Annotated in this window: 54 protein-coding genes and 1 riboswitch (1 of these 55 only partly in view); of the genes, 27 read left to right on the top strand and 27 right to left on the bottom strand. The window is 33.9% G+C overall.

The features are described 5' to 3' along the window. Nucleotides 1–1038, top strand: partial view of a gliding motility lipoprotein GldJ gene (gene gldJ, locus GQ47_RS04300; protein ID WP_035645473.1) — the 3' portion only. The gene continues 648 nt to the left of window position 1, outside the view; 1038 of the gene's 1686 nt are visible here — the last part of the coding sequence; its start codon lies off the left edge, out of view; the stop codon is at nucleotides 1036–1038. Between the two features lie 118 nt (nucleotides 1039–1156). Further along, entirely contained in the window at nucleotides 1157–2443 is a 1287-nt protein-coding gene (murF, locus tag GQ47_RS04295; RefSeq protein ID WP_035645471.1) for a UDP-N-acetylmuramoyl-tripeptide--D-alanyl-D-alanine ligase, read from the top strand. Between the two features lie 38 nt (nucleotides 2444–2481). Here murF and GQ47_RS04290 read toward each other — a convergent pair whose 3' ends face one another. Next, nucleotides 2482–5352, bottom strand: coding sequence for a helix-turn-helix and ligand-binding sensor domain-containing protein (locus GQ47_RS04290; RefSeq protein WP_035645469.1), 2871 nt, complete (start codon nucleotides 5350–5352; stop codon nucleotides 2482–2484). Between the two features lie 345 nt (nucleotides 5353–5697). On the opposite strand from GQ47_RS04290, the gene GQ47_RS04285 reads away from it, so the two are divergent. The 11 genes from GQ47_RS04285 (at nucleotide 5698) to GQ47_RS04235 (ending at nucleotide 23350) form a co-directional block, all read left to right on the top strand. Then, nucleotides 5698–8811, top strand: a complete 3114-nt coding sequence (locus GQ47_RS04285; RefSeq protein WP_035645468.1) for a SusC/RagA family TonB-linked outer membrane protein — start codon at nucleotides 5698–5700, stop codon at nucleotides 8809–8811. A 14-nt stretch (nucleotides 8812–8825) separates the two neighbouring features. Next, nucleotides 8826–10334, top strand: a complete 1509-nt coding sequence (locus tag GQ47_RS04280) for a RagB/SusD family nutrient uptake outer membrane protein (RefSeq protein ID WP_035645466.1) — start codon at nucleotides 8826–8828, stop codon at nucleotides 10332–10334. A 24-nt stretch (nucleotides 10335–10358) separates the two neighbouring features. Further along, nucleotides 10359–11237, top strand: coding sequence for a hypothetical protein (locus GQ47_RS22790; protein ID WP_152560989.1), 879 nt, complete (start codon nucleotides 10359–10361; stop codon nucleotides 11235–11237). Nucleotides 11238–11378: 141 nt separating this feature from the next. Continuing rightward, the gene (locus GQ47_RS04270; protein WP_035645465.1) at nucleotides 11379–12830 is read left to right on the top strand and encodes a glycoside hydrolase family 30 protein; all 1452 of its coding nucleotides are present in this window, start codon (nucleotides 11379–11381) and stop codon (nucleotides 12828–12830) included. A 91-nt stretch (nucleotides 12831–12921) separates the two neighbouring features. Beyond that, nucleotides 12922–14391 carry a glycoside hydrolase family 30 protein gene (locus GQ47_RS04265; RefSeq protein ID WP_035645462.1) on the top strand — a complete coding sequence of 490 codons (1470 nt, stop codon included), beginning with the start codon at nucleotides 12922–12924 and terminating at the stop codon, nucleotides 14389–14391. 27 nt (nucleotides 14392–14418) lie between these two features. Beyond that, entirely contained in the window at nucleotides 14419–15894 is a 1476-nt protein-coding gene (locus GQ47_RS04260) for a glycoside hydrolase family 30 protein (RefSeq protein ID WP_035645459.1), read from the top strand. Nucleotides 15895–15921: 27 nt separating this feature from the next. Continuing rightward, nucleotides 15922–17664, top strand: a complete 1743-nt coding sequence (locus GQ47_RS04255; protein WP_035645457.1) for a cellulase family glycosylhydrolase — start codon at nucleotides 15922–15924, stop codon at nucleotides 17662–17664. Nucleotides 17665–17695: 31 nt separating this feature from the next. Beyond that, the gene (locus GQ47_RS04250; protein WP_035645455.1) at nucleotides 17696–18769 is read left to right on the top strand and encodes a glycoside hydrolase family 16 protein; all 1074 of its coding nucleotides are present in this window, start codon (nucleotides 17696–17698) and stop codon (nucleotides 18767–18769) included. A 72-nt stretch (nucleotides 18770–18841) separates the two neighbouring features. Further along, nucleotides 18842–19681: an endonuclease/exonuclease/phosphatase family protein gene (locus tag GQ47_RS04245; protein WP_035645453.1), complete on the top strand. Its 840-nt coding sequence runs from the start codon at nucleotides 18842–18844 to the stop codon at nucleotides 19679–19681. Nucleotide 19682: 1 nt separating this feature from the next. After that, nucleotides 19683–21107, top strand: a complete 1425-nt coding sequence (locus tag GQ47_RS04240; RefSeq protein WP_035645447.1) for a glycoside hydrolase family 30 protein — start codon at nucleotides 19683–19685, stop codon at nucleotides 21105–21107. Between the two features lie 14 nt (nucleotides 21108–21121). Beyond that, a complete protein-coding gene (locus GQ47_RS04235; RefSeq protein WP_035646784.1) occupies nucleotides 21122–23350 on the top strand; it encodes a glycoside hydrolase family 3 N-terminal domain-containing protein in 2229 nt (742 codons plus the stop codon). Nucleotides 23351–23399: 49 nt separating this feature from the next. Here the strand turns inward: GQ47_RS04235 and GQ47_RS04230 are convergent, their stop codons facing one another. Continuing rightward, nucleotides 23400–23657: a hypothetical protein gene (locus tag GQ47_RS04230; RefSeq protein WP_035645445.1), complete on the bottom strand. Its 258-nt coding sequence runs from the start codon at nucleotides 23655–23657 to the stop codon at nucleotides 23400–23402. A gap of 254 nt (nucleotides 23658–23911) precedes the next feature. On the opposite strand from GQ47_RS04230, the gene GQ47_RS04225 reads away from it, so the two are divergent. Both GQ47_RS04225 and GQ47_RS04220 read left to right on the top strand, forming a co-directional pair. After that, the gene (locus GQ47_RS04225; protein WP_035646782.1) at nucleotides 23912–24667 is read left to right on the top strand and encodes an NUDIX hydrolase; all 756 of its coding nucleotides are present in this window, start codon (nucleotides 23912–23914) and stop codon (nucleotides 24665–24667) included. A gap of 29 nt (nucleotides 24668–24696) precedes the next feature. Beyond that, a complete protein-coding gene (locus GQ47_RS04220; RefSeq protein ID WP_035645443.1) occupies nucleotides 24697–25020 on the top strand; it encodes an MmcQ/YjbR family DNA-binding protein in 324 nt (107 codons plus the stop codon). Between the two features lies 1 nt (nucleotide 25021). Here GQ47_RS04220 and GQ47_RS04215 read toward each other — a convergent pair whose 3' ends face one another. The 9 genes from GQ47_RS04215 to ahcY all read right to left on the bottom strand — a co-directional run bounded on the left by GQ47_RS04215 (nucleotide 25022) and on the right by ahcY (nucleotide 33206). Beyond that, complete coding sequence (locus GQ47_RS04215) at nucleotides 25022–25630, bottom strand: alpha-ketoglutarate-dependent dioxygenase AlkB family protein (protein ID WP_035645439.1); 609 nt, start codon at nucleotides 25628–25630, stop codon at nucleotides 25022–25024. Further along, a complete protein-coding gene (locus tag GQ47_RS04210) occupies nucleotides 25617–25862 on the bottom strand; it encodes an Ada metal-binding domain-containing protein (protein WP_035645433.1) in 246 nt (81 codons plus the stop codon). Before GQ47_RS04210 ends, GQ47_RS04215 begins: the two co-directional genes overlap by 14 nt. A gap of 129 nt (nucleotides 25863–25991) precedes the next feature. Next, nucleotides 25992–26705, bottom strand: a complete 714-nt coding sequence (locus tag GQ47_RS04205; protein ID WP_035646780.1) for a 2OG-Fe(II) oxygenase — start codon at nucleotides 26703–26705, stop codon at nucleotides 25992–25994. Nucleotides 26706–26850: 145 nt separating this feature from the next. Next, nucleotides 26851–27693, bottom strand: coding sequence for a bifunctional helix-turn-helix domain-containing protein/methylated-DNA--[protein]-cysteine S-methyltransferase (locus tag GQ47_RS04200; protein WP_035645430.1), 843 nt, complete (start codon nucleotides 27691–27693; stop codon nucleotides 26851–26853). A 155-nt stretch (nucleotides 27694–27848) separates the two neighbouring features. After that, nucleotides 27849–28181 (bottom strand): DMT family transporter, encoded by a 333-nt coding sequence (locus tag GQ47_RS04195; RefSeq protein ID WP_035645427.1) that lies wholly within the window; start codon nucleotides 28179–28181, stop codon nucleotides 27849–27851. A 52-nt stretch (nucleotides 28182–28233) separates the two neighbouring features. Beyond that, entirely contained in the window at nucleotides 28234–28518 is a 285-nt protein-coding gene (locus GQ47_RS04190; protein ID WP_035645424.1) for a hypothetical protein, read from the bottom strand. A gap of 249 nt (nucleotides 28519–28767) precedes the next feature. Next, entirely contained in the window at nucleotides 28768–31086 is a 2319-nt protein-coding gene (locus tag GQ47_RS04185; protein WP_035645421.1) for a patatin-like phospholipase family protein, read from the bottom strand. Between the two features lie 174 nt (nucleotides 31087–31260). Further along, on the bottom strand, nucleotides 31261–31734 hold the full coding sequence (locus tag GQ47_RS04180; protein ID WP_035645419.1) for a hypothetical protein: 474 nt from the start codon (nucleotides 31732–31734) through the stop codon (nucleotides 31261–31263). A gap of 155 nt (nucleotides 31735–31889) precedes the next feature. After that, nucleotides 31890–33206: an adenosylhomocysteinase gene (ahcY, locus tag GQ47_RS04175; protein ID WP_035645417.1), complete on the bottom strand. Its 1317-nt coding sequence runs from the start codon at nucleotides 33204–33206 to the stop codon at nucleotides 31890–31892. Between the two features lie 302 nt (nucleotides 33207–33508). On the opposite strand from ahcY, the gene GQ47_RS04170 reads away from it, so the two are divergent. Beyond that, nucleotides 33509–34159 (top strand): 4'-phosphopantetheinyl transferase family protein, encoded by a 651-nt coding sequence (locus GQ47_RS04170; RefSeq protein ID WP_035645413.1) that lies wholly within the window; start codon nucleotides 33509–33511, stop codon nucleotides 34157–34159. A 27-nt stretch (nucleotides 34160–34186) separates the two neighbouring features. On the opposite strand, the gene GQ47_RS04165 is transcribed toward GQ47_RS04170, so the two are convergent. From GQ47_RS04165 to GQ47_RS04155, 3 genes are all read right to left on the bottom strand, one after another. Then, entirely contained in the window at nucleotides 34187–34585 is a 399-nt protein-coding gene (locus GQ47_RS04165; RefSeq protein ID WP_035645410.1) for a group III truncated hemoglobin, read from the bottom strand. Further along, complete coding sequence (locus GQ47_RS04160; RefSeq protein ID WP_035645408.1) at nucleotides 34582–34869, bottom strand: hypothetical protein; 288 nt, start codon at nucleotides 34867–34869, stop codon at nucleotides 34582–34584. Before GQ47_RS04160 ends, GQ47_RS04165 begins: the two co-directional genes overlap by 4 nt. An 82-nt stretch (nucleotides 34870–34951) precedes the next feature. Next, nucleotides 34952–35548 carry a Crp/Fnr family transcriptional regulator gene (locus tag GQ47_RS04155; protein WP_035645406.1) on the bottom strand — a complete coding sequence of 199 codons (597 nt, stop codon included), beginning with the start codon at nucleotides 35546–35548 and terminating at the stop codon, nucleotides 34952–34954. Nucleotides 35549–35642: 94 nt separating this feature from the next. On the opposite strand from GQ47_RS04155, the gene GQ47_RS04150 reads away from it, so the two are divergent. From GQ47_RS04150 to GQ47_RS04130, 5 genes are all read left to right on the top strand, one after another. Continuing rightward, complete coding sequence (locus GQ47_RS04150; protein WP_035645403.1) at nucleotides 35643–36371, top strand: phosphoglycerol geranylgeranyltransferase; 729 nt, start codon at nucleotides 35643–35645, stop codon at nucleotides 36369–36371. A 23-nt stretch (nucleotides 36372–36394) separates the two neighbouring features. Next, on the top strand, nucleotides 36395–37018 hold the full coding sequence (gene pnuC, locus GQ47_RS04145; RefSeq protein ID WP_035645401.1) for a nicotinamide riboside transporter PnuC: 624 nt from the start codon (nucleotides 36395–36397) through the stop codon (nucleotides 37016–37018). Continuing rightward, on the top strand, nucleotides 36979–39093 hold the full coding sequence (locus tag GQ47_RS04140; protein WP_035645398.1) for a DUF4301 family protein: 2115 nt from the start codon (nucleotides 36979–36981) through the stop codon (nucleotides 39091–39093). Before pnuC ends, GQ47_RS04140 begins: the two co-directional genes overlap by 40 nt. Then, nucleotides 39093–39497 (top strand): alternative ribosome rescue aminoacyl-tRNA hydrolase ArfB, encoded by a 405-nt coding sequence (gene arfB, locus GQ47_RS04135; protein WP_035645395.1) that lies wholly within the window; start codon nucleotides 39093–39095, stop codon nucleotides 39495–39497. Before GQ47_RS04140 ends, arfB begins: the two co-directional genes overlap by 1 nt. Nucleotides 39498–39756: 259 nt before the next feature. Then, entirely contained in the window at nucleotides 39757–41907 is a 2151-nt protein-coding gene (locus tag GQ47_RS04130; protein ID WP_035645393.1) for a TonB-dependent receptor, read from the top strand. A 42-nt stretch (nucleotides 41908–41949) separates the two neighbouring features. Here the strand turns inward: GQ47_RS04130 and GQ47_RS04125 are convergent, their stop codons facing one another. Beyond that, entirely contained in the window at nucleotides 41950–42363 is a 414-nt protein-coding gene (locus GQ47_RS04125; RefSeq protein ID WP_035645391.1) for a Rieske (2Fe-2S) protein, read from the bottom strand. Nucleotides 42364–42518: 155 nt separating this feature from the next. Here GQ47_RS04125 and greA point away from each other — a divergent pair, with 155 nt between their 5' ends. Next, nucleotides 42519–42995, top strand: coding sequence for a transcription elongation factor GreA (gene greA / locus GQ47_RS04120; RefSeq protein ID WP_029271926.1), 477 nt, complete (start codon nucleotides 42519–42521; stop codon nucleotides 42993–42995). 71 nt (nucleotides 42996–43066) lie between these two features. Continuing rightward, nucleotides 43067–43456, top strand: a complete 390-nt coding sequence (locus GQ47_RS04115; RefSeq protein WP_035645390.1) for an HIT family protein — start codon at nucleotides 43067–43069, stop codon at nucleotides 43454–43456. 164 nt (nucleotides 43457–43620) lie between these two features. Here the strand turns inward: GQ47_RS04115 and GQ47_RS04110 are convergent, their stop codons facing one another. The 4 genes from GQ47_RS04110 to GQ47_RS04095 form a co-directional block, all read right to left on the bottom strand. Then, a complete protein-coding gene (locus GQ47_RS04110) occupies nucleotides 43621–44205 on the bottom strand; it encodes a hypothetical protein (protein WP_152560988.1) in 585 nt (194 codons plus the stop codon). An 82-nt stretch (nucleotides 44206–44287) separates the two neighbouring features. Continuing rightward, nucleotides 44288–44860: a DUF6705 family protein gene (locus tag GQ47_RS04105; RefSeq protein WP_152560987.1), complete on the bottom strand. Its 573-nt coding sequence runs from the start codon at nucleotides 44858–44860 to the stop codon at nucleotides 44288–44290. Between the two features lie 7 nt (nucleotides 44861–44867). After that, entirely contained in the window at nucleotides 44868–46271 is a 1404-nt protein-coding gene (locus GQ47_RS04100) for a hypothetical protein (RefSeq protein ID WP_035645385.1), read from the bottom strand. Between the two features lie 223 nt (nucleotides 46272–46494). Further along, nucleotides 46495–47640 carry a sensor histidine kinase gene (locus tag GQ47_RS04095; RefSeq protein WP_035645383.1) on the bottom strand — a complete coding sequence of 382 codons (1146 nt, stop codon included), beginning with the start codon at nucleotides 47638–47640 and terminating at the stop codon, nucleotides 46495–46497. 159 nt (nucleotides 47641–47799) lie between these two features. On the opposite strand from GQ47_RS04095, the gene GQ47_RS04090 reads away from it, so the two are divergent. The 4 genes from GQ47_RS04090 to GQ47_RS04075 all read left to right on the top strand — a co-directional run bounded on the left by GQ47_RS04090 (nucleotide 47800) and on the right by GQ47_RS04075 (nucleotide 50648). After that, a complete protein-coding gene (locus GQ47_RS04090) occupies nucleotides 47800–48675 on the top strand; it encodes a flavin reductase family protein (protein ID WP_035645381.1) in 876 nt (291 codons plus the stop codon). A gap of 31 nt (nucleotides 48676–48706) precedes the next feature. After that, nucleotides 48707–49078 carry a DUF3127 domain-containing protein gene (locus tag GQ47_RS04085; protein WP_035645378.1) on the top strand — a complete coding sequence of 124 codons (372 nt, stop codon included), beginning with the start codon at nucleotides 48707–48709 and terminating at the stop codon, nucleotides 49076–49078. A gap of 128 nt (nucleotides 49079–49206) precedes the next feature. After that, on the top strand, nucleotides 49207–49851 hold the full coding sequence (gene aat, locus GQ47_RS04080; RefSeq protein WP_035645376.1) for a leucyl/phenylalanyl-tRNA--protein transferase: 645 nt from the start codon (nucleotides 49207–49209) through the stop codon (nucleotides 49849–49851). 2 nt (nucleotides 49852–49853) lie between these two features. Continuing rightward, a complete protein-coding gene (locus GQ47_RS04075) occupies nucleotides 49854–50648 on the top strand; it encodes an MOSC domain-containing protein (RefSeq protein ID WP_035645373.1) in 795 nt (264 codons plus the stop codon). Here GQ47_RS04075 and GQ47_RS04070 read toward each other — a convergent pair. The 8 genes from GQ47_RS04070 to thiS form a co-directional block, all read right to left on the bottom strand. Beyond that, entirely contained in the window at nucleotides 50645–51355 is a 711-nt protein-coding gene (locus GQ47_RS04070; protein WP_035645370.1) for a HesA/MoeB/ThiF family protein, read from the bottom strand. The two genes, GQ47_RS04075 and GQ47_RS04070, sit on opposite strands and share 4 nt — an antisense overlap. A 70-nt stretch (nucleotides 51356–51425) precedes the next feature. Next, complete coding sequence (gene thiH / locus GQ47_RS04065; protein WP_035645367.1) at nucleotides 51426–52538, bottom strand: 2-iminoacetate synthase ThiH; 1113 nt, start codon at nucleotides 52536–52538, stop codon at nucleotides 51426–51428. 96 nt (nucleotides 52539–52634) lie between these two features. Further along, nucleotides 52635–53411: a thiazole synthase gene (locus GQ47_RS04060; RefSeq protein ID WP_035645363.1), complete on the bottom strand. Its 777-nt coding sequence runs from the start codon at nucleotides 53409–53411 to the stop codon at nucleotides 52635–52637. Beyond that, nucleotides 53392–54030, bottom strand: a complete 639-nt coding sequence (locus GQ47_RS04055) for a thiamine phosphate synthase (protein WP_035645362.1) — start codon at nucleotides 54028–54030, stop codon at nucleotides 53392–53394. Before GQ47_RS04055 ends, GQ47_RS04060 begins: the two co-directional genes overlap by 20 nt. Next, entirely contained in the window at nucleotides 54020–54775 is a 756-nt protein-coding gene (locus tag GQ47_RS04050; protein ID WP_035645361.1) for a hydroxymethylpyrimidine/phosphomethylpyrimidine kinase, read from the bottom strand. The genes GQ47_RS04055 and GQ47_RS04050 overlap by 11 nt, the downstream gene beginning before the upstream one ends. Beyond that, nucleotides 54742–55344, bottom strand: a complete 603-nt coding sequence (locus tag GQ47_RS04045) for a thiamine phosphate synthase (RefSeq protein WP_035645358.1) — start codon at nucleotides 55342–55344, stop codon at nucleotides 54742–54744. Before GQ47_RS04045 ends, GQ47_RS04050 begins: the two co-directional genes overlap by 34 nt. A gap of 33 nt (nucleotides 55345–55377) precedes the next feature. After that, a complete protein-coding gene (gene thiC / locus GQ47_RS04040) occupies nucleotides 55378–57201 on the bottom strand; it encodes a phosphomethylpyrimidine synthase ThiC (protein ID WP_035645356.1) in 1824 nt (607 codons plus the stop codon). 97 nt (nucleotides 57202–57298) lie between these two features. Further along, nucleotides 57299–57505: a sulfur carrier protein ThiS gene (gene thiS / locus GQ47_RS04035; RefSeq protein ID WP_035645352.1), complete on the bottom strand. Its 207-nt coding sequence runs from the start codon at nucleotides 57503–57505 to the stop codon at nucleotides 57299–57301. A gap of 64 nt (nucleotides 57506–57569) precedes the next feature. Next, nucleotides 57570–57666, bottom strand: a riboswitch (TPP riboswitch). Between the last annotated feature and the right edge of the window lie 5 nt (nucleotides 57667–57671).

The raw sequence follows: 57671 nt of genomic DNA, 5'->3' as shown, positions 1-57671 counted from the left end.
TCTCCTTCTACACAGTATGGAGGTAGCGAAGAAATTGTATTGAAGAAAAATCCTAACGGAAGAAGACCAAAAGCAGGTAAAGATGGTGTAGTTCCAGAAGCGAAAAACGTATATGCACAACGTTCTTCAGGAGTTATTTTACCTGAATACAGACTTCCTACTGAAGCTGAGTGGGAATATGCAGCAGCAGCTGATGTTGGACAAAGAGAATACAATATATATAAAGGACAAAAGAAATATCCTTGGTCTGGAGATTATACTCGTTCAGCTAAACGTAAAAACAGAGGTGATCAATTGGCTAACTTTAAGCAAGGAAACGGAGATTACGGTGGAATTGCTGGATGGTCTGATGACGGAGCTGATATTACTAATAAAGTAAAAAGTTATGCTGCAAATGATTTTGGATTGTATGACATGGCAGGTAACGTTGCAGAATGGGTAGCCGATGTTTACAGACCTATTATTGATAACGAAGCAAATGATTTCAACTACTACAGAGGAAATCAATATGCTAAAAATAAAATTGGTAAAGACGGTAAAATTGAAATCGTTTCTACAGCTAACATTAAATATGATACTTTAAGTAACGGTAAAGTTGTAGCAAGAAACCTTCCGGGAGAAATTGCTCAGGTTCCCGTTGATGAGCAAGAAACTTATTTGAGACAAAACTTTAGCACAAGCGACAATATCAATTATAGAGATGGTGATAAACAATCTTCTAGATATTTTGACTTCGGAGATTCAGAGTCTGGACCAAAAGCTGATCAAGCAATGTACAACTCTCCTAAACATAATGTTACAACTGATAGTTTAGGAAAAATGATTAGAAAATATGACAGCTCTAGTAAACGTACTACCTTAATCGATGATAAAGTAAGAGTTTACAAAGGAGGTTCTTGGAGAGATAGAGCTTATTGGTTAGATCCAGCTCAAAGAAGATATTTTCCTCAGGATATGGCAACTGATTACATTGGTTTCAGATGTGCAATGTCTAGAGTAGGATCAAAATCTGAAAGAAGAAAATCACCAAGGAATTAAGATTTAGAAATTCCAATATAAAAAAATTCCAAATTCCAAAAGCTGAATATTCAGTCTGGAATTTGGAATTTTTTTATTGTTTTTTTTCTACTTTTATCATCTATTAAAAATAATATAAATGAATATTCAAGACATTCATAATCTGTTTTTGCAATGTAAATCGCTTTCAATTGATACTAGAAAAATTGAAAAAGATTCTATGTTTTTTGCTATTAAAGGAGAAAATTTTGACGCAAATACTTTTGCTGAGGAAGCCTTAAAATTAGGTGCATTATTTGTTGTTATAGACAATGAATCGTACTTTATTGACGAGAGAACAATTTTGGTTAAAAACAGTCTGGAAGCGCTTCAGGAATTAGCTAAATTTCACCGTGCGTATTTGAAATTGCCTATTGTTGCTTTAACTGGAAGTAACGGAAAAACAACAACTAAAGAGCTTATTAATGCCGTTTTGTCTAAAAAATACAAAACAAAAGCTACAATTGGAAATTTAAACAATCATATTGGTGTTCCATTGACTTTGCTGTCTTTTACAAAAGAAACTGAAATTGGAATTGTAGAAATGGGAGCAAATCATCAAAAAGAAATTGAATTTTTATGTGAAATCGCACAACCGGATTATGGCTACATTACTAATTTCGGAAAAGCACACTTGGAAGGTTTTGGTGGAGTAGAAGGCGTGATAAAAGGAAAAAGCGAGATGTATCAATATCTTGCAAAGAATGATAAAGTTGCATTTGTAAATCTTGAAGATCCAATTCAAATTGAAAAATCGGCTGGAATTAATTCATTTACTTTTGGATTAAATAAGAATGAAGCAGATTTAAATATTAAAAAGATTGAAGCAAATCCTTTTGTGGTGATCAATTATGAAAGCTTTAGTGTAGAATCGCATTTAATTGGCTTGTATAATGCAAATAACATAAATGCAGCAGTTTCTATAGGTTATTACTTTAAAGTAACTGATGCGGCAATTAAAGAAGCAATTGAGAATTATATTCCGGAGAATAATAGATCGCAATTATTGAAAAAAGACTCAAACCAAATTATTCTAGATGCTTATAATGCAAATCCAAGTAGTATGGCTGTTGCAATAGCTAACTTTTTACAGTTAGATAGTCAGAATAAAATAATGATTCTAGGTGATATGTTTGAATTAGGAATTGAAAGTCCACAAGAGCATAAAGCGATTGTTGATTCTTTATCTAATCAGGATAAATCTGTTTGTTATTTAATTGGAAAGTCATTCTATGAAAATAAAATTTCAAGTGATAATCTTCATTTTTATGAGACATTTGATGATTTTTCTGCTTATTTAAAAACGCTTAAATTTAACGATAATACTATTTTAATAAAAGGCTCCAGAGGAATGGCTTTGGAACGAACATTAGAATATATTTCATAAAAAAAAGCCATCAGCCGCGACTGATGGCTTTTTTTTGTTTAGATACTCATTAAAAACCCGATAAGATTCTCTTTTTTATTCAGTCCGAGCTTTTTTCTCAGACGGTATCGTGCTAGTTCAACACCTCCTGTCGAAATATTCATAATTTCGGCAATTTCTTTAGTGGACATGTTCATCAATAAATAAGTTGAAAGATCCAGCTCACGAGGTGAAATAGTTGGGTATTTTTCTTTTAGTCGCTTTAAAAATTCAAAATGAACGTTTTTAATGTGTTTTTCTAAATCTTTCCAGCTTTTGTCTGTATTTACTTCTTTTACAATGCTTTTGTTAAGTTTGCTTACTTGGAATTTAGTTGAATCATCCAGAGCTTCAACATCAATTTCTTTCAATTTGTGAATAATTCCATTTAAGATTTTGTTTTTCTTTACAACCTGAAGTGAATTGTTTACAAGCTCTTTATCTTTTGCTAAAATTTTAATTTGAAGCTTGTCGTTTTTTAGTTTTTCAATTTCTTTTTCAAGATCGTATTGTTCCTGTCTAATTCTGGATTCTTTTTCTAAGTATAAACGACGTTGTTCGATAGTTTCGTAATACTTGTTTTTTCGGATTTTCATTTTAATTCTATCTGAAATCACATAGATGGCGATAATTATTAAAATAAAATAAATCATTAATGCTAAAAAATGTCGGTACCAAGGTGGAGAAACGATAAATGAAAGTGTTGATGGCTCAGATTGAATTCCATAACTGTTTCTGACCTTCACATTCATTTTATATTCGCCTTCCCGAAGGTTTGTGTACTCTTTTATAGAAATTGTAGACCAATTGCTCCATTTGTCATCAAAGGGTTCTAACTGATAAGAGAATTCAACATTTTCAAGATTTTCATAAGTAGGTGACGAAAACGTGAATCGTACATGATTGGAAGAATAAGGAACTCTGATATTCTCAATTTTGTTTTGATTATTTCCTAAAATAATAGTATCGCCGGGAAATGAAAAACTACGGATAAAGGCTTTTGGTTTCGTCACAGAATTATTCAGTAATTCAGAATCATAATGTGCTAGTCCATCGGTTAATCCTATAAAAATATTTTTTTTGTCGATTGTGTTGACAGATAAATAGTTGCTTACCAAGTTTCCTGTTAGGTTCGAAAAAGGCGCTACAATATTAGTATAGTAGTTGTTTTTTTTCATTAAAACCCCAATTGATTCGTCAAAAGCATACCATAAGTTCGATTGTGAATCTTCGCTTAAACTATTAATAACGGGAATGTTTCTAAATAACTTAGATAAGTTTTTATCTTCATAAAATAAATCCTGTTCTTTTGAATATTTATAAAAATGATTATTGGTCTGAAAGTACAGTTGGTTATCAATTTTTTGGATACTTCCGATGTTTTTATATTTTGATGTTAAGCGGTCGATTTTTTTAATAGATGAAAATCGTTTCAAATCATTGCTTAAAGCCATTCTGTAGATTGATTCGTCTTTTTTAAGCCATAAATACGAATCGTCAAGCTCGAAGTTGTTTGAAGATTTATCAAATCCTATTACTTGATTTTTATGCACTAATCCGGCTGGCGTTTTTTGAAAAACAGCAAATCCGTCATAATTAGAGCCAATATAAAATCCAGGATGATTTGGAATCTTCTTAAATCCAAAATAACCTTTTGAATCGATTACATTCGTAACAGCTCCTCCTTTAATCACGAGAGCACCTCGGTTATTGGAACAAATTAATTCGTTATCAATTATTTGAACGTTCCAGGATTGTGCTGTCGTTCCTTGAACAAGCTTAAAAGTGTCTTCTTTAAAACTGTTGTTCCACGCGTGATAAAATACTCCCTGGTTTGTTGCTACATATAGATTTCCCTGATGAATTACTGAAGCATAAACGGTACTGATGTCATAACTGAAGCCGAAATAAGTGAAAGGAGAACCTTCATTCACAAATGCGATACCATTATCAAGACCAAGCCAAAGATTGTTTTTGTTGTCTATAAAAGAAGTTAAAACAGTATTGTTTTGAAGACCTTTTTTGCGATTAAGATGCTGAATTATTTTGCCATTATAATCGCAGATTGCAATTCCGTCTAATACCGAATTTAAAACGATGAAGTTATTATTTATCGTTACCCCTCCAAGTGAGTTGTTTTTTTTGACAAAGTTGTTAGCTTCGGTATCCCATGGTTTTACAGTGTTGTTTTCGTAAACGAATAATCCTTTTTCTAAGGTTATGATTAGTGTTTTACCTTTTGCTAAATTATACATTCCCCAAATCTCTGTATTGTTTAAGCTTGTAGTATTTGGGAGTGAGTAAAGCTTTCCATTTCGGTATTCTAATATTCCCTTTTCAATATCTTGAAAATATAGTTTATTATTGACGACAAAAGAAAACTGAAATCGTTTAGGAGCTTCTAATATAGTAAGCTTGTTGTTTTTAAAGATATAAGCTCTCGCAAATGATTGAAAAATGGTTTGATTTTCAAATGAATGAATCTTCCAGATGAAATCTATTATTTTGATTTTGTTTTTGTCTACTTGCTGCGATAATGATGTGTATTTAAGTCTTCCTTTTTCGTTTGGTTTGAAATATCCAAACTCATTATAACCACCCACATAAATTTTTCCATCATTTGTAATTTTTAGACATCTCACAGAAGTTAAATTAGGAAGCGGATATTTTCTCCAAGAAGAACCATCGAACTGTAAAAGTCCGTTATTGTTTGCAAAATATAGATTTCCGTTCTTATCCTGTCCTATATTCCAGTTTTGTGTTCCTCCTTTATATTCATTTCGTTTGTAATTTCTTACGTCAGGAAGCCCGATATTCTTGACTTGGCCAAAAAAAGTTATTGTGAATAATGTAAAAAAAGTAATAATAAAATATGATTTTATCAATTTCATAAAATTTTTTAGATTTTTTAAATTTTGAATGGTAAATGCTTTGTTTGTAGTGTTTTACAATAGTTTTCCTTCTACTATTTCGTTGTAGAAAGCGATATTATTCATAAAAATAAGCAATCTTATACAACTGTAGTGTTTATTTTTATAATTAACATTTTGCTAACATCTTAAATTTAATTTTTAAATAATTAAAAATCAAATAATTAAAAAAAAAATGATGTGTTTTTGTAATGTATAAAAATTTGTTTTGATGTGTTTTTGTAGTGAAATTTACTTGTTGATAGTAAAAAAATAACATTATTATTGCATCAAATTACTAATTAATTAACCAAAATTTTTAGAAAAATGAAATTAACAAAATTACTTGTTTTTTGTGTTTCATCTTTGTTATTCTCGGTTATGGCTGTGGCTCAGGATGTCACAGTAAACGGGATGATTAATGATGAAAGTGGGATGCCAGTTCCAGGTGCAACTATTGCATTAAAAGGGTCTAATAAATCAACTGCATCAGATTTTGATGGGAAATTTCAAATTCAAGCCCCTTCAAATGGTGTTTTAACAGTTACTTTTATTGGATACACTACAGTTAGTGAAGCTGTAAATGGCAGATCAAAAATTACAATTCAATTAAAGCCAGAATCTCAATCATTAAATGAAGTTGTGGTGGTTGGATACGGTACTCAAAAGAAATCAGTAGTTACTGGAGCAATCTCTAGTGTAAAAGCTGCAGATCTTGAAAAAGTTCCAAATGGCCGTGTTGAGCAAGCTTTACAAGGTAGAGCAGCAGGTGTTTCTGTAGCTTCAACATCAGGTCAGCCTGGATCTACTGCAAAAGTACGTATTAGAGGTATAACTACATTTAGAGAAGGTGGTAACGATCCACTTTGGGTAGTTGATGGAATTGTAATTGATGCTGGAGCTACTGGTTTTATTAATCAGTCTGATATTGAGTCTATTGAGGTTCTTAAAGATGCTGCTTCTGCTGCAATTTACGGAACTCGTGCTGCAACAGGGGTTATCTTAGTAACAACTAAAAAAGGTAAATCAGGTAAAATTACTGTAAACTATAATGGTTTTGCTGGAGTTTCTGCACCTTCTAAAAAATTAGATTTATTAAATGCAGAGCAGTATGCAACAATAATGAATGAAAAATTAGCTGCTGATGGAAATCCTATCAGATATGCAAATCCTGCTGCCTTAGGAAAAGGTACTGATTGGCAAGATGCTATTTTTAACAATCAAGCATTCAGATACAATCACGAATTAAGTATTAGTGGTGGTGGCGAAAAATCTACTTTTTATGCTTCGTTTGGTATTCAAGACCAAGAAGGTATTGTTACAACAGACATTTCTGGTTATAACAAAAAGAATTTCCGTTTAAACTCGACTCACAAGATTTCTGATTATTTTACGTTTGGACAAACTTTTGGATTCACAAGACAAAAATCACAAAGTTTAGGAAATACTAACAGTGAGTTTGGAGGACCTTTAAGTTCTGCAATTAACTTAGATCCAACAACTCCATTAGTTGTAACAGATCCTGCACTTGCAGCAACAGCTCCATACAATAACCCATTGGCTATTCGTGATGCAAATGGTCATCCTTATGGTATTTCACCATGGGTAGGTCAGGAGATGACAAATCCAATCGCATATACTCAAACAAGATTAGGCGGTTATAACTGGTCTGATGATTTAGTTGGTAATGCTTATATGGAAGCTAATATAACAAGTCATTTGAAATTCAGAACGACTCTTGGAGGAAAAATTTCTTACTGGGGAAGCCAAGGTTTCACACCTTCATTTTTCTTAAGCAATAACGTTAATTCTGCGAGAAATAATTACACGCAAAACAATGAGAAAACATTTGCATGGACACTTCAAAACACACTTAATTATTCGAATAAATTCGGAGATCACAATGTAAGTGTTTTACTTGGTCAGGAAGCTTTATCTGAAAATATTGGTGGTACAATAGGTACTACGATGTATGGTTTGCCAATTACAAATTATCGTGATGCATCTTTTAGTTTTGATGTGCCTCAAACAGACAGAATAAGCTGGTCTAGTGATAAAGATGTTCATAAATTAGCTTCTTTGTTTGCACGTGCAAACTATGATTACAAAGAGAAATATCTTTTTACTGGTATTATTCGTCGTGATGGTTCTAACCGTTTTGGAGAAAATAAAAAGTGGGGGGTTTTCCCTTCATTCTCAGTAGGATGGGTAATTTCAAAAGAAGGATTCTGGAAAGAAAACGAATCAGTAAATAGTTTGAAATTACGCGGTGGTTACGGAGTTGTAGGAAATGATAATATTGATCCTTATAAATATCTTCCTGTTGTTGTTGGAGGATACAACTATACTATTGGAAATTCAGGTAACATTACAACAGGTTATGCTAACTCAACTTTACCAAATCCAGATTTAGGATGGGAAGAGACTTCTCAGGCAACTGTTGGTCTTGATGCAAGATTATTTAACGATTTCAATTTAACATTAGATTACTTTAAAAAGAAAACTAGCGGAATCTTAAGAGATGTTGTAATTCCTGGTTATGTTGGTGTAGCTGAATCGCCTTCTGCTAACATTGCTGATATGAACAATAGTGGTTTTGAAATTTCATTAAACTATAAAAAGAAACTTGGAGATTTTAATTTAGGTATTACTGGAAACTTCGCTACATTGAAAAATGAGGTGACTTATATTAACACAAATACTGATTTCATCAATGGAGATGCAAGTTTTCAATCAATGGGACCTGTTACAAGAATACAAGTTGGACACTCTTTCAATGAGTTCTATGGTATGAAAACTAATGGAATTTTCCAAAATGAAGCAGAAGTTGCAGCATACAAAAATTCAGCTGGTGCTTTACTTCAGCCAAATGCTAAACCAGGGGATTTCCGTTGGGTTGATGTTGATGGAGATGGTGTAATTGATCGTAACAAGGATAAAGAATTTTTAGGAACAAATATCCCTAAATCTACATTTGGACTTACTGTAAATCTTGATTACAAAAACTTCGATTTCATGGCTTTCGCTCAAGGTTCTGCAGGAAGCAAAATTTTCCAAGGATTAAGAAGGTTAGATATATTGAATGCTAACTATCAAACAACTGCTTTAGGCCGTTGGACAGGTGAAGGTACATCAAATGATTATCCAAGATTGACTAATAGTGACCCTAATGGAAACTTTAGCTCAATGTCAGACTTCTATCTTGAAAGCGGTAATTATGTGCGTTTGAAAATTGTTCAATTAGGATATACTTTACCATTAACAATATCATCTAATGTTGGAGCTGATAAAATTCGTTTTTACTTAAATGGTGAAAATCTTATCACATTTACTAAATACACAGGTTACGATCCAGAAATTGGAGGACAAGTATTTGGTGTAGATAAAGGAGTTTATCCACAAGCAAGAACGATAATGTTCGGAGTTAACGTTCAATTTTAATAAATATTAGCATTATGAAAACAATAAAATTTAAATATATATTCTGTGCGGTCGCTATGGCTGCAATAGGATCTTGTTCAGAAGATTTTGTAACAACTACTCCAAAGGGAAAATTAAATGCAGAAACGTATTACTCAAATGAGTCAGAAACTTATGCTGCATTAGTAGGAGTATATGATCCATTAAGAAAAAATACTGGTGGATTCGAAAACATTGTAGCAATGATGAATGCTGGTTCAGATGATTTCTGGGCAGGAGGTGGTAGTGCTACTGACGGTCAAGGTATTCAAAATTTCTCGAGCCATTCTCTTACGGCTCTTTTCATCCCAGCAAGTTTCTGGAATGATCACTATCAGGGTATTTACAGAGCAAATGTTTTATTGTCTAAGTTGCCAAGCGCTACAATGTCTGATGCTGCAAGAGCTAGATTTACAGCAGAAGCTAAATCGCTACGTGCACTGTATTATTTTAACTTGGTTAGAATGTTTAGAAATATTCCTCTAATCTTACAACCATTAACATCTTCAGATATTTACAGTCCAGAGCAGGCTAAACCAGAAGATGTATACGCTCAAATTGAAAAAGATTTAAGAGAAGCAATTCCGGTTTTACCTGGAACTGTTCCTGCTACTACAGAAGCTGGACGTATGACTAAAGGTGGTGCACAGGCTTTATTAGGAAAAGTATATCTATATGACGGTAAAAAGGCTGAAGCAGCTGCAGTTCTTGCAGAAGTAAATGGTACGCCAGGAGGTACTAATCAATATGGTAATAAGTTGTTAGCTAAATTCAGTGATTTATGGGTTGTTTCTAATAAATTCAATACAGAATCACTTATTGAGGTAAGCCACAGTAGTGCTGGTAACTCTGACTGGGGATTCTGGGGATCTGGAAGAGACGAAGGAAACTCATTGAACGTTATGGTTGGGCCAAGAAGTTATACAAGAGCAGCAAATTCTGATGCGCCAGACCTTCCTTCAGGATGGAGTTTTAGTGTTCCAACGCAAAAATTGTATGATGCAATGAAAGATGATCCAAGATTTGCTGCAACTATCTTAGATGTAAAAGCGTTAAAAGCTGCTGGAAAAGCTGATTATATTGCTGCTAACCAGGATACAGGATATTTCTTGAATAAATTCTTGCCTAGAATGTCTGACGTTCGTACTGGTGGTGGAGCTGCAGAATTAAACTACAAACAAGATTCATATATCATCAGACTTGCTGATACTTATTTATTGGAAGCTGAAGCGTTAGGATCTGGGCCAAGAGCTCAAGCCTTGTTAGATGCTGTTAGAGCAAGAGTTGGATTAGCACCAGTTCCTGTAACATTAGCTGCTATCAAACAGGAAAGAAGAATGGAGCTTGCAGGAGAAGGACACAGATTCTTTGACTTAGTAAGATGGGGTGATGCTGCTACAGCTTTAGCTGACAGAGGTTTCAATGCTGGTACAGATGAAATTTTCCCAATACCTTTTGTGGAATTGACAGGTACTAAATTGAAACAAAATCCTAACTATCAATAAACGATTAACCAAAAACCAAAAAAGATGAACCTAAATATAAATTTAAAGAAAAATGTATTCCTAATGCTAGCAGTAGCATTAGGAACATTATCAAGCTGTGATGATGACGCTGGAAGCGGAAATGGTTTAACAGCATCTAACGTTGATGCTTCATTTACTATTACTCCAGTTGCTGGTGCAGTAAATACTTATCTGATGACTGCACAGACTAAAGGTGTTATTGGTTCGAAATGGGACACAGGAGACGGAGCTTTGATTGGAAAAAATACTCAAGTTATTTCATTACCAGATGCAGGAGCTTATACGATAACACATACAGCAATTGGTGCTGGAGGAGCAACAGGAAAAGCATCTTTACCACTTGTAGTAGCTACTTCTGATCCTGTGAAAGGTAACCTTGTAAAAGGAGGTAAATTTGAAACTGCAGCCGATCAGGCACAATGGACAGTATGTAATCTTAGTGCAAATGGAGCAGCTTTTTGGTCTTTCGCTAACAAAAGCGCTACAATTCATTCTCCTGGAGGATGGGCTCAAGAAGGAATTTATCAGGCAATTGATGTTGTTAAGGATAAAGAATACACAATTGATATGTTAGTTTCTTGCCCTAGCGGTTCTGATGAAACTTGGTTTGAAGTTTATGCAGGTAAATCAGTTCCTAAGTCTGGCGTAGAGTATAAAGACAATAAAGTTATGGGATTAAGCACGTGGGATGGCTGTGCAAAAGCAGCATTTTCAGGTTGGCTATCATCTGTAGGTTGTGTTAAAAATGATGCTACAGCGACGGTTAAAAACGTTGTTAAATTTGATACAACAGGAAAAATTTATCTTCTTATCAGATGTGGAGGTAATACGTTTACTAAAGACGGAATTACTGTAAGCAAAATAGAAATGAGAGGAAAATAATAAAGTTTAAGTTAAGTTTAAGTTTGGTTGTAAATAGCCCATAATCGTTATGAGTATGGGCTATTTTTTAAATCCTTCCTTAAGCTGTCAGAAAATGAGTTTCTGAGAACTTGTATTTAGAATTAATATAACAAGGAAAGAATGAAAAATAATAGTTTTAAGATTCTATGTTTTTTGTTTTCAGTGGCAGCTTTTGCCCAGCCTAAAGCAAAAAATGAATTTACAACCAACGGAAAAAAAGTAACCGTATATACTACAGCTGAGAATTCTAATTTAAGATTAACCTCTACTGATAATTTGACTTTTTCAGCATCAAAACAGCCTCTTGAAATAGAATCTTCGGTTTTTGTTGAGCCATCAAAAAAGTTCCAGACTTTTATGGGAATTGGTGGAGCTATCACAGATGCAAGTGCAGAAATTTTCGCGAAACTTTCAAAAGAGAAACAAGCTGAATTTTTAGATGCTTACTACGATAAACAAAAAGGAATTGGCTATTCTTTGCTAAGAACAACGATACAAAGTTCTGATTTTAGCAGTGGAAGCTATTCTTATATCGAAGAAGGCGATAAGGATTTAAAAACATTCTCTATTGATCATGACAGACAATTTCGTATTCCGTTAATCAAACAAGCAATTGCAAAAGCAGGTGGAAAACTAACAACTTACGTTGCTCCATGGTCGCCAAATGCTTTCATGAAAGATAACAAAAATGTTCTTAAAGGCGGAAAATTATTGCCTGAATATTATCAGACGTGGGCTAATTTTTATGCAAAATTTATAAAAGCTTACGAGAAAGAAGGAATCCCAATTTGGGGAACTTCAACTCAAAATGAGCCAATGGCGGTTCAAACTTGGGGGTCATGTATTTATACTGCTGAGGCGGAAAGAGATTTTATCAAAAATTTCCTTGGCCCAACTTTGAAAAAAGAAAAGCTAGGCAATGTAAAAATTATTGCATGGGATCACAATCGTGATTTAATGAATTACAGAGCTAATGTTATCTACTCTGATCCAGAAGCTTCAAAATATGTTTGGGGAATGGGTTTTCACTGGTACGAAAACTGGTCTGGAGGAGCATCAATGTTTGATAATGTTGGGAAAGTAAATGAAGCTTATCCAAACAAAGGTCTTTTGTTTACAGAAGGCTGTGTTGAAAAATTTGATGCCAAAAAATATCAGTTCTGGGGTAACGGCGAAAGATACGGTATTTCTATGATTAATGATTTCAATAACGGAACAGCCGGATGGACTGATTGGAATATCCTTTTGGATCAAAATGGAGGTCCTAATCATGTTGGTAATTTTTGTTTCGCTCCAATCCATGCTGATACAACGACTGGTGAATTAATTTATACACCGTCTTATTATTACATCGGACATTTCTCAAAATTTATTCGCCTAAATGCGGTACGAGTTAGTACTGCAGTAAGCAGAAGTGCATTATTAAGCACATCATTTTTAAATACTGATGGCACAATGGCAACAATTGTCATGAATCAATCAGATAAAGAGATTACTTACAACTTAATTATTGCTGCTGAAAAGACTGTAGTTAAGATTCCTGCACATGCAATACAAACGCTTGTATATTAATATTTTATTTGTAAATGATGAGGGTTGATTTGAATCATCCGTATCGACCCTCAATTTACTTTTTAATTAAATCATTTTTTTTGAAAGTACAATGAAAGCCATAAGCAGCATTTTAATCGCCCCAATACTATTACTGCAATTTAGTTGTAATTCATCAAAAATTGCAGATGCTTCTGCGGTTTCTGGTTCCAAATCAAATAAAAAAATTCAGGTTTACACTACAGCCGAAAATACCGATTTGAAATTATCACTATCAAATAATTTCATTTCAAACAACACATCACAACAAACAACATCATCGGTATCTATTAATGTAGATGCTGAACAAACAGATCAGACTTTCCTCGGAATTGGTGGCGCAATTACAGACGCAAGTGCCGAAGTTTTTGCTAAGTTATCTCCAAAAAAACAACAGGAATTTCTAAACGCTTATTACGATAAAAATAAAGGAATTGGCTACTCATTAGCCAGAACAAACATACACAGCTGTGATTTCAGCAGTGACAGCTACACTTATATTGCAGAAGGTGACAAGGAATTGAAAACCTTCAACATTGACCACGATCGAAAATACAGAATTCCACTTCTTAAAAAAGCAATCGAAACTGCCGGCGGGAAATTAACTTTATTTGTCAGTCCGTGGAGTCCCCCAGCTTTCATGAAAGACAATAACGATATTTTGCACGGCGGCGTTTTGTTGCCAGAATTTGCACAATCATGGGCAAATTACTATGTGAAATTTATTAGAGAATATGAAAAAGAAGGTATTCCGGTTTGGGGATTAACCATTCAAAATGAACCAGCGGCAAAACAAAGATGGGAATCTTGTATTTATACACCTGAAGCCGAAAGAGATTTTCTGAAAAATTTCCTTGGACCAACTTTACAAAAAGAAGGACTTGCTTCTAAAAATGTAATTATTTGGGATCACAACCGTGGAGAAATGCTCGAAAAAAGAGCTAATCTGGTTTTCTCCGATCCTGAAGTTTCAAAATTTGCCTGGGGAATTGGATTCCACTGGTATGAAACATGGAGCGGCGGCCCACCAAGATTTGAATCAGTTGGTGAAGTTCATAAAGCTTTTCCAAATAAAGGACTTTTGTTTACTGAAGGCTGCGTCGAAAAATTTGATGCTTCAAGATTTCAGTTTTGGGGAAATGCAGAACGTTACGGACTTAATATGATTAATGATTTTAATAACGGAACTGTAGGCTGGACAGATTGGAATATTCTTCTAGATCAAAACGGAGGACCAAATCATGTAGGTAATTTCTGTTTTGCACCAATTCACGCTGATGTTACAAAAGATGAATTAATCTATACACCAATGTATTATTATATTGGACATTTCTCAAAATTCATTCAGGCAAATGCCAAACGCATAACTCAGACCATTAGTGATAAAACCCTTTTGAGTATGTCATTTAAAAATACTGACGGAAAAATTGCCACTATTGTTATGAATCAATCCGATAAAGATGTTGTTTATAATTTAACTAACGGCACTTTAAAAACTACTATTACTATCCCGGCACACGCTATACAAACGATTGTTTACTAGCCGTCTATTAACTAAAAAACTATAAAAATGAATCTTAATTTTAAAACCACTATAAAAGCATTATTTTTTGCTTTAGCAGTATTTGCTCAGGTAAAATGTTCATCTTCAAACGATGCAACTGATCCACCACCTGTAACTCCTCCAGTTGTAACTCCTCCTGTGACAGTTACAAACGACGTTGATTTCTGGCTGACAAAAGGAGATCAAAGTGTTCTTTTAGCCAAACAAGCAACAACGTTAGGTTTTGGAACAACAGTAAATACTAATGCCAATATCGAAGTTAATGCTTCCCAAAAATACCAAACAATAGATGGTTTCGGTTATACTTTAACAGGCGGAAGCGCTGACATGATCAATCAATTGACAGCAGCTAAAAAAAGTGCTCTTTTACAGGAATTATTTGGTTCTGGAGAAGGCTCAATAGGAATAAGTTATCTAAGAATCAGTATTGGAGCATCAGATTTGAATGCAACTCCTTTTACTTATGACGATCTTCCAACAGGAGATACAGATTTAACGCTTTCAAAATTTAGTTTAGATAAAGATAAAGCGGGTGTAATTGCTCTTTTGAAAGAAATTCTGGCTATCAATCCGAAGATTTTGATTTTGGCAACGCCTTGGTCAGCTCCGGTTTGGATGAAAGATGTGGATAGTTTTAAAGGAGGAAAATTGCAAACAAAATACTATGATGTTTATGCAAAATATTTTGTAAAATATATTCAGCAAATGAAAGCTGAAGGAATTACAATTGATGCCGTAACACCTCAAAATGAGCCTTTGCATGACGGAAACAATCCGAGTATGTATATGTCTGCAGCAGATCAGGCTATTTTTATTAAAAGCAACTTAGGCCCAGCTTTTAAAGCGGCAAATCTTAATGTAAAAATTATTGCTTACGATCATAATTGTGACAATCCAAATTATCCAAAAGCAATTTTGGCTGACGCTGATGCTTTTCCTTTCGTAGACGGTTCAGCATTCCATTTATATGCTGGAGATATTAGTGCCTTAACAAATGTTTACAGTTCTTTTCCAACTAAAAATGTGTATTTCACAGAACAATGGACATCTTCTGAAGGAAGTTTTAGTGGTGATTTAAAATGGCATGTTCGTAATGTAATTATCGGTTCAATGCGTAATTACAGTAGAAACGCACTAGAATGGAATTTAGCGAATGATGGCGGTTACAGACCTCATACTGATGGAGGATGTAGCATGTGTAAAGGTGCTTTAACGATAAATTCGAGTGAGAGCATTCAGCGTAATGTTGCTTATTATATTATTGCCCACGCTTCAAAATTTGTTCCGGCTGGTTCTGTTAGAATTGCAAGTAATAACAGTGGAAATCTTCAAACTGCTGCTTTCATTACGCCATCTGGATCAAAAGTTTTAATTGTTGAAAATGACGGAACAGTTAATGAAACTTTCAATATTAAATTCAATGATAAATGGGTTACATCGTCTCTAGATGCTGGAGCAGTTGGAACTTATACTTGGAAATAATCAAAAGAAAATAAAATCAATTTTCAGATGAAAAAAATAATTATAACATTCCTGCTTTTGTTTTCAATTGCTTCTTTCGGACAAGGCTTTTTACATAGAGACGGACAGAATATTGTTGACGGAAACGGCAAAAATATAATCTTAAGAGGTCTTGGTTTAGGAGGCTGGATGGTTCAGGAAGGATATATGTTGCAGACACAGCCATTTGCTAGTCCGCAATATCAAATCAAACAAAAAATTCAGGACGTTGTTGGAGAACAAGGAACCAAGGAATTTTATGCAGCCTACAAAGCAAACGGAATCACGAAAAGAGATATTGATTCATTGGCGAAATGGGGATTCAATTCAATTCGTCTTCCAATGCATTACAATCTTTATACGCCATCAATTCAGGAAGAAAAAAATGGAGAAATTACCTTTTTAGAAGAAGGCTTCACGATGACCGATAATTTGTTGAAATGGTGTGCCGAAAATAAAATGTATTTGATTTTAGATTTGCATGCCGCACCAGGAGGTCAAGGAAATGATGCTGCAATTTCGGATTACGATACTACAAAACCATCACTTTGGAACAGCGAAGCCAATCAGAAAAAAATGATTGCTTTATGGAAAAAGTTAGCTTCTCGTTATAGAGAGAATCAATGGATTGGCGCGTATGATATTATCAACGAACCAAACTGGAATTTTACCGGAACCAATAAAAATGGCTGTGATGAAAATTCAAACGGACCATTACGAGATTTGATGGTTGCAGTAACTAAAGCAATTCGCGAAGTAGATCCAAACCATATGGTAATTATCGAAGGAAATTGCTGGGGGAATAATTACAATGGAATTTTTCCTTTATGGGATGATAATATGGCGTTGAGTTTCCACAAATATTGGAATTATACTACTCAAGGTTCTATCCAAAAAATGCTGGATTACAGAAAAGAACATAATGTGCCAATTTGGATGGGCGAAAGTGGAGAAAATTCAAATGTTTGGTTCAAAGATGCTTTGACTTTAGTAGAAAGCAATAACATTGGATGGGCATTTTGGCCAATGAAAAAAATAGAAAATATTGCAGGAGTAACTTCGGTAACAAAAATTCCTGAATATGATGTTTTGTTGAAATATTGGAAAGATGGCGGACAAAAACCAACTCCTGAGTTTGCAAAAAAAGCCTTAATGAAAATGGCTGATAATTACAAAATGGAAAACGTAACAGTTAAGTCAGATGTAATTGATGCAATGTTCAGACAAGTTCAGACAAACGATACAAAACCATATAAAAAACATGTAATTCCTGGTAAAATTGCTGCAACGCAATATGATCTTGGAACAAACGGATATGCTTATTCAGATAAAGATTTTATAAACTACAGAGTTGAAACCGGAAAATTTGACGATTGGAACAAAGGAAATACTATGCGAAATGATGGTGTAGATATTTTATCATGTAAAGATACTGGATCAAACGGTTATCAGGTTTCTTTTATTGAAGATGGCGAGTGGCTGCAATTTACTTCTGAAGTTAAAAAACAAAATAGTTATAAAGTAGCGATTCGTTATTCAAGCGAAAAAGCAGAAGGCAAACTTCATTTTGAAACTGCAAACGGAAAAAAATCAGAATCAATTGTACTTCCTGCAACCGGAGGAAACGACAAATGGAAAACAGTTGTATTAACTGGAGTTCAATTAGAAGCTGGAACAAATAAAATAAAAGCAGTTTTTGAAAAAGGAGGCTTCAATTTGAATTATTTGAATTTTTCGGAAGGAAAAAAATAAGCTAAAAAAACTAACTAAATAACCAAAACCAATGAAACTAAATACTTTAATAAAAAAAGCAAGCTTTTTAATAGCCTTGCTATTCGTCTGTCAATCCTGCAGTAGTGGTAATGATGGCGGAGGTGATGCGCCTGTTGTAACTGGTCCGTCAAATCTTTCTGTTCAGGTAGACGTTGTTGGAAAAACAGCTGAAAAGCCCAATGGCGATGGAAGTGGAAAGGTAAAACTTACCATTTCAGCATCAAATGCTACATCTTATAAGGTTGTGATTGATAATCAGTTAAAAGAAATTTCAACGGGTGATTTTACTTATGAATTTACAGCTTCAGGAACTAAAACATACCCAATTATTGTTTCAGCCTATAACGGATTACAGTTTGTAAGCACAACAACTTCTGTAAATGTTTTTGTTGCAAGAAAAATACTGTGGGCAGATGAGTTTGATGTAGACGGAGCTCCTAATAGCGCTAAATGGGGTTATAATACAGGAACTGGCGACGGTTGGGGAAATAACGAATTAGAATATTATACTACTCGTCCTGAAAATGTAATTATTTCAAACGGAACGCTAAAAATCAAAGCAATAAAAGAAGAGTATATGGGAAGCCATTATACATCGACAAGAATGCTTACAAAAGGAAAGTTTTCATTTAAATATGGTCGCGCTGAAGTTCGTGCAAAATTGCCAGTAGGCGGAGGAACCTGGCCAGCTTTCTGGATGCTTGGTGACAATATTGATACGGCGCCATGGCCAGCTTGTGGTGAGGTCGATATTTTAGAATCAGTTGGAAATAATCCAAACGTAAATCATTCTTCTTTGCATTCGCCTGGACGTTCTGGAAATACGCCTGATACGGCTACTACAACAGTTCCAAATTCAGCAACAGAATTTCACGTTTATGCAGCAGAATGGAGTGCAGAAAGCATCAAGTTTTATGTAGATGATAATTTGTTTTACACTTACGCAAACAGCAGTTCGACACCATTTAATGCCAATTTTTTCTTGATTTTGAATTTAGCCATGGGCGGAAACTTTGGAGGAAAAGTTGACCCTAATTTTACAAGTGCAACTTTCGAAGTTGATTACGTTAGGGTATATAATTAACATAATTTTTAAATGATTTATTTTTTGTAAAGCCTCGGAAAACCTAGCTTTACGAGATTAAATTTTTTAAATATGAAAACAGTAAATAAAATAGTTTTAGCAGTAATGCTTGTTTTGGCAAGTCAATCTTTTTTTGGTCAGAATCTGAAATTGATGACGTATAATATTCGTTTGGATGTTGCTTCAGATGGAGAAAATGCCTGGCCAAATCGAAAAGATTATTTCGCGTCGCAAATACAATTTTACAGTCCTGATATTTTTGGGATTCAAGAAGGATTGCCAAATCAAGTAATTGATATTGCATCGGCCTTGCCAGATTATACCAGATTTGGAATTGGAAGAGAGGAAAAAGGAACGGGAGAAGCAGCTACGATATTTTATAAAAAAGATCGTTTTCAAGTTCAGGAATCCAATACATTTTGGTTATCAGAAACACCAAATGTAGTTTCCAGAGGTTGGGACGCAGCCTGCAATAGAGTTTGTACTTATGGTCTTTTTAAAGATTTAAAAACCAAAAAGGTATTTTATGTTTTTAATCTGCATCTGGATCATATGGGCGAAGTGGCAAGAGTGAAAGGTGTTGAGCTTGTTTTGTCAAAAATTCAAGCAATAAATATTAAAAAATACCCTGTTTTTTTAATGGGAGATTTTAATTCGGAACCAGAGACAAAACAAATTGCCGAAATAAAAAAAGTGATGAATGACACGAAAGATGTTTCAATAGAAAAACCTTTCGGACCATCAGGAACATTCAATGATTTTAAACACGACAAGCCTGTAACATTATTGCTTGATTACATTTTTGTTTCAAAAAATAGCGGACTTAAGATTTATAAACACGCAGTTTTAAGTGATTCTAAAGATTTAAAATATCCATCGGATCATTTACCTGTTTTAATAGAAATAGATTAAAATGAAAAACATCAACAAAAAACTCCAAATTTTACTTTTGCTGCCTTTAATTGCAGTTCAAATAAAATGCGGTTCTTCAAAAAGTACAGCTTCCAATTCTGGAAAAGCTGAATCTTGGATTACAACTACAGATGAATCATCAAAATTAAAAAAACAGCCAGATTTGGTTTTTAATTCTGATGTAAATTCAAATCAGACTATCACTGTTGACGCTTCTCAAAAATTTCAAACCATTGAAGGTTTTGGATTTTCTTTAACTGGAGGAAGCGCTCAGACGATTTTGAAATTGGATAAAGCAAAAAGAGAAGCATTGCTTCAAGAGCTTTTTTCAAGAAAAAATGATGCTGTAGGTATAAGTTATTTAAGAATCAGTATTGGTGCTTCAGATTTGAATGAAGTAGTTTTTTCGTATGATGATATGCCAGAAGGCCAAACAGATTTGAAACTGGAACATTTCAACCTTGGTCCAGATTTAAAAGATGTGGTTCCGGTTTTAAAAGAGATTTTAGCTATAAATCCGAAAATCAAAATTATGGGTTCTCCGTGGTCTCCACCCGTTTGGATGAAAGATAACGGAAGCTCAAAAGGTGGAAGTTTACAACCAAAATACTATCAGGTTTATGCCGAATATTTTGTGAAATATATTCAGGCAATGAAGGCACAAGGAATTGTAATTGATGCAATAACGCCTCAAAACGAACCGTTACACCCAGGAAATAATCCGAGTATGTTGATGTTGGCTGAACAACAAGCAGATTTTATTGGAAATAATCTAGGGCCAGCTTTTAAAGCGGCAGGAATAAAAACTAAAATTATTGTTTACGATCACAATTGCAACAAACCAGAATATCCTTTGACTATTTTAAAAGATACAAAAGCAAATCCTTTTGTGACTGGTTCTGCGTTTCACTTGTACGAAGGTGATATCAGTGCTTTAACAACAGTACACAATGCATTTCCAGACAAAGATTTATATTTTACAGAACAATACACAGGATCAAAAAGCAGTTTTGAAAATGATTTGAAATGGGGTGTAAAAAATGTTGTAATTGGTTCAATGAGAAACTGGAGCAAAATTGCACTTTCATGGGGATTGGCTAATGATGAATATTACAAGCCATTTACTCCAGGAGGTTGTTCTACTTGTAAAGGTGCTTTGATGATTGATCAAAACCAGAATATTAAGCGAGAAGTAGGTTATTACCTAATTGGTCACGCTTCAAAATTTGTTCCTGAAGGATCAGTAAGAATTGGAAGTAATATTGCTGGAAATTTACACAACGTTGCTTTCAAAACACCATCGGGACAAATTGTTCTAATTGTAGAAAATGATGGGAATTCAGCAGAAACATTCAATATTAAATACAATCAAAAACAAATTTCAACTACTTTAAACGAAGGTGCTGTAGCAACTTACGTTTGGTAATCAAAATTAAATTCATGAAGAAATTAACCACATTTGCCTTGCTGATGGCTACGTTTTTTGCGACAGCGCAACAGCAGACAATAGATCAAAAAGTGAATGATCTGTTGAAGAAAATGACTATTGAAGAAAAAATTGGCCAGCTGAATCAATACACAGGCGATAATCAGGCAACGGGACCAATTACTATTAACCCAAATAAACAATCTGAGATTAAACAAGGTTTGATTGGTTCGATGCTGAATATCATCGGAACAAAATATACAAGACAATATCAGGAATTAGCGATGCAGTCGCGCTTAAAAATTCCATTGTTATTTGGTCAGGATGTTATTCACGGTTACAAAACAACATTCCCAATTCCGTTAGCTGAAGCAGCGAGCTGGGATTTAGCAGCAATTGAATTAGCAGCTAGAGTTGCGGCGACAGAAGCTGCAGCAAGTGGAATTCATTGGACATTTGCGCCAATGGTTGATATTGGCCGCGATCCAAGATGGGGAAGAGTTATGGAAGGTGCCGGAGAAGATACGTACTTAGGTTCTAAAATCGCTTATGCACGCGTAAAAGGTTTTCAAGGAAATAAATTAGGCGATTTAAATTCAGTTATGGCTTGCGTAAAACACTTTGCGGCTTATGGCGCAGGTGTTGGCGGAAGAGATTATAACTCAGTTGATATGAGCGAAAGAATGTTGCTTGAAACGTATTTGCCTCCGTTCAAATCGGCTTTAGATGCTGGTGCGGCAACGTTTATGAATTCATTTAATGATTTAAATGGAATTCCAGCAACAGGAAATGCACATTTGCAACGCGATATTTTAAAAGGAAAATGGAATTTTCAAGGTTTCGTAGTTTCAGACTGGGGATCAATTGGTGAAATGGTAGCACACGGTTATTCAAAAGATCTTAAAGAAGCTGCTTATTCTGCTATTACTGCAGGAAGTGATATGGATATGGAAAGTAATGCGTATCGTAAAAATTTAGCAGAATTAGTAAAAGAAGGAAGAGTTTCTGTTGATTTAATTGATGATGCAGTAAAACGTATTTTACGTAAGAAATTTGAATTAGGTTTATTTGATGATCCTTACAAATATTCTGATGATAAAAGGGCAGAGAAAGTTTTGGCGAATCCAGAAAACAGAAAAGCAGCACTTGAAGTAGCGCAAAAAAGTATTGTTTTATTAAAGAATGAAAACCAAACTTTACCGCTTTCTAAAAACTTAAAAACTATTGCATTTATTGGTCCAATGGTAAAAGAATACAAAGCCAATATGGGATTTTGGTCTGTTGAATTACCAGATGTTGATTATGACAAATGGGTTGTTTCGCAATGGGATGGTTTACAAAATAAAGTAGGCAAAAATACCAAATTGCTTTATGCTAAAGGTTGTGAAGTAGATGGCGATAATAAAGATGGTTTTGCCGAAGCAGTTGCAACTGCAAAACAAGCTGATGTTGTTATTTTGAGTATTGGTGAAAGACGTGATATGAGCGGTGAAGCAAAAAGCCGAAGCGATTTACACTTGCCAGGTGTTCAGGAAGATTTAGTAAAAGCAATTCAGGCTACAGGAAAACCAGTTGTAGTTTTAGTAAATGCAGGACGTCCTCTTATTTTTAACTGGACAGCAGATAACGTTCCGGCGATTGTATATACTTGGTGGTTAGGAACTGAGGCTGGAAATGCAATCGCAAATGTTTTATTTGGAGATTATAATCCGTCAGGAAAATTGCCGATGACTTTCCCAAGAGAAGTTGGTCAAATTCCAATTTACTACAATCATTTTAGTACTGGAAGACCTGCTAAAAATGAAGATTCAAAAAATTATGTTTCAGCTTATATCGATTTGAAAAACTCTCCTAAATTCCCATTCGGATACGGTTTGAGTTATACAAAATTCGATTATTCAGGTTTGAAATTATCTTCAGCAAAAATCAAAAGCAATGAAACAATTAAAGTTTCTTTCCAATTATCAAATGTTGGAAAAGTTGCGGGAGAAGAAGTTGTTCAGTTGTATTTGAAAGATAAATTTGGATCTGTAGTTCGTCCAGTTTTAGAATTAAGAGATTTCCAAAAAGTGAAATTAAATGCAGGAGAATCTAAAACAATTGAATTTACAATTGATAAAGAAAAATTATCATTCTACAATAATAAATTAGAATGGGGTGCTGAACCAGGAGATTTCGAAGTAATGATTGGAGCTTCGTCAGCAGATATAAAACTTAGAGCAGACTTTGAATTAGTACAATAGTAGAAGTCAATTTTAAATTGGCGTTATGGATTTTATAAAGGTTTTTGAATTATTTCAAAACAGTATTTATAAAATCCATAGCGCCAATTCCTTTATATGATGCGTACAATGCTTTATCAAAAGCTTCGCGTTTTGCCTTTTTATCTTTTGCCTCAGTTTCAACAATCATTTCGTTGAAAATTTTTTCCTGTTGCTGGCTGTATTTTATTGATTCTTCCAATAAATAAGTTTTCGAAACAAATCCGAAAGAAGTCCAGATTTTAGTTCGTATTTTTTTGTTTATATCTTTTAATGGATTAGTGCTCATATCTCTCACGCTGATTTACTGAATCACAAAACAATTGTAATAATTTACTTTCTTTTATCTTAAAATAATAACAAATTTATTTAAATGTGTTATTATGACGCAATGTACTTATTTTTTTTATATTTGAATTTAATTTTAAGTTAAAATTGTAATAGCCACACTTATTTAACAACTGCCAAATTGTTTTGTTTTTATAAAAATGCACTAAATTGCACCGTTATTTAATAATGAAAAGAGGCAATTAAATGTCAAAAATGTTAAAAGACATCATAGAAAATAATGAAAATTATCAGCCTGGGCTGTCGATTGACTGTGTCATTTTTGGCTTTCACGACAATCAGTTAAAGGTCTTGCTGATCAAAGTGGACAGAAATCCAAAGTGGTCATTGCCTGGAGGATTTATTCCTGTAGATCAGGATATTGATACTGCAGCAGTAACTGTTTTAAATGATAGAACCGGTGTCGATGGGATTTTTTTAAGACAGTTTGCCACTTTTGGAAAGGTAAAACGAAACGATCAGCACTTTGATAAAAAAGTATTAGAGTATTTAGAAATTGAAGAAGCAAAAGGAAAATGGCTTTTGCGTCGTTTTGTTACAATTGGTTATTATGCTTTGGTCGATTTTTTAAAAACGATTCCAAAACCTTCGAGCGATCGTGAAATTGTGGAGTGGATAGATCATAAAGAAGTTCCCGAACTAATTTTAGATCATAAAGAAATTCTGGATAAAGCATTGGACACTTTGAGAACAGAATTAAATTTAATGCCAATTGGTTATAATTTGCTTCCTGAAAAATTCACGATTCCAGAACTTCAAAAATTGTATGAGACGATTTTGGATAAAAAGCTGGATCGCCGAAATTTTCTCAGAAAAATAACCAACATTGGAATCCTGAAAAAGCTCGACGAAAAGAAAAGTAATGTCGCGCACAAAGCCCCAAACTTATATTCTTTCGATAAAGAAAAGTATGATGAAATCTTAAAAAATGGGTTGAATCAAGGTTGGTAAAATAAGGTTTAATTTTAAAACTTGCGATTATGGTTTCTTTTGAAAATTTTAAAAAAATGGCTTTGTCATTCGAAAATACAACTGAGGAACCACACTTCGAGAAAACATCTTTTCGCATCAACAAAAAAATATTCGCCACTTTTGATGAAAAAAATAATCGTGCAGTCTTGAAGTTAAATGAAATCGATCAATCAGTTTTTTGTGCTTCAAGCGAAATGATTTTTTATCCAATTCCGAACAAATGGGGAAAACAAGGCTGGACAATTGTTGAACTTTCAAAAGTAAGACCAGAAATGTTTGAAGATGCTTTGTTGCTTTCGTATCAAAATGTAGCTCCCAAAAAGAAGAAATAATTTATCGTACAATTGTTCTAAAAGTCAAGTTTACTCTTGGTTTTTGTGTTGTTTTTGTTGGAGGCAGACGATGCAACCAATGTGTCTGCGTTTCATCTTTCATAACCAATAAACTGCCGTGTTCTAAAATTAGAGAAACAACTTCTTTCGATTCTTTATGTTTAAAAGCAAACTTTCTTTCCGCTCCAAAACTTACTGAACCAATCGCGCCATTCTTTTTTAAATCTTTTTCTGCGTCGCTGTGCCAAGCCATTCCTTCTTCGCCGGAATGATATAAATTTAGCAAACAAGAATTGAAAGTTTCTCCAGTTTTCTCTTCAATAAAAACTTTTAATTTTAATAATTCCGGCGTCCACGGAAGTGCTTTTTTTGTCGTATTTGAGTAGGTATATTCAAATTCCTGATCGCCGTACCAAGCCACTTTTCGTTTGGTTAAAATTAATTTTCCAAAGATGATGGCTTCGTCATTTTTCCACTCGATGGAATTTAATAAAGTATCGCGATAAAAATCTGCTTCTGTTCTGGAAAACAATTTTCCATAATAATTTACAGTTCCATCTTTCGGAAGTAAATTGGTGTTTTCGTCAGTTTCAGGATTAAATAAGTCCATTTTTCCATTTTAAATATTCAGGTTTCATGCAATGCCCGCAAGGCCTGAAACCATTTTCTTTAGCTTCATTTTCAGATAAAAAGAAAACCCGATTTTCACGTTTCATTCTTTTTCCTGAAGAACATTTTAGTGTTCCGTAGATTTTTAATTTTTGGTTTCCACCGAAACAAATTTCCGTATTTTTAATTTTAATACGAAGAGCTGAATCTGAAATTTTATTATGTTTAATCATATTCGTTTTGTGTTAATTTTTTCGCCACGAATTCACGAATTATTTTTAAAATCTATGCGCTTAGAATTATTTTAATTCGTGAATTGCTTCGCCTGTTCGCTATCGCTCGGGTCGTGGCGAAAAAATTATTCAGGAAAGAGCATCATGAAAGATAATTCCCAGCGTGTATCTTTCGCCCGAATGAATTTCACTAACACCGTGTTTCATGTTTACACGATAATAACCTTTTGTCCCTTTTACAGGTCTGAAATTGGTTGTGAAAACTAAAATATCTCCTTTTTTTGGTTTCAATACAATTGCTTTTGATTGTGCTCTTGGTGTTTGCTGTGTCAATACAAATTCTCCGCCTGAATAATCTTCGTCAGGATCAGAAAGAAAAAGCACAATTTGAATAGGGAAATATACATCGCCATATAAATCCTGATGCAAAGTATTGAATCCGCTTTTACCGTATTTAAGAATCAAAACTGTTGCTTTTAACTGATTATTGTCGTGGCATTGCTTCAATAATTCTTCATGTTGATTAGGAAAAATGCTATTGATATTTAAAGCTTTCATCCATGCATTTGCGATTGGAGCCAACTTCGGATAAATTGAAGAACGTAAGTTTTGAATTAAATCAGGCAAGGGATAATTGAAATATTTATATTCGCCCAAACCAAAACGATAGCGTTCCATAACAACTGTTTTTCGATATAAATTTGGATTGTCATAATCAAATTTTAGGTCTTCACATTGTTCGTTATTAAGTACGTTTGGAAGTATTGCGAAGCCATTTTCGTGCATAGATTCGGTGATGCTTTCCCAGTTTTGAGAAGCAATTTTGTGTTGTATATTTTGCATAATAATTTTAGATTGAGATTTTTTTTTCGCCACGAATTCACGAATTATTCTTTTTAAATACTTCATCTAATATTATTCGAATTAATTCGAATAAATAATCGCATAGATTTTAAAAAATAATTCGTGAATTCGTGGCGAAAAAAAATTATAGATTTATCTGCGCACCTTCCCAACCAATAATGGCGGTTTTTTGGGTATTTTCCCACATATAACCTCCAAAAATTCCTGAAGATTGAATGACGCGATGACACGGAATTAGAAATGCAACAGGATTACTTCCAATCGCTGTGCCGACTGCGCGTGAAGCATTAGGTTTTTGAATTTGATGTGCAATATTTCCATAAGTAGAAAGTTGTCCCATCGGAATTTTAAGCAAGGTTTCCCAAACTTTAAGTTGAAAATCAGTTCCTTTTAAATGAAGTTTAATTTCGGATAATTTGCTCCAGTCATTTTGGAAAATAAAGAGTGCATTTTGTTGTGCTAAATCTAATTTTCGAGAGAAAGAGGCATTAGGAAATTTATGTTTCAAATCTTCAAATCCGATTGTTTCTTCTTCGGCGAAAGCCATAAAACAAACACCTTTTTGAGTTGATGCGACAATTATATTCCCAAACGGACTTTCGGCAAAACTGTAGTTTATTTCCAGATTTTTTCCTCCGTTTTTATATTCAGCCGGAGTCATTCCTTCGATATTTACAAATAAATCGTGAAGTCGGCTGGTTCCTGAAAGTCCGGTTTCAAAAGCGGTTTCAGAAATTGTTGTCTGATTTTCTTTGAGTAATTTTTTGGCGTGTTCCAAACTTGTGTACTGCAAAAATTTCTTCGGACTTGTGCCTGCCCAATCGCTGAAGAGCCTCTGAAAGTGAAACGGACTCAAATGCACTTTCTCCGCAACCTCATCAAGATTGGGTTGATCTTTAAAATTTGCTTTGATATAATCGATAGCTTCGGCGATACGATTATAATTAATGGTTTCTTGTGTGTTCATTTTTATTCCATTTTATAAGGCAAAGATCGATTGGTTTTTGCGGGTATAAAATCCGAAACTTGCGGAAATAGATTTTTGTTTGTTTTGTTTCAGGTTTCAAGTTATGTTGCAACCTGAAACCTGAAACCTGAAACCTGAAACCTGAAACAAAAATTTTAATGCGCCACAGTTTTAGAAAAAACATTAATTATAATAACACCAATTACAATTAAACTCAATCCAATTATGGCTGGTAAATCTGGAATTTCTTTGAAGAAAATAGCACCGATTGCGGTAATTAAAACAATTCCAACACCAGACCAAATCGCATAAGCAAAACCAACAGGAATAGTTCTAATGGCAAAACTCAAACAATAAAATGCGCCACAATAACCAATTACAGTAATGATACTCGGAATTAATTTAGTGAATTCTGAAGATTTTTTTAATGCCGAAGTTGCTATGATTTCGAAAATAATGGCAATGAATAAAAATATAAAGTTCTTCATGGTTAACGTTTTTTACAAAGTTAAGCTTTGTTTGAAACCGAAAAGAATTTATTTATCGAATATGAATTTCTGTTTCATTGTTTTTTACTTCATCAAAACAATCAAGGCACAACATTTTAAAATCGGCTTTGGCTTGAAAAATGCTAGTCCATTCTTCACCGTTATCGAGAAGCCATTGTTCACATTGTCCGCACCAAGCAATTTGCGGAAGATCTTCTTTGACTTCTGAATAGTAAAAACCTACTTTTTCTTTTGAATCTATTGCCATCGCAATGTGAATGCAGGCAAAAGTCATTTCTTTTGAACCATGTATTTCACATAAAACTTTTTCGATCATAATTTTTTTTGATGTTCTTGAGTTTCAAATTTAAGCTTAAAATTTCTGGAGCCATGAAATAATATCAGAATATTTAAAGTTCTTAGTCTACGTGTGCGTGAGGGATAGGAGGAATCCGCCGCGGCGGAGCGGATAGCCCGACATTATTTAAGAAAAGGCCTCATGTGCGTAAAGCATATTTAGGCCTTTTTTTAAATAATGGCACGCCCTGATAATTTTAGATTTTAAAAAAAAAACTTTTAAAACCTACTACGGATTGAGAGATAATCCAACGCTGAAAAACAATCTAACTTTATCAATATTATTTATCCAGGAAGTGTCAAAATGAATTGGACCTAAAATAGATTGATAAGAAATTGCGGCTCCGCCGGATATTACGAGACTAGGTTCTAAATTTTCATCCCAATTTCCTTTTGGACTAAATGCATGCTTTATATATTCATCAAAAGTGTCAAAACCGACGCTTGCAATATTAAAATGAGGCGTCAGATAAACTTTTCCAGTAATATTTACTTGAGATGCAAGTTTTAGTCCTATATATTGGGTGACGTTGAGTTCATCTTCGTGCAGACCTGCAAAGGAAAAACGATTACTGCCAGAACTCGGAATAATTCCACCTAAGAAATATTTTGAAGCATAACCGAATCCTGAAAACGGAATTTGATCATTTTGAAGTTTATCCTGAAAAATAAAATAAGAATCAAATCCAATAATTCCGGTAATTTTCTTTTTTAAGAGGAGTCTCTTTTCGATACCAAAACCAAATTTTGTGTAACCATTTGTTGAACCCGAAACACTTGTTAAATCGGGATCAGAGAAAGAAGCTTCAATGTCAGTGAGAAATGATCGGGAAACATTTGATTTTATAATGGTTCCGTTCGTAGCGAAAAAAACTTTATCCATGTCATTATAGGAATAATGCATGTTGAATTCGATATTATTAAAACTGTAATTGTTTAGTGAAATGGAGTTTGGATTGTATTCACGATCATATTTTGGTTTTAAATTGGTGTAGTGATAGTTTAGACCAAAGCCAAAATAGCTTTTCAGGGAATTTAAGTTTCTGTTTATTTCATTGTTGAATTCAAAAGTATTATAAAGTATATTGTCTGAGGCTTTGCCATTTATGTAAATTTCTTGTCGCAATAAGGCGCCATAAGCTTCAGTTGCCCACCACCATTCTCGATGTCCTCCAAAATTCTTTTGATAATTAATTCTGGCTTTTGGCTGTTCTGCAATATCGACCGTTACCAGTAGGCGGGAAGCGTCTGCAAGAATATTTCTTCCGGTGTAATTAAAAATAATTCCGACACCTCTGTAAGTATCATAATGGATTGAGGTGTTGAGCTGATTTTTAGCGCGTTCAAATCCAAACAAGTTAATTCCGAGTTTGTTCCCGTCTTTGACGAAATAGCTGTATGTAATTTCGTCAAAAAGATTGGTTCCCATGGCTCTGTTAATGCCTGCTATTAAATCTTTGGTAGTGTATTTTACATGCGTTTTAAGGTTTGCTCTTCCTACTACTAAAGGAAGATTTTCTGGACTTATTTTTTTATAAACTATTGTATCTAGAACAAATTCTTTAGGCATATCAGGCAATGCATGAGTTCGTTGCGGAAATGCTTTAAGTTTTTCTGATAAAGCAATTAATGCGGGAAGATTTTGATTTGTTGCTATTTTGCCATCTTTGTAGATTTCGTCACTATCTGCAAAATCGGCGGTTGAGAAACGCAAGTTGGGCAAATGATCAACTAATATTGTGCAAAGATCACGATTTGCCGGATTCTTAATATTACTCGGAAACATACTCGTTTGCATTAAAATAGTCATCAGATTATTGAGTTTATCCGTTGGTTCCATTCCGCCTCCTACGTCACTTCCAATAATGATATCGGCACCCATTTGTTTAGCAACGTCAGTCGGGAAATTATTTAATACACCTCCGTCTACCAACACTGTTTTCTCGTAAGGCATCGGTTTGAAAATCGCAGGCAAGGACATACTGGCCCGCATGGCATAAGCTAAACTACCTTTGCTTAAAATGACTTCTTTGCCCTCTGCTAAGTCTGTAGCCATAGCTCTAAAAGGTATCGGAAGGCTGTCAAAATCCCTAACATTATATACAGGAAAGGTCAATTCAGAAAGATATTCTCTTAGATTCTGATCATTTAGCAGAGAACCAACACTGTTAAGTTTTCCGTCTTTAACACCTATTCCTACTACATATCTTTGAAATTCTCTTTTTTCTTCAGCGCTTACAGATCGTAACGACTGGCCTCCGCCGAGTAGTTTGTCCCAACTAATACTTTTAGTTAAATTTTCAATGCTATCACCAGAATATCCCATAGCATAAAGACCTCCAATAACACTTCCCATACTGTTTCCAACAATAAGATCAGGAACAATATGCAGAGAATCCAGTTTTTGCAAAAGCGGAATATGAGCAATTCCTTTTGCGCCGCCACCGCTTAAGACCAAAACGACTTTAGGTTTTTTTTCCTGAGAAAAAATAATATGCGGGAGACACACTATAAATAAGACGACGAATAAATAAGATGTTTTTTTCAATAGTACAGTATTTATGTAGTTGAGAAATAGTAACTTATTTGAATTCTTAAAATTAAGCAGTTATTCTTTACAAAGTATATTTTTTGATAAAATCTTTTTTCTATTTCGAACAAATTGGTCATCAAAAAACAAAACCCGACAGATTTTTAAAAGCTGTCGGGTTTGAAATATTTTTTAAGAACCGTATTTTACAAGTCTGGCATCCTTTAAGGCTATTTCACAGTCATTAAGTATTTTGGTGCTTAATGCAACTTCAGTTTTAGCCTTATTTAACTTTTCCTGAGATTTAGCTATTTGTATTTTGGTTTTTTCAATTTTTTTTTGATGATCGGGATCGTCACTTTTTTCTGTAGAATTTTCAAGTTGTCTCAGATTTTCAAGCTGCGCTCTTAAATCCAATTCTATTTCCCATTCTTTTTGCCCAAGTTTTATAAGTTTTTGTTCTTCTCTTGCAAGTCTGTTTTTTGCTCTTTGTACTTTACCTTTATAAAGGTTTTTGTTGCTATCTATTTTTTTAGGAAGTTTTGGCTCCATCCATGGATACATGGTGTGTTGCAATTCAGGTTTAGACATATCAGAATTTTGGGCAATTGCAAAAAAAGGAAATGCAAAGATTAATAATAGTAATAGAATAAAACGTGTTTTCATTAATTGGTTTTTGGTGTCCCAAAAATATATTTATATTTAATAAAAACAGAAAAAATGGGTCAATTAATTTAAATTAAAAACAAAACCTGACAGGTTTTAAAACCTGTCGGGTTTGAATATGTAATTAGATCTAAAGATCTTAAATCTAAAATAGATTAGTATCTGTAGTACTCTGGTTTGAATGGACCTTGAACTTCAACACCAATGTAAGCAGCTTGATCTTCTCTTAAAACTTCAAGTTCAACGCCTAATTTAGCTAAGTGCAAAGCAGCAACTTTTTCATCTAAATGTTTTGGCAACATGTAAACGTCGTTGTTGTAAGCAGCGCTGTTTTTCCATAATTCGATTTGAGCCAAAGTTTGGTTTGTGAATGAGTTACTCATTACAAAACTTGGGTGACCTGTAGCACAACCAAGATTTACTAAACGACCTTCAGCCAAAATGATGATATCTTTTCCAGCGATTGTATATTTGTCAACTTGTGGTTTGATTTCGATTTTAGATGCACCGTGGTTTTTGTTCAACCAAGCCATATCAATTTCGTTATCAAAGTGTCCGATGTTACAAACAACAGTTTTGTCTTTCATTTGCTCGAAGTGCTCTCCAAGAACGATATCTTTATTTCCTGTAGTTGTAATGATGATATCAGCATTAGCAATTACAGTGTTTAATTTTTTAACTTCATAACCGTCCATTGCAGCTTGTAAAGCACAAATTGGGTCAATTTCAGTAACAGTTACAATAGAACCAGCACCTCTGAAAGAAGCAGCAGTTCCTTTTCCAACGTCACCGTATCCACAAACAACAACTCTTTTTCCAGCTAACATTAAGTCAGTTGCACGACGTACAGCATCTACAGCAGATTCTTTACATCCGTATTTGTTATCAAATTTAGATTTAGTAACAGAGTCATTAATGTTGATTGCAGGCATTGGAAGAGTTCCAGCTTTTACTCTTTCGTAAAGTCTGTGAACACCAGTTGTAGTTTCTTCAGAAAGACCTTTAATTCCAGGAACTAATTCTGGGTAACGATCAATAACCATATTAGTTAAATCTCCACCGTCGTCAAGAATCATGTTCAATGGTTTTCTGTCTTCACCAAAGAATAAAGTTTGTTCAATACACCAGTCAAATGACTCTTCATCAAGACCTTTCCAAGCGTAAACTGAAATTCCGGCAGCAGCAATAGCAGCAGCAGCCTGATCCTGAGTAGAGAAAATGTTACAAGAAGACCAAGTAACTTCAGCACCTAGAGCGATTAAAGTTTCGATTAAAACTGCAGTCTGAATTGTCATGTGCAAACATCCAGCGATACGAGCACCTGCAAGAGGTTGTTCGTCTTTATATTCAGCGCGAAGTGCCATTAAACCTGGCATTTCAGCTTCAGCTAATTCAATTTCTTTTCTTCCCCAAGCCGCTAGAGAAATGTCTTTTACTTTGAAAGCCACATAAGGCGTAGTCGATGTACTCATTTATATTATATTTGTATAATTGTAAAATTTTTGCAAATTTAAGGAATAGCTTTTTATTTTTACTACTTTCTCTAAGATTTGTGAAATCTTTAAATTCTTAATCTTTAGAATATTAGTTTATAAAATGATTTAAACCATATAAGTGATATAAGTTCATTTAAAAAAGGATTCTTTGTAATGTGCTTTGTTTCGAATTGCTTAAATTTACTTAATACATTTTTTTGAACCAGCAGTTATATTTCGAACATCACTTACATGGTTTAAAAACTCATAATTCACAACTCATAATTCATAATTATAAAATGCCTTTATTTCAAACCATACAATTCAACGAAACCACTAAAATCTTAATTTGGGAAATAACCGAATCTTTTGAGGAATTATTAGGCAAAGTTGTTTTGAAGGAGAAAACAAAAAAAAGACTGGATGGAATGAAATCTCAAATGCATCAGCGTGCTTTTTTGAGCGTTCGAATGCTGATCCAGGAAATGGGTTTTACCGATAAAGATTTGCATTACGACGAATTCGGGAAACCTTATTTTGATTGTCACAATCATATTTCAATAACGCATTCGTACCATTTTGCAGCTATTATCATAAGCCATGAAACGGTAGGAATTGACATGGAATTGCAGCGTGAAAAAATTATTCGAATCGGGGATAAATTTACGGATTATGAAAGTGAATATTTAGATCCGTCATCAAAAGAAGATTACATAAAAAAACTTACCGTGATTTGGGGAGCCAAAGAAGCAATCTTTAAAATCAGAAACGAAAAAGGAATCAGTTTTAAAGATCATATCAAAGTCAAAAACTTTTCTTTGAATGAAGGTCAAACCGAGGCAAGTCTTCATTTTGATGTTTTGGTAAAAGATTTTAATGTGCATTATGAAGAAATAAAATCAGATAATTTTGAAGGTAAGTTTACTTTGGTTTATGCTTTTGAAAAATAGACTTTAGTTTCAGTAGCAGTTTTCAATTTAAACTTCGCTCTCTTTTTTTCGATGCTGAAACATACTCATATACAGGAAAGTGCTCATTTTTCGGGCGCGTCTTTTTAATGTATTAGCATTTTCACCTTCAAAATGTTCGTCGATAGTCTGGAACCAATGATTCAGCCAAATTCCGAATTCATTTGCCGTGATTTTTCCTCCAAAATGTTCGTCAACCTCATTATGAACTGCATGCGGATTTCCTTTATACTTGCGAATCGCAAATAAATTAGTTTCCCAAAAATCAGTCAGTTTTTCGAGATGCGCATCCCAATCAGAAATCATTTTATTAAAATAAAAGCCGATTTCTTCATCGGCTCTTATTTTAGCATAGAACTGATGCACTAGAAGCGAAACATCATCTCTATTTTCTATTTGCTTTTTCACAGAATGAGAGTATTTAATAAAATAAACAATACACTTAAAACTGAACTCAGAATCAAAAGGTTAAAAACTACCTTGTGTTTCATTTGTGCCAAAATTGAAGTGTTTACAAAGATACAAGCTAAAACGATAATAGCCAGCTGAATCATTTGAAAAATAGAAGTTCCGTTAGATAAAACGTACATTGCTGCAGCGCCGCCTAAACAGCTTTGACCAATTACTGCCATTGCAGCAGAACCCATGTAATTTTTGTTAAAAATGTCGAATGTTGATTGATATAGTGTCATGATATTGTGATTTTTATACCAACAAAGGTACAGGCACTATACTGCTCGGTTTTATGATTTTAATCATAAAACAAGAACTTTTTTATCGATATACTTTTCGGTTTATAATCTTCAATTCGCCTTTTTTTTCCAAATTTTTTATTGTTCTGATTACCGTTTCAACACGTAATCCGGTCAAATCTCCAATTTGTTGTCGGGTAAAATTGATGAGGTAGCCGTTTGCATCTTTTTTGAAATTGAAATAAGCAATTCCGTGATCGATTAATTTTAAAACCCGATGTTCTGGTTCCTGCGTTGAAATCTCTGCAGCCATAACGGATTTATAGTACAATCGCTGTGCTAGATTCTCGATTATTTTGATACTTATTTTTGGATTTTCTTCCAACAGTTTCATAAAGTTTGATTTTGGAAGAAGAAGAATTTCGCTGTTATCAACAGCAATTGCATTTGCAGGATACTTTTGGTTTAAAAACAAAGGAGGTTCGCCGAAAGATTGTTCTTTGTAAAATATTCCCTGAATAAATTCACGTCCCTCATCATTATAATTGCTCATTTTGACTTCGCCAGAAAGAATCTGATAATAATTAGCAGGAAAAATTCCTTCTTCAAAAATAATTTCATTTTTGTCGAAAGACTTCTTTACAACGCCATATTTTTCTAATAATTCAGGAGCAATCATACATTTGTTTCATTGGTTATCAAAAGTAGCTGTACAAATATAATTTATTCAAAATAGTTCTTCTATATTAAAAACTTTTACTTTTACGGCCATTATGCAGCAAAAAATAGTTAATATCCATCAACAGATTTTAGAAGCCAAAAAAGAGGGTCGCAAATTGTTGGCAGTTCTTTTAGATCCTGATAAAATTGTTTTGGAAAACTTGGATCATTTAATAGATAAAATAAATCAGTCTCCTGCTACACATATTTTTGTTGGAGGCAGCATTGTGCAAGCTACAATTTTAGAAGATTTGATTGCGCAGTTAAAACAAAAAACAAAACTTCCGGTTGTTATATTCCCAGGCGATCCGTCGCAGATTTCACCTCAGGCCGATGCTATTTTATTTCTGTCATTATTATCAGGCAGAAATCCGGATTATTTGATTGAATATCAGGTTCAGGCGGCGCCAATTCTGAAAAAAACAAATCTTGAAGTAATTTCTACAGGCTATATTTTGATTGAAAGCGGCAATGAAACTGCAGTTGCACGCGTTAGTAAAACAAAACCGCTAAACCGTGAAAATTTCGATTTGGTTTTGGCTACTGCACAAGCGGGCGAAATGCTAGGAAATAAATTAATGTATTTAGAGGCCGGAAGTGGCGCTAAAAATGCAGTTCCTCTGGAAATGATACAGTTAATTGCGCAAAATATAGAAATTCCTATAATTGTTGGCGGAGGAATTGTAGATTTGCACGGAATTCAAAACGCACATAAAGCCGGCGCAGATTTAGTAGTTATTGGAACTGCTTTTGAAAACGACAGCCATTTTTTTGAATCATAAAAAACCAAAAACAGTTTAACCAAATGATAGATTTTTTTTTCGAAAATTATAAGAATGCTCCACTATGGCATATTATTTTAGAATTTTTAGTTTTTGTCTGCGGGATTTTAAGCGTTTGGTTTGCTAAAAAAGAAAATATCTGGGTGTATCCAACGGGACTTATCGCAACAGTAATTTCAGTGTATTTGCTATACATCGCGGGTTATATTGGCGATATGATTATCAATGGTTATTTCTCCATTATGAGTATTTATGGCTGGTATGTATGGGCGCGTGGCGGTTCAGTTGAGGATAATTTACCTATAACTCGTACAAGTTTTAATGAAAAAATAATCGGAATCGTACTATTTATTGTAACCGTTTTTGTAGTTTTCGGCATTTATAAATATTTTGACTATACAATCAATCCAGACAATTATGTCGATATGATTTCGTCAGGAATATTTTTTGCGGGAATGTGGTACATGGCCAGAAAAAAAATCGAAAACTGGACACTTTGGATTATTGGCGATATAATTGTTGTGCCTCTTTATGCTTATCGCGGCTTAGGGATGCTGTCACTTCAATATTTAATTTTTACAATTTTGGCTATTTCAGCTTATTTAGAATGGAGAAAAATCTTAGACAGCAAAAAACAACTATCATAAAAATTGCTTTGTTTGGGCCTGAAAGTACAGGCAAAACAACTTTAGCAAAACAGCTTGCAGAATATTACGAAACCGAATGGGTTCCCGAGTTTGCACGTGACTATTTACAAGAAAAATGGGAGGAAAATCAGCATATTTGCGTTGCTGATGATATGATGCCTATTGCATACGGACAAACTGCATTGGAAAATGAAAAACTTTCTCAGGCAAAAAAATATTTGTTCTGCGATACGAATTTGATGGTGACCAAAGTTTTCTCTGAAATGTATTACGGTTTCTGTGATCCGCTTTTAAATGAGGCAGCGCTGGAACACGAATATGATTTATTTTTCCTGACAGATATTGATGTTCCTTGGGAAAAAGATGATATTAGAGATACACCAGACGGAAGAGAAACTGTTTTTTCTGTTTTTAAACAAAGTTTGATACAGACAAAGAAGCCTTTTATAATTCTTTCAGGAAATAAAGAAAGTCGTTTAGCAAAAGCAACCGCAATTATTGAAGAGCTTACTATTGCTAAAGAACGTGGTTTTTCGTCAGAAGATTTTGTGCAACTTTATGAGCAAGGCATTTCTATTGAAAGTGTTTTGAAACAACTAAAAATTTTCAAAAAAGGAATCACAAAAAGCAATTTAATAAGTCCGGCAACAACAGAAAATGGGATTTTGGCTTTTTCAGAAATAGAATTTGAAGGAAAAGCAGCCTTTTTTGACGCTCAAAAAGAAAATCTGAAAATTAAAAAATTTGTTCCTGCTTCTGGAGCTGCAACAAGAATGTTTAAGTTTTTGAGAGCCTTTTTGAATGATTTTGATATTGAAAAAGAGACAATAAATGCTTATATAAATAGACAAAAGGACAAAGAACTTCCGATTTTTATTGTTGGAATGGACAAGTTTCCTTTTTTTAAGGCAGTTGATAAAAAGCTAAGATCGATTTATCCTGATTTTGAAAATTTAGAGCAAGATTACAAGAATTATTATTTCATAAAAACATTGCTTTCACAGGATCATTTTGCTTTCGCAGATAAGCCAAAAGCAGTATTGCCTTTTCATAAATATAAAGATCATATCGCAAATCCGATTGAAGAACATTTGAACGAATGTGTGCATTATGCATCTTCAAATCAAGTTTCTAATCTTCATTTTACGGTAACCGAAGCGCATCAGGAATTATTCGAAAAAGAAATTGAAGTTCTCAAAGAAAAAGTAGAGAAGGCTTCTGGAATTCAAATAAATATTGGTTATTCATATCAAAACGCAAGTACCGATTCGATTGCTGTTGATACAAAAAACAGATTGGTAAGAGATAAAAATGAAGCTTTGGTTTTCAGACCAGGCGGACATGGTGCATTAATTGAGAATTTAAGCACATTAGAAGCCGATGTTATTTTTATTAAAAATATTGATAATGTGATTCAGAATCATATCGACAAAATTACTTTGTATAAAAAAGCACTGGCGGGAATTTTAATCGAAGTACAACAAAAGGTTTTTGGCTATCTGAATGCGATTGATGAGAAAAAAATAGGAGAAAAAGAGTTAAATGATATAGTTCTTTTTTTGACTAAAGAGTTAAATATCGAAATCTCAAGTGATTTCAATATGTTCACTTTTGAGAATAAAATCAGCAAAGTAAAAGAACTTTTAGATCGTCCGATTAGAGTTTGTGGGATGGTGAAAAATGAAGGAGAACCAGGTGGAGGACCGTTTTGGGTTATGAGCAATAAAGGAATAAAATCACTTCAGATTGTTGAAACATCTCAAGTTGATTTATCGGATAAAAAACAGGCTAAGATTTTAGCTGAATCGACACACTTTAATCCAGTAGATTTAGTTTGCGGAATTAGAAATTACAAAAATCAAAAATTTGATTTGCAGCAGTTTGTAGATCATAAAGCAGGTTTTATAGTTGAGAAAAGTGTTGAAGGCAAAACGGTAAAGAATTACGAACTTCCAGGTTTGTGGAATGGCTCAATGGCGCATTGGTTAACTATTTTTGTTGCTGTTCCGTTAATAACTTTTAATCCGGTGAAAACGGTAAATGATTTGTTAAAAGCACCACATCAGCCACAATAATGGATATTGATAAAATTATATCAGAATTAAGTTTTAAAGCCGTTCGCAGCGGTGGCGCCGGCGGACAAAACGTGAACAAAGTTTCATCAAAAGTAGTTTTGTCTTTTGATTTGAATGTTTCACAAGCTTTGTCTGATGAAGAAAAACTGCTTTTGCAAACTAATATTGCAGCGCGTTTAACTTCTGAAAATATCTTAATTTTAAATTGTGATGAAGATCGAAGTCAGCTTAAAAACAAAGAAATTGTTATAAAACGATTTTTGGAAATCATAAAAAAAGGATTGTTTGTTCCCAAGGTTCGAAAAGCTACAAAAGTCCCGAAATCTGTAATTAAAAAGAGAATTAAAGACAAAAAGAATGTTTCTGAAATAAAACAATCAAGACGAAAACCAAACTTAGATTAAATTCCAAATTCCAAAAATCAAAATGACTTTTTGGAATTTGGAATTTGTTTTTTTGGAGTTTGATTTTTTAACATTACATTTGCACTGTCTCAAAGGGGTGCTCTAAATAACGAGCTGAGATCATACCCAAAGAACCTGAGCGAGTAATGTTGCTAAGGGAAAAAACGACACTATCAAGCGTGCACACTTTATTTTGTCGTGAAACAATTTATTAATTTAACAAAGAATAATTCCCCCTTTTATTCGTAATTTTTTACGAATGAAAACACTTTTTAAAGTTACAAAGTTACAAAGTTACAAAGTTACAAAGCTGAGTAACAAATCTATTTTCTTTACTCTATTCTCTATTTTCTTTACTCTAATTTCTTTCGCGCAAGAACAGGATTCTACTAAAGTTAATCAACTTGATGATGTTTTGGTTTCTGCGGTTCGTGTGACTTCAAAAACTCCGGTTTCTTTTAGTAATATGGATAAAAAAGAAATCAAATTCAGAAATCTGGGACAAGATATTCCTACTTTGATGAATTATCTTCCTTCGGTAGTTACAACTTCTGATGCTGGAAACGGAATTGGTTATAGTGGAATCAGAGTCCGCGGAAGCGATGCAACTCGTGTGAATGTTACGATCAACGGAATTCCATACAACGATGCCGAAAGTCAAGGAACTTTTTGGGTAAATATGCCTGATTTTGCTTCTTCTGTAGAAAGTCTGCAATTGCAAAGAGGAGTAGGAACTTCAACAAATGGTTCTGGAGCTTTTGGAGCAAGTTTAAACATGTTGACAGATAATTATGTATCTAAGGCTAATGGCGAAATTTCAAGCTCTTTCGGAAGTTTTAATTCGCAGAAAAACACGGTAAAATTCAGCACTGGTTTGTTAAACGACCATTTTGAATTGGCTGGACGTTTATCTAGAATTAAATCTGACGGTTATATAGACAGAGCAAGTTCTGATTTGAAATCGTATTTTCTTCAGGGAACTTATGTTGGAAAAACAACATTAATCAAAGCTTTAGTTTTTGGCGGAACTGAAAAAACATATCAATCATGGAACGGAATTGACGCTGAAACTATGAACGAAAATCGTACTTTCAACTCAGCTGGAATGTACACTGATGAATCAGGAAATGTTCGTTTTTACGATAATGAAACCGATAATTATCAGCAAGATCATTATCAATTGCATTGGAGTGAATCGTGGTCTGATAAATGGAGTTCTAATTTGGCTGTTCATTATACAAAAGGAAAAGGTTATTACGAAAATTATAAAGAAGATGCCGACATGGTCGATTATAATTTAGATCCAGTTGGAGCAGTTACAACTACAGATTTGGTACGCCAAAAATGGTTGGACAATGATTTCTACGGAACAACTTTTTCTGTAAAATATAAAGATGAAAAACTCGATGTTATTTTTGGCGGAGGCTGGAATAAATACGAAGGCGATCATTACGGAAAAGTGATTTGGGCGAGATATGCTTCAAACTCAGAATTGGGAGATCATTATTATGATGATTTTTCAACAAAAACAGACGGAAATATTTTTGCGAAAGCCAATTATCAGTTTACAGAAAAATTGAGCTTTTATGGAGATCTTCAATATAGAAATGTAAAATATAAAGCTAATAGTGCTGAAACAGGTTTAGTAGATGATAATTTCAATTTCTTTAACCCAAAAGCAGGTTTGAATTATGCTTTTAATGATAAAAACACTTTATATTTTTCATACGCTCGTGCGAATCGTGAACCAAACAGAACCGATTATGAAGGTGGAAATGTAAAACCAGAAAAATTGAATGATTTTGAATTAGGATGGAGATTTAACTCAGAGAATTTTCAGTTGAATTCTAATTTCTATTATATGGCCTACAAAGATCAGTTGATTTTGACAGGAACGCTTGATGATGTTGGAGCGCCAATTCGTTCTAATACTGATAAAAGTTACCGTTTAGGATTTGAATTTGATGCCACAATTAAGCTTTCGGAACAATTTATTCTTCGACCAAACTTTACTTTAAGCAGTAATAAAAATGTTGATTTAGCTGTTGAAGGCCAAAATTACGGAACAACTAAAATTGCTTATTCACCAGAAGTTATTGCTGGAAATATAATTGTTTACAGCCCGATTCAGAATCTGCATATTTCATTATTGCAGAAATATGTTGGAGAACAATACATGAATAATATTGAATTGCCATCAGCAAAACTGGCCGATTATTTTGTGAACGATTTGAATGTTTCTTATGAAATCAAACCAAAATCGGTTTTCAAATCGATTATGATTACAGGTATGGTAAATAATATTTTAGATAAAAAATATGTTTCAAACGGATACATGTGGGATGTTTATCCGTATTATTATCCACAGGCAGGAATTAATTTCTTAGCCGGATTGACTTTGAAATTCTAAAAAATAAAAAAGCCTGAAATTAAATTTTCAGGCTTTTTTATTTTAGTTATATACGTGAATCACAGATCCTATAACTTCGACACGATATGATTTTAATGGATATTCTTTTGAACCAAGTCCTGTGAATAAACTGTATTGCACTTTGTCACATGAACAAACGGCATATATGCCGTCAATTGTCATTGCTGCACAAGAATTAATTTCCTGATTTGGACACGCAGCATCAAAAGCATTATAAGAGTTTCCAGCATTAAAAATGATAATTCCTTTTGCTCCATAATTCGGAATAATAACACCATTACTTGGGTATTTAAGATTAGAATACAAAGGCAAATTCATATCTACAGACAAATTAACAGAGTAATTAGGAATGTAAGGGTTTTTATTGCTGCGTTGACTGTCGCTACAAGCAGAAAGTGCACAAACAAAGACGATTAAGAGCCAGATTTTTTTCATTCTTTTAGTAAGGATTAATGAAACAAAAATAAAATATTTAGTTTTGATTTTTATATGATTAACATATAATTATGTTCTATTAAAAATAATAGTATATTTGTAATACAAAATCCCGTCCCGATGGGATTTTTTGTATTTATATAAACGATGAAGTTATGAGTAAAGTATCTTATTATACAGCAGAAGGATTAAAAAAGTTGAAAGATGAATTGGAGCATTTAAAAAGTGTAATGCGTCCAAAGGCATCTCAAGATATAGCAGAGGCGAGAGATAAAGGTGATTTATCTGAGAACGCAGAATATGATGCAGCAAAAGAAGCACAGGGTTTATTAGAAATGAGAATTGCTAAGCTGGAAGAAGTGTATTCTAATGCAAGATTAATTGACGAATCACAATTGGATGTTTCGAAAGCGTTGGTTTTATCTAATGTAAAAATTAAAAACCAAAGTAACGGAATGGAAATGAAATATACGCTTGTAGCTGAAAGCGAAGCCGACTTGAAAACTGGAAAAATCTCAGTAACTTCTCCTATTGGAAAAGGCTTACTTGGAAAATCTGTTGGAGAAGTAGCCGAAATTACAGTTCCAAACGGTGTTTTGAAATTTGAAATTCTTGAAATTTCAAGAGACTAAATATTTTAGTTTAATCGTTTAACTGTTTAATCGGTTAAACGAATAAACAGTTAAACGATTAACCCGAAAAAATGGCATCAATATTCACTAAAATAGTAAACGGAGAAATTCCTGCATATAAAATCGCTGAAGATGAAAACTTTTTGGCTTTTTTAGATGTAAATCCGAACGCAAAAGGACACACGCTTTGTATTCCGAAACAAGAAATCGACAAGATTTTTGATATGGATGATGAATTGTATTTAGGTTTGATGAAGTTTTCTAAAAAAGTAGCAATTGCTTTAGAAAAAACAGTTCCGTGCAAAAGAGTAGGAGTTGCCGTTGTTGGATTAGAAGTTCCTCATGTGCATGTGCATTTGATTCCGTTGAATCATATGGATGAAATGCGTTTCATAGATAAAGTTTCACTTACTAAAGAGGAGTTTGAAGCTTTGGCAAAGAGTATAACGGAGAATCTTTAAGTAAAATTATTAAACTAAAAAAAACCTCGAAAATATTTTTTCGAGGTTTTTTTTAGTTTAAATACTATGTTATTTTACATGTTTTTTGAATATCCTCTTAATATGTTATGTAATCTAACGAGTAGAATTTCTAAAAAGAAATACAAATATTCAGCGAGTATAAATTATTTGTGTTTTATACATATTTTTGAAATTCCTGACCAATAGCAATACTTTCCTCTTTTCAAGCTCTTAATTAGATCTGAAAATTGTTTTTCTAAATCTATTTCTTTGTCAATAATTGTCGCCAAAGACTGAACCTTTCTTCTTAATTCAATTTCTTCAATTTTTCCATTAGTTTGTGATTCAGGATAGATTTCTGAAAACTCAATGTGTTTATTGATATTCTTAATTTGAATATTAATTGATAGATAATCACCATCTAGAAAACCTAATGCTTCACAATCAGCATCTTCATTACACTTTTTTAAAGTTTCAATTCCTGCATTTTTTAATTCGACTATTATTTTTTTAGCAAGTGTATTGTCAAGACTTATTTCTTTTATAATTTCTCTATCTTTTCTATATGGTATTTCTTCTGAAAGTTCAGTTCGTAAACATCCCTCGGCTGTGCCATTGCTATATTCAATAAATTGAATGGTTTGTGGTTTTCCACAAAAAGAAATTTCATACAATCGATCGATATCGCTATTTTGTGAAAAATTATTTTGATATAATATTAAAAATAATAGTATAAATATTTTTTTCATTCTGTTAAGTTATTAAATTCATTAAGTTCTTGTCGTATTTAAAAATCCCCAAGTATTTTATACTTGAGGATTTAGGAATAAACTATTGTTTTGTTAGCATCAAGCCATCTTTAGGAAAAGTTAGCTCAGCGGTTTTGAAACCAGGGCAAGTGTCTTCTGAAATCATTGTTTTATTTGGTTCAAAACCAAATGACATTAAAGTATTTGTTGCATTTTTTGTACGTATAAATATTGTTCCCGCATTACCGCACATTGCATTTTTGCCAGTAAAATCCAATGCATAAACTGCTAGATCCTTGCCAAAATAAGAACCTTCAATAATATAAGTATTATTATCGGGAAGATTCTGTGTGTTTTCTAATACATTGCCGTTGCTGGTAGTGATTAGGTAGCGAATCAATAACATATCCCAAGTTATCGTTTCATATTTTGAAGTTGCTTTCGTAATATATAATGTATAGTTTTTGTCTTGGTAAGTTCCTTTCCAAGTACCTATATATTTGGTAAGCAAATTGTTTACATCCTTCAAATAAATATTGTCTGGGATGCCCCCAGCTCGTCTATAATCTATGGCTTTTTCAATTGGTTGAATAGATTGTGCCTTGCAGGATATCACTGATAGGATTATAAATCCTAAAAAAAATATTTTTTTCATTTTGGTTTTATTTACAGTTACTACTTGTTACTTTTCCAGTAGCATCTAATGTTTTTTTTGAGTTTCCACTAGATTCTATTTTATATAGTTCGATGCCATTGATTCCTATTTGTTCATTCAAAAATTTTAAAAATCCTTTTTCCAAACTACTACTTTTTTTCATTATTTCTGTGTAAGTTTTATCAAGACCATCACCCCAATTAATACTGCTAGCTTTTGAACTGACATCAGCGATATTTCCTGTAAATCTCAATTGATAAGTTCCTGCGCTAGATACCATAGCCCCATAAACTTCGCTAATAGGAATGCTGTTTCTGCCTGCATTAAGAATCAAAATTATAAACTGTTTTACATCTTCAGGCGAATGCATTCTTATAGGTTCAACAGGGTCTATATCGCCATTTGCCTTTACTTTTTCATAAGGGTCGAGATGAGCATGTATATAACCTATTGTATTTGCATCGAATGGGAAATTTAAGGAATCTGTATTATCAGTACCTGAACCAGGATTAAGTGCGGTAAAGGGACCGTTTTTACTCTGCAAGTATCCAGTTTCTACTTTTAAATTTGTTTTCTTTTTAAGTTCGTCTTGTTTGGCTACAAAATTTGCACTAGTCAACTGCTCTCTTATTCTGCTACATGGATCGCCTATTGGTTTGCTTCCTGATCCTGAGCTTGAATCTCCTCCGGCACCTGGAGAACCAATATAATCACCAGTTCCGCCTCCGGTTCCGCCTCCGCCTATAGTTGGGTTAATTCTTATCACGCCCCCACATCCTGCGCATCCTCCACTACCGCTACCTCCGGTAACAATTACAGAATCCAATTCCATTTGCCAGTTAGGAGGTGCTTTGCGGGTTAAATTAAATGCCTTGATTTTTTCATCGTCAGACAATATAGCCGCATATGAAATATTTTTAATAGCCACACCATTCTCAAATTCTGCTCCTTTTACGAATCCTTCTGTTAAATTCCATGTTAGGATGTAACCAGTAAAAACATCTAAGTTTTGAAAATCTTCTTTTTTGTTTTCAACACCAAAATCAGTTTCTGACTTTGGAAATATTTCATGTACTACAGTATTATATCCATTGTCTGCTGGATATAAATATAACATTTTCTTCCCATGATAATCGGGATTTTCAGGATTGTCCTTCATCGGGATAGTAATTGCAATAGAATTATTTTCCAATTTGACCAAAGAGGCATTTTCCCAATAATAATTAATGTTTTTGAATGCCGGATGAAATTCTGCTGTTGCCTTATAGGCGTTAAACCATTTTTGTGCTTTGTCAATTGCGACAGTTGTTTTTTGCTGGTCTGAGATTTCTTCATTAGCACAATTTGCCGTTAGTAGAGTAATGCATAAAATAAGCATGACTCGAAATTGGTTTTTAAATTTTTTCTTCATTTTTAAAGTTTTGGTTAATAGTTAATACAGAAAAATCTCTCAATTTTTTTGTTTAACCGAACTTAGAAAATGAAAACTCGTTACTTAGTATTTAAAAGTTTAAAAAACAACACAATAAGATATTTTAGACTTTTATAGATGTGGAATTACTTGCGCAAAAAAAAGCCTCTACAGAATTGTAAAGGCTTTTTATGGTTTTGAAACGATATACTTAGAATGTAAATTAATTTTTATTTAACTGAATCTGAAAAGTAGTTCCTTTCCCAATTTCAGAATGTAAAACTTTGATTTTGCCGCTATGGTATTCTTCAACAATTCTTTTAGTTAAAGAAAGTCCCAATCCCCAGCCTCGTTTTTTGGTTGTAAAACCAGTTTCAAAAATGGTTTTGAATTGTTTTTTAGGAATTCCGGTTCCAGAGTCTTTTACATTTATTTTTACATGATGGAGATCCTGTTCAATTTGCAGTTCCAAATTTCCTTTTCCTTTCATTGCATCAATAGCATTTTTTACCAAATTTTCGATTGTCCAACTGTAAAGAATTGGATTTATCTGTACCATAATAGGTTCGTTTGGCGTATGATATGAAAAGGCAACTTGTTTTGAAAAACGTGATTGCAAATATTTAAACGCATTTAAGGTTTCTGAAACAATATCATGCGTTTCTAAAACAGGTACAGAACCAATTTTAGAAAAACGATCCGTAATCGTTTGCAATCGGTTAATATCTTTTTCGATTTCAGAAGTTATCGATGAATCAATATCTTCTGTTTTTAAAATCTCAATCCAGCCAATTAAAGATGATAAAGGCGTACCAATTTGATGTGCCGTTTCTTTTGCCATTCCAGCCCAAAGTTTATTCTGAGTGGCCATTTTCGTGCTTTTGTAAAAATTATAAATCAATGCAACAAATAGAAAAACAATAAGCAATAAAGCAATTGGATAATATTTTAATTTGTTAAGCAATGCCGAATTACCATAATATAAATGTTGATATTTTCCTGGTGCATATTCAAAAGTTATGGGTTCATTTTCGCTACTTAAATTTTTTAAAAAAGTTTTTAGTTTTTTCTTGTCATTCAAAATTTCATCAGGAACATTTTTTGAACTTACAACATTATCATAAAGCATTAATACTACGGGAATAGAAGTGTTATTGCTAAAAATTTGAAGAGGCAGTTCAACATCAGTATTTTCGTCTGCGTTTACAATTGTAATTTGTGCATCGGCAAAAAGCTTCATTTTCAGACGTTCTTCATTTTTGAAAATCTGAAAAAAAGTATAGGTGTTCCAGAGAATCAAGGTAATGATTAAAAAGGAAATAAGAATTATAACCCAGCGAGTTGTATTTCTGCGTTCAGAAAAATGCATAAATTAATTTTTGAGGTATAAATATAACGAAATATACGCATTTTATATTTTGCAGTTCCTGAAAGATTTTTGTTTTTATGTCCTAAAGTATTTCTCCGAATTAAACCATTTCTATACTTTTGCAGTTACCAAAATGAGGTTTGGTTAAAAAGAAAATATATGATTAGCATCGATCCAAAAGAGATACCAACAGCAAAATTACATGGTTATCTGCAAAGTTCAGTAGGGCCGCGTCCAATTGCGTTTGCGAGTACAATTAGTGCAAAAGGAATTCCTAATTTATCTCCCTTCAGTTTCTTTAATGTGTTTAGTGCTAATCCGCCAATTTTGGTTTTTTCGCCTGCAAGACGCGTTCGCGACAATACGGTAAAACACACTTTAATCAACGTTGAAGCAACAAAAGAAGTTGTAATAAATGTGGTTAATTTCGACATTGTACAACAGACTTCGTTGGCAAGTACAGAATATGCAGAAGGCGTAAACGAATTTATAAAAGCGGGTTTGACTCAAATTCCGTCTGATATTGTAAAGCCGTATCGTGTAAAAGAATCTCCGGTTCAGTTTGAATGCAAGGTTACGCAGATTATTCCGTTAGGAACAGAAGGAGGAGCTGGAAATCTGGTTTTGTGCGAAGTAGTGAAAATGCATATCCACGAATCAATTTTAGATGAAAACGGAGGAATCGATCAGCACAAAATTGATTTGGTTTCAAGATTGGGAGCAAATTGGTATTCAAGATCGAATGAAGGACTTTTTGAAGTGCCAAAACCGCTTACAACTTTAGGAGTTGGAGTAGATGCAATTCCGAATTTTGTGAAGGAAAGCCTTGTGTTTAATGGGAATGACCTCGGAAAACTCGGAAATATAGAAGCCTTGCCTACAACGGAAGAAGTTAGTATATTTGTGAAAGAAAATTTTTCTGTGAAAGGCGTTTTAAGCTCAGACGATCAGGAGAAAATTCACTTAGAAGCCAAAAAATATCTCAATAATGACGATATTGCATCGGCTTGGAAAGTGCTTTTAGCCAAAAAATAAGAATAGAAACAATAATTAATTATAGAAGAAGATGGAAGTTATAGGAAAAGTAAAAGTGGTAAATCCTGAGCAACAAGTTAGTGCTTCATTCAAAAAAAGAGAATTAGTAGTAACTACAGATGAGCAGTATCCACAGCATATTTTAATCGAGTTTACACAAGATAAATGCGATTTGTTAAGCAGCTATAAACTAGGTGAAGCAGTAAAAGTTTCTATCAATTTAAGAGGAAGAGAATGGGTTAATCCACAAGGAGAAACTAGATATTTCAATAGTATTCAAGGTTGGAGAATCGAAAGATTAGCACCAGAAGGTCCTGCACAAGGCGCGCCAATGCCAGCTGCAGAAACTTTTGCACCAGCAACAAGCATAAACGAAGACGAACCAGACGATTTACCGTTCTAATAAAGGTTTAAAATCTAAAAGATAAATTCCAAATTCCAATTCATTCGACTGAATTTGGGATTTGGAATTTTTTATTTGAAATTTCAATAACCTGAAATTTAGGTTTTTCATTATTGAATACTAAAAAAATGTATTATTTATTCAACGATTTATTTTTCCCTCCAGTAACCGAAGCTGATGAAGAAGGCATTTTGGCAATTGGTGGTGATTTAAGTTCAGAACGTTTACAATTAGCCTATAAAAGCGGTATTTTCCCTTGGTTTAATGAAGGAGAACCAATTTTGTGGTGGGCACCAGATCCGAGAATGGTTCTGTTTTTTGATGAACTCGTAATATCGAAAAGTATGCGAAAGATTCTGAACCAGAAAATATTCAAGGTGACTTACAACAAAAATTTCAGAGAAGTAATTTCGAATTGCCAGCAAATAAAAAGAGATGGACAAAACGGAACCTGGATTTCTGATGAAATGATCGAATCTTATTGCAAATTAAATGAAGAAGGATTCGCTAAATCGGTTGAGGTTTGGCAGGATGATGTTTTAGTTGGCGGTTTGTACGGAATAGATTTGGGAAAAGGAAATGTTTTTTGCGGAGAAAGTATGTTTTCTAAAGTTTCAAATGCTTCAAAAACGGCGTTTATTGCTTTAGCATTATATTTGAAAAAAGAAAATTACAAATTATTAGATTGTCAAGTTTATAACTCGCATTTAGAGAGTTTAGGCTGTCGGGAAATTGATCGCGAGGAATTTATGTCCATTTTAAAAAGTAAATAAAAATGAGTGCAGTTTACAGTGTAAAAGAAATTTATATTTATCCGATAAAAAGTTTGGCAGGAATCAGTCTTGAATCTGCTAAAGCGGAAGAAATGGGATTTGAAAATGATCGTCGATGGATGTTGATTGATGCGGAAAATCAAATGCTGACGCAGAGAGAACATCGAATAATGAGTCAGTTTTATCCGCAGATTTCAAATGGAAAAATTAGCATTACTTTTCAGGATCAAAAGCATGAATTTTCTATTAACGAACATTTAAAAAATGCAATAGAAGTAAATGTTTGGGACGATAAAAGTGAAGTTGTTGAGGTAAATCCTGAAACGTCAAAATGGTTCAGCCAGCATTTAGGTTTTGAATGTAAATTAGTCAAAATATTAAGAAATGGAGCTCGTAAACATGAAAGCTCAAGATTAAAAGAAACATTCAATGTGAGTCTGGCAGACGGTTATCCGTATTTATTGATTGGAACAGAAAGCCTTGATTTTTTAAATGATAAATTGGATGAAAAAATTACCATAAAAAGATTTCGTCCAAACATTGTAGTAAGCACTGAAAATCCTCATGAAGAAGATGATTTTAAGACTTTTACAATTGGAGAAGTTCAATTTAAAAACATAAAACCTTGCGGAAGATGTGTTATGGTTAACAATGATCCGGAAAATGGACGTTTAAAAAAAGAACCTCTAAAAACACTGAGCAAATACAGAAATGTCGATAATTCGGTTTTATTCGGAACCAATATTGTGAGTCTGAATTCGGGAATTATTTCTGTTGGTGATGAAGTTGTTTTTTAGAAATTCAGCTTTGTAAAACTCCAATTTAACGTATTAAAAATTACCAATTCATTCTTTAGAGTTGGTAAATCGAGAATTAATTTCAGTGTTTCGTGCGCCATCATGTTGCCGATAATTCCAGGTAAAGTTCCTAAAACGCCATTTAAATTACAGTTTGGAGCATCTTTCGGATCTGGCATTTCTGGAAACAAATCGCGAAGATTTTTACTTCCGTTATGATTGAAAACCGCAATTTGTCCTTCAAATTTTAAAATACTCCCGTAAACCAAAGTTTTCTTTAGCTGAACACAAGTATCATTGACTAAATAACGAGTCGAAAAATTATCTGAGCCATCGATAATAATATCAAATTGGTCAATGATTTTCGATGCGTTTTCAGCAGTTAGTTTTTCATTAATTGCAATAGCCTCAATCAAAGGATTTAGTTTTGAAACTACATCTTTTGCAACAATCGCTTTTTGTTTGCCAATTTCATTTTCGGTATATAAAATCTGTCGGTGAAGATTGTGAATCTCAATCGTATCAAAATCCATAATTCCGATAAACCCCACTCCGGCAGTAGCAATATATTGTAAAATCGGGCAACCTAAACCGCCGGCACCAATTACTAAAACACGTGCTTTTTTTAATTTTTCCTGACCTTCATCACCAATTTCAGGAAGAATAGTTTGTCTGTTGTAACGGAGAAAATCTTGAATAATACTCATTTTTTTAATTGTGAATTATGAATTGTAAAATGTTAAGTTCACAAACTTGAAACCTGAAACCTGAAACGTTTCAACTATAAACTTTGTCCCAATCTTTCCAAACGGGTTCGTAGCCTGTATTTTTTATGATTTTTGAAATTTCTTCTGCTGAACGTTCATCGCTGATTTCAAATTGCTCCAAAGACTGCGGATCGACAACATAACCACCCGGATTGGTTTTAGAACCTGCACTCATGCTCGTAACGCCAATTGGGATGATATTGTTTCTGAATTTTTCGTTTTCTCTTGTTGAAATCGAAATTTCTAAATCTTCATTCCATAATCGGTAAGCACAAATTAATTGGGTTAGATCTTTATCATCCATAATGAAATTGGGCTCGATAATTCCCTCAGCAGGACGAAGGCGTGGGAATGAAACCGAGTATTTCGTTTGCCAGTATTTCTTCTGCAAATAATCTAAATGCAAAGCATTGAAAAAACTATCTGTCCGCCAATCTTCCAAACCTAATAAAACGCCCAAACCAATTTTGTGAATTCCTGCGGTTCCAATTCGGTCTGGAGTTTCCAGTCGATAATCGAAGTTTGATTTTTTACCTTTTGTATGGTACTTTTTATAAACTTCCTGATGATAGGTTTCCTGATAAACCAAAACCGAATAAACTCCAGCGTTATGTAAACGTTCATAATCTTCTGTAGAAAGTGGTTGCACTTCAACAGAAATTATCGAGAAATCTTCTTTGATTAAATTAATAGCATTCAGGAAATAATTGATGTTTACCGTATAATTCGCTTCGCCTGTAACCAATAGAACGTGGTCAAAACCAGTATTTTTTAAAGCTTCAACTTCGAGCTTTATTTCGGAATCAGAAAGCGTTTTTCGTTTGATTTTATTGTCTAAACTGAAACCACAATACGTACAAATGTTTTGACATTCGTTGCTCAAATAAAGCGGCGCATACATTTGAATAGTTTTTCCGAAACGTTTCTTAGTGATTTCATGGCATTTTTGAGCCATTTGTTCTAAATAATTTTGAGCAATAGGGGAGATTAAGATTAAGAAATCGTCGAGATTGTATTTGGTTTTAGCCAAAGTTCGTTCGACATCTTTTGATGTGGTTTTGTATATTTTGGATTGAATTTCATCCCAATTATATTGCTCAAAAATAGATTTAAATGTTGTCATAATGTTTAACCGCAAAGAGCGCAAAGTTTTACGCAAGGTTCGCAAAGCTTTGCGTTCTTAGCGCTTGTCTTTGCGAACTTTGCGGTTGAAAAAAAATTAGTCATATAAAAACGAAGTCAAAGGACTAGAAGCCGAAGCATAATTTTGCTGATAAGCAACTTTAGCTTCAAAAGCTTTTCTCCCTGCAATGACAGCTTCCTTAAAAGCTTCAGCCATTAAACTTGGATTTCCGGCAACGGCAATTGCAGTATTAACCAAAACAGCATCGGCACCAATTTCCATTGCTTTTGCGGCGTCGGAAGGAGCGCCAATTCCAGCGTCAACAATAACCGGAACTGTACTTTGCTCGATTATAATTTCTAAAAAATCCATAGTTTTTAAACCTTTATTGCTTCCAATTGGGGAACCCAAAGGCATTACTGCAGCAGTTCCAGCACTTTCTAAATGTTTACACAAAACAGGATCAGCGTGAATATATGGAAGGACAATAAAACCAAGTTTAGCCAATTCTTCGGTTGCTTTTAAAGTTTCAATTGGATCTGGCATTAAGTATTTTGGATCTGGATGAATTTCTAGTTTTACCCAGTTTGTTTCTAAAGCTTCACGAGCCAATTGCGCGGCAAAAACTGCTTCTTTTGCGTTTCGTGCTCCCGATGTATTTGGTAATAAATTAATATTCGGATGTTTTAAATGCGATAAAATAGCATCAGTATCGGTTTCTAAATCGATGCGTTTTAAAGCGACTGTGACCAATTCACTTTCTGAGGCTAAAATGGCTTTTTCCATTTCTTCATTTGAACCAAATTTTCCCGTTCCTAGAAATAAGCGGGATTTTAAGGTTTTATCACCAATATTAAACAATGACTTTTGCATATAATTTTTCGTTTAATTGTTGAATTAATTTTTCTTTTTCATCGCTTTCTGTAATAAGTCCAGAAACAGCAATACCGTAAATTCCGGTTTCCATCAACGGATTTATATCTTTCAGAGTAATTCCGCCAATTGCAAAAACGGGAATTGTGATTTTATTTTTCTTCATTTTTTGGAGAATCTCAAAATACCCTGACAAACCTAAAATCGGACTTAATTTTTCTTTTGTATTTGTAAATCGGAAAGGGCCTAAACCAATGTAATCAGCGCCATTTTTTGCATGGTTTTGAATGTCTTCAAACGTATTTGCCGTTCCTCCAATAATTTTTGTGTTTCCTAAAATAGCTCTGGCTTCATCAATTTTCATATCAGTTAAACCAAGATGTACTCCATCTGCCGCAATTAGTTCGGCAAGGTGTAAATCATCATTTACAATAAAATTCGCCAGATATTCTTCGCATAAAAATTTTACAGCTTCTGCCAGAGCAAAAGTATCTTTAGCGGTCTGGTTTTTAAATCGCATTTGTATCCAGTCACAGCCGGCATCAAGCGCCTGATGAATATTATACAATTGTTTTTCGATTGTATTTCCTTGTGAAATGTATTGCAGTTTATTGTACATAGTGATATCCCATTAAGGTTGAGGTTGAACTTAGATATTTTTCTATGTAGGTTTTGGCATTGTGACAAGCTTCGGGCAAAGTTTGTCCTAACGCAAGATTTGAGGCTATTGATGCAGATAAAACACAACCGGAACCGTGTTTTTCAAAGCATTTTTTTTCAGAGGGCAATAAATCAATTATTTTGTTTTTCAGAAAAAGACGATCTGTACCAGGTTCAGAAGTAGAATGTCCGCCTTTTAATAAAATAGAAGTTGGAATTTTATTTTCCTGCCAAATTTTGTTTGGAAAAAAATCAGGAAACAGTATTTCAATTTCATTGTAATTAGGCGTTATCAAATCAATTTTGGACAAAACCTTGTCTAAGTCTAAATGATCTTCAATTTTCATAAATTCAAATTCGGTAGTCGATTTCAAAACCGGATCCCAAACAATTTTTGTTGACGGAGATAAAAGTTTTATGGTCGAAAGAATTCGGTTTAAATAATGAAGAGTTGGAACAATTCCAATTTTTACCACTTCAATTTTATAACTTAAAAAAAGTGTTTCAAGAGAGCGAATCACGAAGCTTAAATTTGTCCATTGAATCTCATAAAATTTATTTTCGGTCTGAATGGTATTTGCCGTTGTAATTGCAAACCCAGTGACCTGATGCATTTCAAAAGTTTTGGCATCGGCTAAAACACCAGCGCCTCCCGAAGGATCAAAACCTGCTATAGCGAGTACGATTGGGCGATTTGCTGACATAATTTGAATTGATTTAATGGATTTTTATTATTCCAAATACTTCCTAAAAGAGCGACATCATCAAAACCTTTTTCCAAAGTTTCCTGAATGTTTTCTGAAGTAATTCCGCCTAAAGCGACAACTTTTGTTTTGTGATTTGTTCTTGATTTTATTTCTTCGAATAAATCCTTTTTTGGATGATAATTTTCCTTTGAAATACTTTTGAAAACAGGACTTAAGAAGGCATAATGAAAATTGCTTTCTAATGAATTAAAGTCTTCAATAGAATGTGTTGATGTTGAATTATACCTACAAGGTTTTGGGAACCTTGCAGGAAATTCTTGGCTTTTGTTTCTTTCTTTTTCAGAGAGATGAATTCGGTTAATTCCAAAATCTTCTGCCAATAAATGATGGCTATGCAAAACCAATTTCGATCTAAATTCCATTTTTATTGGATGAATAAATTGCGCCATTTCCAATTCAGAAAAATCAGGTTTCCGAATATGAAGCAACGATAATCCTTCCTCAAATAAAGAATGAATTATTTTGATTTCATCTGCGACAGCAAAAGGACTCGTAATCACAATCATATCTTTTCTCTTTCTTCTTGAATCTATTTTCTCTTAGATATAAATCTCTTTTCCCTGTTCAATAAATTCCTCTGATTTCTCCTGCATTCCTTTTTCTGCGGCAGCAACATCTCTAATTTCCTGAGATATTTTCATAGAGCAGAATTTTGGCCCGCACATTGAGCAGAAATGTGCCACTTTTGCGCCATCGGCAGGAAGTGTTTCATCGTGAAATTCTCTTGCTGTATCTGGATCTAAAGCCAAATTAAACTGATCTTCCCAACGGAATTCAAAACGAGCTTTACTCAACGCATTATCGCGATATTGTGCTCCCGGATGACCTTTTGCCAAGTCGGCAGCGTGGGCTGAAATTTTATAGGTGATTACGCCATCTTTTACATCTTTTTTGTTTGGTAGACCAAGATGTTCTTTTGGAGTTACATAACACAGCATCGCGCAGCCATACCAACCAATCATAGCAGCTCCAATTGCAGAAGTAATATGATCATAGCCCGGCGCAATATCCGTAGTTAGTGGCCCTAACGTATAAAATGGTGCTTCGTGGCAATGTTCTAATTGTTTGTCCATGTTTTCTTTAATCATGTGCATCGGAACGTGACCCGGACCTTCAATAAAAACCTGAACATCATGTTTCCATGCAATTTTTGTCAATTCGCCTAAAGTTTCTAATTCGGCAAATTGTGCAGCATCATTTGCATCTGCAATCGAACCCGGACGCAAGCCATCTCCAAGCGAAAAAGCAACGTCATATTGCTTCATTATTTCACAGATTTCTTCGAAATGCGTGTACAAGAAGTTTTCTTTATGATGAAATAAGCACCATTTTGCCATGATTGATCCGCCTCGAGAAACAATTCCCGTAACGCGATTGGCGGTTAAATGAATATAACGAAGCAAAACTCCGGCATGAATTGTAAAGTACGAAACACCTTGTTCTGCTTGTTCGATTAGTGTATCACGGAAAATTTCCCAAGTTAAATCTTCAGCAATTCCTTTTACTTTTTCTAAAGCCTGATAAATTGGAACCGTGCCAATTGGGACAGGAGAGTTTCTGATAATCCATTCTCTGGTTTCGTGAATGTTTTTTCCGGTAGACAAATCCATAATTGTATCAGCGCCCCAACGACATGCCCAAACGGCTTTTTCAACTTCTTCTTCAATGCTCGAAGTCACGGCGCTGTTTCCAATATTGGCATTGATTTTTACTAAAAAGTTTCGCCCGACAATCATCGGTTCACTTTCTGGGTGATTGATGTTGTTTGGAATTATGGCTCTTCCGCAAGCAACTTCAGAGCGAACAAATTCGGGAGTTATTTTGCTTTTTGGTGTGTTCGCTCCAAAACTATGACCGTTGTGTTGGCATTGCATGGCTTTGGTTTGTTCGTTTAAAAGTTCAATTCTTTGGTTTTCACGAATCGCAATATATTCCATTTCAGGCGTAATAATTCCTTGTTTGGCGTAATACAGTTGCGTTACGTTTGCACCTTTTTTAGCTCTTTTTGGCTGATGTAAATATTCAAAACGAAGATGATTCAGGCTTTCGTCCTTCAATCGGCTTTGGCCATAATCTGAAGTGATTTCGTTTAGAATTTCTACATCATTTCGGTTAAGAATCCAGCTTTCGCGTAAGCGTGGCAATCCTTTTCTAATGTCGATTTCAACATCCGGATCAGTATATGGACCGGAAGTATCGTAAACGGTTACGGGAGGATTTTTTTCAATTCCACCGTTTGAAAGTTTAGTGTCGCTAAGATGAATCTCGCGCATTGCTACTTTTATTGGATGGATTTCTCCATCGATATATACTTTTTTAGAATTTGGAAACGGGGTTCTGGATATTTGTTCTTCGTTTGTCATAGGAAAAAGAAGTTATGAGTTATGGGTTATGAGTTATTGTAGAGGCGCACAGCAGTGCGTCTACGTCTAGTATGTAATTGGATTTAGAATTTAAATTTTACCCGCCTTGAGTAGCAGAAATAATTAAAATCTCGTCAGTTTCTTGTACGAAGAATTCGTTCCATTTGGTTTTTGGAACAACGGTATTGTTGATAGCAACAGCGATTCCGTTTTGTTTATGCGGAATTTCGAGATCGAGCAATGATTGAACGCTTAGCGATTCAGCATTGAAATGTTTAGTTTGTTGGTTGATTTTTAGTTCCATTCCTTTTGAATTTAGTATATAGATATACTTTAGGAATGGCTACAAGAACGCATAAAATGCGTGCAGAAGTCATCTTACTTTTCCCTACGCTAGTATGAACTAGATCAGGTTCAGAGGGTAAAATCTCAGCCTACAAGTTGTAGACACCCCTAAAGTGTGAAGCAAA

Source organism: Flavobacterium sp. ASV13, from assembly GCF_000745775.1.
GTDB lineage: Bacteria > Bacteroidota > Bacteroidia > Flavobacteriales > Flavobacteriaceae > Flavobacterium.
The sequence above is the reverse complement of the archived record's forward strand: the minus strand, read 5'-3'. Positions and strand labels throughout refer to the sequence as shown.

Coding starts and splice junctions, on each gene's coding strand:
- GQ47_RS04180 (WP_035645419.1), bottom strand. CDS start 31,734: ATGAAAACACGTTTTATTCTATTACTATTATTAATCTTTGCATTTCCT.
- GQ47_RS04075 (WP_035645373.1), top strand. CDS start 49,854: ATGAGTGCAGTTTACAGTGTAAAAGAAATTTATATTTATCCGATAAAA.
- GQ47_RS04205 (WP_035646780.1), bottom strand. CDS start 26,705: ATGCAAAATATACAACACAAAATTGCTTCTCAAAACTGGGAAAGCATC.
- GQ47_RS04255 (WP_035645457.1), top strand. CDS start 15,922: ATGAAAAAAATAATTATAACATTCCTGCTTTTGTTTTCAATTGCTTCT.
- GQ47_RS04055 (WP_035645362.1), bottom strand. CDS start 54,030: ATGTACAATAAACTGCAATACATTTCACAAGGAAATACAATCGAAAAA.
- GQ47_RS04195 (WP_035645427.1), bottom strand. CDS start 28,181: ATGAAGAACTTTATATTTTTATTCATTGCCATTATTTTCGAAATCATA.
- GQ47_RS04045 (WP_035645358.1), bottom strand. CDS start 55,344: ATGATTGTGATTACGAGTCCTTTTGCTGTCGCAGATGAAATCAAAATA.
- murF (WP_035645471.1), top strand. CDS start 1,157: ATGAATATTCAAGACATTCATAATCTGTTTTTGCAATGTAAATCGCTT.
- GQ47_RS04110 (WP_152560988.1), bottom strand. CDS start 44,205: ATGAAAAAAATATTTATACTATTATTTTTAATATTATATCAAAATAAT.
- arfB (WP_035645395.1), top strand. CDS start 39,093: ATGGATATTGATAAAATTATATCAGAATTAAGTTTTAAAGCCGTTCGC.
- GQ47_RS04060 (WP_035645363.1), bottom strand. CDS start 53,411: ATGCAAAAGTCATTGTTTAATATTGGTGATAAAACCTTAAAATCCCGC.
- GQ47_RS04245 (WP_035645453.1), top strand. CDS start 18,842: ATGAAAACAGTAAATAAAATAGTTTTAGCAGTAATGCTTGTTTTGGCA.
- GQ47_RS04265 (WP_035645462.1), top strand. CDS start 12,922: ATGAAAGCCATAAGCAGCATTTTAATCGCCCCAATACTATTACTGCAA.
- thiS (WP_035645352.1), bottom strand. CDS start 57,505: ATGGAACTAAAAATCAACCAACAAACTAAACATTTCAATGCTGAATCG.
- GQ47_RS04050 (WP_035645361.1), bottom strand. CDS start 54,775: ATGTCAGCAAATCGCCCAATCGTACTCGCTATAGCAGGTTTTGATCCT.
- GQ47_RS04170 (WP_035645413.1), top strand. CDS start 33,509: ATGCCTTTATTTCAAACCATACAATTCAACGAAACCACTAAAATCTTA.
- GQ47_RS04285 (WP_035645468.1), top strand. CDS start 5,698: ATGAAATTAACAAAATTACTTGTTTTTTGTGTTTCATCTTTGTTATTC.
- GQ47_RS04155 (WP_035645406.1), bottom strand. CDS start 35,548: ATGATTGCTCCTGAATTATTAGAAAAATATGGCGTTGTAAAGAAGTCT.
- GQ47_RS04130 (WP_035645393.1), top strand. CDS start 39,757: ATGAAAACACTTTTTAAAGTTACAAAGTTACAAAGTTACAAAGTTACA.
- GQ47_RS04290 (WP_035645469.1), bottom strand. CDS start 5,352: ATGAAATTGATAAAATCATATTTTATTATTACTTTTTTTACATTATTC.
- GQ47_RS04210 (WP_035645433.1), bottom strand. CDS start 25,862: ATGATTAAACATAATAAAATTTCAGATTCAGCTCTTCGTATTAAAATT.
- GQ47_RS04220 (WP_035645443.1), top strand. CDS start 24,697: ATGGTTTCTTTTGAAAATTTTAAAAAAATGGCTTTGTCATTCGAAAAT.
- greA (WP_029271926.1), top strand. CDS start 42,519: ATGAGTAAAGTATCTTATTATACAGCAGAAGGATTAAAAAAGTTGAAA.
- GQ47_RS04200 (WP_035645430.1), bottom strand. CDS start 27,693: ATGAACACACAAGAAACCATTAATTATAATCGTATCGCCGAAGCTATC.
- GQ47_RS04095 (WP_035645383.1), bottom strand. CDS start 47,640: ATGCATTTTTCTGAACGCAGAAATACAACTCGCTGGGTTATAATTCTT.
- pnuC (WP_035645401.1), top strand. CDS start 36,395: ATGATAGATTTTTTTTTCGAAAATTATAAGAATGCTCCACTATGGCAT.
- GQ47_RS04250 (WP_035645455.1), top strand. CDS start 17,696: ATGAAACTAAATACTTTAATAAAAAAAGCAAGCTTTTTAATAGCCTTG.
- GQ47_RS04125 (WP_035645391.1), bottom strand. CDS start 42,363: ATGAAAAAAATCTGGCTCTTAATCGTCTTTGTTTGTGCACTTTCTGCT.
- GQ47_RS04270 (WP_035645465.1), top strand. CDS start 11,379: ATGAAAAATAATAGTTTTAAGATTCTATGTTTTTTGTTTTCAGTGGCA.
- GQ47_RS04090 (WP_035645381.1), top strand. CDS start 47,800: ATGATTAGCATCGATCCAAAAGAGATACCAACAGCAAAATTACATGGT.
- GQ47_RS04240 (WP_035645447.1), top strand. CDS start 19,683: ATGAAAAACATCAACAAAAAACTCCAAATTTTACTTTTGCTGCCTTTA.
- GQ47_RS04190 (WP_035645424.1), bottom strand. CDS start 28,518: ATGATCGAAAAAGTTTTATGTGAAATACATGGTTCAAAAGAAATGACT.
- GQ47_RS04085 (WP_035645378.1), top strand. CDS start 48,707: ATGGAAGTTATAGGAAAAGTAAAAGTGGTAAATCCTGAGCAACAAGTT.
- GQ47_RS04215 (WP_035645439.1), bottom strand. CDS start 25,630: ATGGACTTATTTAATCCTGAAACTGACGAAAACACCAATTTACTTCCG.
- GQ47_RS22790 (WP_152560989.1), top strand. CDS start 10,359: ATGAACCTAAATATAAATTTAAAGAAAAATGTATTCCTAATGCTAGCA.
- GQ47_RS04105 (WP_152560987.1), bottom strand. CDS start 44,860: ATGAAAAAAATATTTTTTTTAGGATTTATAATCCTATCAGTGATATCC.
- GQ47_RS04235 (WP_035646784.1), top strand. CDS start 21,122: ATGAAGAAATTAACCACATTTGCCTTGCTGATGGCTACGTTTTTTGCG.
- GQ47_RS04100 (WP_035645385.1), bottom strand. CDS start 46,271: ATGAAGAAAAAATTTAAAAACCAATTTCGAGTCATGCTTATTTTATGC.
- GQ47_RS04230 (WP_035645445.1), bottom strand. CDS start 23,657: ATGAGCACTAATCCATTAAAAGATATAAACAAAAAAATACGAACTAAA.
- thiH (WP_035645367.1), bottom strand. CDS start 52,538: ATGACAACATTTAAATCTATTTTTGAGCAATATAATTGGGATGAAATT.
- GQ47_RS04225 (WP_035646782.1), top strand. CDS start 23,912: ATGTTAAAAGACATCATAGAAAATAATGAAAATTATCAGCCTGGGCTG.
- ahcY (WP_035645417.1), bottom strand. CDS start 33,206: ATGAGTACATCGACTACGCCTTATGTGGCTTTCAAAGTAAAAGACATT.
- GQ47_RS04260 (WP_035645459.1), top strand. CDS start 14,419: ATGAATCTTAATTTTAAAACCACTATAAAAGCATTATTTTTTGCTTTA.
- GQ47_RS04280 (WP_035645466.1), top strand. CDS start 8,826: ATGAAAACAATAAAATTTAAATATATATTCTGTGCGGTCGCTATGGCT.
- GQ47_RS04150 (WP_035645403.1), top strand. CDS start 35,643: ATGCAGCAAAAAATAGTTAATATCCATCAACAGATTTTAGAAGCCAAA.
- thiC (WP_035645356.1), bottom strand. CDS start 57,201: ATGACAAACGAAGAACAAATATCCAGAACCCCGTTTCCAAATTCTAAA.
- GQ47_RS04160 (WP_035645408.1), bottom strand. CDS start 34,869: ATGACACTATATCAATCAACATTCGACATTTTTAACAAAAATTACATG.
- GQ47_RS04115 (WP_035645390.1), top strand. CDS start 43,067: ATGGCATCAATATTCACTAAAATAGTAAACGGAGAAATTCCTGCATAT.
- GQ47_RS04140 (WP_035645398.1), top strand. CDS start 36,979: ATGGAGAAAAATCTTAGACAGCAAAAAACAACTATCATAAAAATTGCT.
- aat (WP_035645376.1), top strand. CDS start 49,207: ATGTATTATTTATTCAACGATTTATTTTTCCCTCCAGTAACCGAAGCT.
- GQ47_RS04070 (WP_035645370.1), bottom strand. CDS start 51,355: ATGAGTATTATTCAAGATTTTCTCCGTTACAACAGACAAACTATTCTT.